Origin of the sequence: Pseudomonas sp. NPDC096917, from assembly GCF_044762555.1 — a bacterium.
Taxonomy (GTDB): domain Bacteria; phylum Pseudomonadota; class Gammaproteobacteria; order Pseudomonadales; family Pseudomonadaceae; genus Aquipseudomonas.
In genome coordinates this window covers 173015-230685 of the sequence record NZ_JBIWEO010000008.1, presented here as the reverse complement: position 1 = coordinate 230685, position 57671 = coordinate 173015, and the positions used below count along the sequence as shown (strand labels likewise).

Genomic DNA, 57671 nt, shown 5'->3' with positions numbered 1-57671 from the left:
ACGTTGCCTGCGACAATCCCAGAAAAAGCCTGACGCAAATTGATCGCCAGTTCGTGTGGCGGCAGGTCGCTGCGCAATTGCAGGCCGGCCATGTTGGCGTGCGTTGGATCGAATGGGCGCTGGAACCCTTCATCGATTTTCAATAACCAGTTGAAGTGGAATGCGTCATTGCGTTCGCGACGGAACTGTTTGACCGTTTTGAGGCCCGTGGTCATTTGGCGTGCCACTTCAGCCGGGTTGTCGATGATGATTTGATAGCGGTTTTGTGCAGTCTCACCCAGCGTTGCGCCGACAAACTCATGCAATTGTTGCAGGTACGGTTCGGCTTCTTTGGGGCCGGTCAAAATCACCGGGAAGGGCACGTCAATGTTGTCCGGGTGCATCAGGATCCCGAGCAGATACAAAAACTCTTCAGCCGTGCCAGCGCCGCCAGGGAAGATGATGATGCCGTGACCGACACGCACAAACGCTTCAAGACGCTTTTCAATGTCCGGAAGGATCACCAGCTCATTAACGATCGGGTTGGGCGCTTCGGCGGCAATAATGCCCGGCTCTGTGAGGCCCAGATAACGGCCGCCGGTTAGACGCTGCTTGGCGTGAGAAATGGTCGCCCCTTTCATTGGGCCTTTCATCACGCCAGGGCCGCAGCCGGTGCAGATGTCGAGGCTGCGCAAGCCCAGTTCGTGACCGACTTTCTTGGTGTATTTGTATTCTTCGGTGTTGATGGAGTGGCCGCCCCAACACACCACGATCTTGGGTTCTACGCCGGGGCGCAAGGTGCGGGCATTACGCAGCAGGTGGAACACATAGTCGGTGATGCCGGCTGAACTGCTCAGGTCAATGCGCGGGCTATCGAGGCCGCTCTGGGTGTAGACAATATCGCGCAGGGCGCTGAACAACATCTCACGGGTGCTGGCGATCATTTCGCCGTCGACAAAGGCATCCGCCGGAGCATTGAGCAGCTCAAGACGTACACCACGGTCTTGCTGATGAATCCGGACTTCGAAATCTTTGTAGGCTTCAAGAATGGTTTTAGCGTTGTCGACATGCGCGCCAGTGTTGAGGATGGCGAGCACGCATTGGCGGAACAGGGTGTAACTGCTGCCTGAGCCGACTTCGCTCAGTTGTTGCACTTCACGTTGCGAAAGCGTCTCCAGGCTGCCTTTAGGGCTGACCGAAGCATTGATGACTTGTCTTTGGACCATTGTGGGCTTCCTGTGAGCGGGATCAAAAAATGGCTTGGCGCAGTTCTGTCAGTTTTTTATCAGCAATCCGCATCTGCCGAGCGAGAGGTCCCAACTCTTACGTCTTTAGGTTCATTCGATTTAAGCATAGCCGCCTCGGGTGAGGCATGTTGCAGAGCCATCAGCCTCACCTTGACCGCGTTGGCTACATTAACACTGCTCGCGCATAAGGCGAGCGCAGCCCTGAATAGATTCAGGCCCGGATTCGCGCGCGAGTTGAAAGACGCGCATGCATACGCGAGGGCGCAAGGCTCTCACGCCAGAGCGTGACTGTGTGCTGAACATGGGCAGTGCAAGGGCTTGTCTGTCAGGGGGTTCGACTGCCCGGCACGAGCAGTCGAAAGGCCGGAAGGCTAGGTGTCTGGCGCGGGGTGCTGGTTTAAACCGTCAGGGACGCAGAGGCAGCCAAGTTGTTCGTGGACAGGGCTTGCTGAAGTTTTTGCTCTTGCTCGGGCGACAAAGAAGTACGCAGCACTTTGCCCCTGAAGTCTGATTCTTCAAGCTCTTTGAGGACTTTCTCGGGCTGGTATTTGCGCAGCAGCACAAACAGCGCGGAAGAGTCATTGGGGATGGTCTCACTCAACTTCTTGATAAAGTCGTCGTCGATCCCATAGTCGCTCAATGAGCCCGACAGTGCGCCGGTGCCAGCGCCCAAGGCGCCGCCAATGGCAAAACCTGCCAGCGGGTTGAGAAACAGCAGGCCGACCAATGCGCCCCAAAGGCCGCCAGTGACCAGGCCCGAAGTGGCCCCGATTGCGGTGAGGTTGACGCTTTGTTTGATATGGATCTTGCCTTCGGCGTTGCGTACAACAATGACCGCGTCTTCCAGTTCAACCAAATGTTCTTTGCTGAGCGAAACCATTTTGGTGAGCGCGCGATCGGCTTTCTCGGTGTCTGAAAATCCCACTACGATTAGATCGGACATGTCTTTCATTCCTTGACGGTACAGGTCCAGCCCTGAAAGGGCTGACATTAGGAGGAGTCTTTCAAGTCGTCACAATTTATAAACGGCTTGGCCCGCAGTGATTCAGGTGGATTGAGTCTTCTGCGAAGATTGAGCGTGGTCGTAAACCTAGAGATGTCAAGTCAGCAGGAAATATCTGTTAACTGTCACAGGCTGGGAACCGGGGGAGGAGAGGTATCGGCAGGTCAATATTTTGAATTGTGGAGGGCTGGCTGCGCAGCCCTGACACTCACTCCAAGGGCTGATACCTCGCAGATTTACGGTTGAGCGTTTTTGTCGGCTGCAGTCAGGCCCGCCTGGATGCGTTGATAGATCTCTTCACGGTGCACAGCAACATCTTTCGGCGCGTTGATGCCGATTCTGACCTGTTGGCCGCTGACGCCTAAAATAGTGATCGTAATATCGTCACCGATGTTTATGCTTTCACCAACTTTACGGGTGAGTATCAGCATTTTTTTCTCCTTGATGGCTTTGTAAGGCACGTCTCTGAGACGGTGCGGCTTCGTTCATGGCTACAGAATACTGCTAAGTGCATATAAATGCGCCGCTCATTACAGACGTCACTGCCAGATGTAAAATTCCCTGCACGCGGGAAACTCTCGCAGGTGAACCTAAAATATGAGCGGATTGGATTTGTTCAAGGAGAGCAAAGGCCGCTGCCTCAGTGATAAAATCGACCCACTCAAATAGATAGGGGAAACTCAGTGCGTAAAGTCATCGTGATGACAGCAATATTGGCCTTGACGGCTTGCGGTCAGGAGTCTAACGATAAAATCGAGCGGGCTAAAGCTGCTTCTGAATCAACGGTGGTCCAGGTGCCGGTTGCTCATTGGGCGCTGGAACTCACTGAGGGCCAGAGAGCCACGATTACTGACACGACTGGCAGGCTTCTTGATAACGGTTTTGTCACTTACATTTTAGAAAAAGATGGCGTTCAGCATTTTTTGATCGGGCCCTTTGCGACCGAAGCCAAAGCCAAAGAGGCGCAGGCCCAGATCAAGCTCAAGCCTAAACTCGAAGGCATTGAAACCAATGTGATCGAGCTGCCACCATCACCCTGATTCGCCAGCACGTCGTTTGATTGCTAAGCGTAGCGCTATATTAGCGCTGCGCGACGTTTGACGGATAAATGTTTGTTCATTTCAAGAAAGAGGCGAATCGGGTGTGAAGGACACGTACGAAACGATTTGATGCCCGATGATGGTCGCATTAACGGCGATGCACTCGACAATGCGGGCACTCAGTTTTTGAGGTCTCAGTAGGGCGTAACCAGCCCCAGGGCTGTTGCTTTAATCAAGGCTGAGGCGCGGGTTGATACGCCAAATTTGAGACGAATATTGCCGAAATGGAAATTGACTGCTGATTCAGTGCATTTGAGGATCAAGGCAATTTCCCAAGATGTTTTCCCCATTGCCCCCCAGGTAAGCACTTCTTTTTCTTTTGGGGTGAGTTTAATGGCGTTGTCACTGATCGGTTGATGCTCTACGGGTCTGGCACGACGTGCTAATTGTCCGCTGGCTGTTGAGTGAGACTGGTGCATGGCAAGGCGCTCCCATCGATCAAAAACCTGGGCTATATGTATGAAGTATCCTTGTAATAATGGAAGGATATTCCGTAGGATTTTTCTTTGTCCTTAGGGATTGTTATAAACCGTTCTGCCCTCCTTGGAACCTGTCAAAAATGACAGGTCAGGCACTTTTTAGACGACACACAACCTAAAAAATCATCAGATGGGCGCGGCCGTAACCTGCTGTTCAATTGAATGGCATCATCAGGGCAAGCAGATGCCAGGGCATACACCGAAGAATCGCGATGCCGAGGGCACGATGCAATGAGCAATCACAAGATCGAAATTCGTCGTAGCAACGTCGAAAAAATCCTGCTTGGCGCTGAGAAGGTTTTTGCCGAGAAAGGATTTGCTGGCGCAGCCATGGCCGATATCGCCGCCGAAGTTGGATTGCCGCGCTCCAACCTGCACTACTACTTCAGCACTAAAACCGAGCTGTACAACGCCGTGCTATTAGGCTTGCTTGAGGTGTGGAAGCAGGATGCGCTGTGCTTCGAGACCTATGACGATCCGCGCCTGGTACTCAGCAGTTATATACGCGCCAAAATGACCCACTCGCGGACACGGCCTTATGGTTCGAAAGTCTGGGCGGATGAGATTATCCATGGCGCCCCAATGCTGGGCTTAAGGCTGGATGCAAGCCTTTATGATTGGGCCAAGATGAAAGAAGCCAAAATCCGCCAGTGGGTGGCTGACAAGCGAATTTTGGCGGTGGAGCCGTCCAGCGTGCTGTACATGATCTGGGCCTCGACGCAGCACTACGCAGACTTTGACCATCAGGTGAATATTCTGAACGAGCACCAGCCGCTGTCGGACATTCAGTTCGAGCGTGCGGTGCAGAGTGTCACCAGCATTATCCTGCGAGGGATCGGGCTGGAGCCGTGAGCGGCCTTTGTCCTGCCTGCAAAGGCCTGAAGCGGTGCGCTAATCCTTGGTGGGTGCTGGCGCAGGCTGCGCTCTTCTGATCTTTTACACGATCGCAGCCTGCGGGTTTGTAGGCTACGAAGCCACCCGGTAGGGGTTACGCGGATCATGGTTCCAATCCATGAATGGCTTACCGGTGCTTTGCGGCACCATCTCGATACAATCCGCGACCGGGCAGGTGATCTGACACAGGTTGCAACCTACGCACTCGTCATCAATCACTTCATAACGATGGGTTCCGTCAGCCAACGTCAAGCTGGCAATCGCCTGGTGAGAGGTGTCTTCGCAGGCAATATGGCAGCGTCCACAGCCAATGCAGGCCTCCTGATCGATCTTGGCAATGACTTGATAATTTATATCCAGATATTTCCAGTCCGTGGTATTGCCCACTGCACGCCCAGAAAAGTCCTCCAGACTCGAATAGCCCTGACTGTCCATCCAGCGCGATAAACCGTCTTTCATTTCGTCGACGATCCGAAATCCATGAAGCATGGCGGCTGTACACACTTGCACTGCGCCACACCCCAGCGCGATGAATTCAGCCGCGTCTCGCCAACTGCCAATACCGCCAATCCCACAGATCGGCAAACCTTGGGTCTGTGGATCGCGGGCAATTTCGGCCACCATATTCAGCGCTATCGGCTTGACTGCCGAGCCGCAGTAACCGCCGTGGGTACTCTGCGTCCCGACGATGGGTAATGCGACCATGCGTTCGAGGTCGACGCTGGTGATCGAGTTGATGGTGTTGATCAGCGACACCGCATCCGCTCCGCCGCGATAAGCCGCACGGGCGCTAAGGCGCACATCGGTGATGTTGGGCGTGAGTTTGACAATTACCGGCAGCGAGCAATACGTCTTGCACCAGCGCGTGACCATCTCCACGTACTCTGGCACCTGGCCAACTGCTGCCCCCATACCGCGCTCCGGCATGCCGTGGGGGCAGCCAAAATTCAGTTCGATGCCATCAGCGCCCGTGGCTTCGACCAGCGGCAAAATGTATTTCCAGGCTTGTTCCTCGCACGGCACCATCAGCGACACAATCAGTGCCCGGTCCGGCCAGTCCTTTTTGACTTGGGTAATTTCACGCAAATTGATTTCAAGCGAACGATCGGTAATCAACTCGATATTGTTGATGCCCATCACCTCGCGGTTAGGCCCAAAGTGCGCCGAATAGCGCGAGGACACGTTGACCGCTGCCGGGTCTTCTCCCAGGGTTTTCCAGACGACGCCGCCCCAGCCCGCTTCATACGCGCGGACCACGTTGTAGGCCTTGTCGGTGGGCGGCGCGGAGGCCAGCCAAAACGGGTTAGGGGCTTTGATACCCGCAAAATTGATCGAGAGATCGGCCATTTATGCGGCCTCCTGATTGAGCATGAGTTGGGCATGCATGGCTTCTGCGGCCAGCTTGCCGTGCTGCACCGCTTGTACGGTCAGGTCTTGTCCGAGCGAGGTGCAGTCGCCTCCGGCATACACCCCTGGGACACTGGTGCGCAGTTGTTCGTCCACCCAAATACGATCGCCTGTGCGCTGAAGTGAGTGCGCCAGTGGATCGCTCAGCGCGTTTTCATCAAAGGTTTGGCCGATAGCCTTGAACACGGCATCGGCGGCCAAATCAAAGGTTTCGCCGGTTTTGACTAAACGCCCGTTCTCAAGTCGGGTGCGGGCAAAGCGCATGCCGCGGACCTGGCCCTGTTCATCCAGCAACACTTCGTCGGGTTGTGCCCACGTCATCAGGCGTACCTGATTGGCCTTGGCAATGTCTTGCTCATGCCCGGTGGCCCCCATGTCTTCCAGCCCGCGGCGATACACCAGGTTCACCTCGCGGGCCCCAAGACGGGCCATTTGTACCGCCATGTCAATTGCCGTGTTGCCCGCGCCCAGCACAATGCAGCGCTCGGCCAAGGGCAATTGGGTCAAGTCGTCGCTTTGGCGCAGTTCGCGGATATAGTCAGTGGCCGCCAGCACGCCGGGGGCGTCTTCGTGGGGCAGCCCCAGTTGCCGAGTAGCGGCCAGGCCGAGTGCCAGAAATACTGAATCGAACTGCGGGTGCAATTCACTCAGGCTCAGGTTGTCGCCCAATCGCTGCCCATGACGCACCTCGATGCCGCCGATCTGCAACACGAAGTCCACTTCGCGCTGGGCGAAATCATCCACCAGTTTGTATTTGGCAATCCCGTATTCATTGAGTCCGCCGGATTTTTCCCGTGCCTCGAATATCACCACCTCATGTCCGTGCATAGCCAGTCGATGGGCGCATGCCAATCCGGCCGGGCCCGCACCTACCACGGCAATGCGTTTGCCGGTTGGGGCGGCACGCTTGAACGGGTGCTCGTTGAACTGCGCATGGTCGATGGCGTAACGCTGCAGCAGGCCGATCAACACCGGGGCGCACTCCTGTGCGTTGTTGCGCACACAGGCTTGCTGGCACAGCACCTCGGTCGGGCACACGCGTGCGCAACTGCCGCCGAGGATATTGGCCGAGAGAATTTTCTGCGCCGCACCTTGCACGTTTTCCTGTTGGATATTGCGAATAAACGACGGGATATCGATGTCGCTGGGGCACGCATTCACGCAAGGTGCGTCATAGCAATACAGGCAGCGCGAGCTTTCCAGTTCGGCCTGGCGTGCGCTCAGGGGGGGTGCCAGATCTGTGAAATGACTGGCCAGCACCTGAGCATTTTCATGCGGGTGCGGTAAATGATTCAGGGACTTGATCACAGTAATTGCCTCACGGTGGTGGGAAGCGTTCTGCCTCTATCGGGCAGTGGTTGTGCGCTCAGCGCTTAACAGCGACTGGTTGATGGTGCTCGGCGCGTTTTTTTAGCAGGTCGAACACGGCGGGGTAGGCCGGGCGTTCGATATAACGGCCAGCCCCGCGTTCGGCGCGCAGGTCGCCATCGGCCCATACCACACGGCCTTGGCTGATGGTGTGACTGGGCACGCCGCGCACGGTCTTGCCTTCGAAAATGTTGAAATCGACCTGTTGATGGTGGGTTTTAGCGGAAATAGTGCGGGTGCCTTGCGGGTCCCACAGCACCAAATCGGCATCGGCGCCGACCCGGATCGAGCCCTTGCGCGGGTACAGATTGAAAATCTTCGCCGTGTTGGTCGAGGTCAGTGCCACGAACTCCTGCATCGACAAGCGCCCGGTGTTCACGCCTTCATCCCACAACACGGCCATGCGGTCTTCAATGCCTGCCGTGCCGTTGGGGATCTTGCTGAAATCGTCGCGTCCGGCCGCTTTTTGTTCGGCGCAGAAGCAGCAGTGATCGGTGGCCGTGGTGTGCAAGTTGCCCGATTGCAAGCCATGCCACAGCGCTTGCTGATGACCACGCGGGCGGAACGGCGGGCTCATCACATAACCCGCGGCGGTTTGCCAGTCGGGGTTCTGATAAACGCTGTCATCGAGCAGCAAGTGCCCTGCCAGCACCTCGCCATATACCGGCTGGCCTTGGCTGCGGGCGTAGGTAATTTCGTCCAGAGCCTCACGGGTCGAGACATGCACCAGGTACAACGGCGTCCCAATGGTTTGCGCGATGCGAATCGCCCGGCTGGCGGCTTCGCCTTCAACTTGTGAAGGGCGCGACAGCGGGTGCGCTTCCGGGCCCGTGATGCCCTGAGCCATGAGCTTGCGCTGCAAGTGGTACACCAGCTCGCCGTTTTCGGCATGCACAGTTGGCACGGCGCCCAGTTCCAGGCAGCGCTCAAAGCTGGCCACCAGCGTGTCGTCGGCGGCCATGATCGCGTTTTTGTAGGCCATGAAATGCTTGAAGCTGTTAATCCCGTGCTGGCTGACCAACTCAGCCATTTCCTCGCGAACCTGCTCGCTCCACCACGTAATCGCGACATGAAAACCATAGTCCGAGGCTGACTTCTCAGCCCAGCCGCGCCATTGGTGAAACGCCTCCAGCAACGACTGCTGAGGGTTGGGAATGACAAAGTCAATAATGGACGTTGTGCCGCCCGCCAGACCGGCCGCCGTGCCACTGAAGAAGTCTTCACTGGCCACGGTTCCCATAAACGGTAGTTGCATATGTGTGTGCGGATCGATACCGCCGGGAAGTAGATATTGGCCGCTGCCATCCAACACTTCACAGCCAGCCGGAACATCAAGATGGGTGCCTATTGCACGGATTAGACCGTCGGCACAATAAACATCAGCACAATAACTTTCATCATGGGTCACAAGCGTAGCGCCACGGATTAACAGTGACATACCAAGTTCCTCGCAGGCAGACCGGCTATGGCCGGTTCTAATGTTGTTATTACGACCGTAGTACAGGATTTCATTCCTGTCACTGGTGACAGGAATGAAATCTAGTGGGTTGTTAGCGAATGAGCAAATAAAATTTTAAGCAGGCTATTTGTTTAGTAACTATATGATTATTAAGACTTTATTTATTTAAACGCCAAAATGGTGCACGCACTCACCGTTTCGGCGCACTTGACAGGAATCAAATATAGGCGAAGTTTCTTATGCTAAATCAGGTGCTTGAAGCACTCGGAGAACGCCCCGCAGCGAATAAAAGTAAATAAGCCTGCACTGATATGTTTCGTTTGGTTCTATCAAAAAATCGACAAATGTTTTGAGGCAGGGTTTAAAGGCGCGGCAAGGCTAATTGAAAGCGCTTTAAAACCAGCCAGTTGTAAGGCGTGAGCCCTGTTGCAGGCGAGCACTGCAACTAATACGGCACAGTTTTTGATTACCACTGCCTGTACCGGATGACCTGAGTCCAAAGGGAAACGCTCTGCGTCCGTGCGCAGAGTCGATCACTAAAACAAGAGCCTCCAAACAAGAGAGTGAGCCAGCATGCAACCAAGCAGATCCCAAGTCACCGAACGTAACGGTTTGTACGAGTTGCAAGCCGGGCCTGAAATTCTCGACAGTCCGCGCTACAACCACGACATCGCCCCCACCAAAGTTCACGAGCGTACCTGGAACAAATGGCACATCACCGCGCTGTGGATCGGCATGTCCATTTGCGTGCCCACCTACACCTTGGGCGGCGTGCTCACGGCTTATTTCGGTCTCTCGGTTGGCGAAGCGCTGTTGGCGATTTTGCTGGCCAATATCGTGGTGTTGATCCCCCTGACCTTGAACGCCTTTGCAGGCACCAAATACGGGATTCCGTTTCCGGTCCTGCTGCGCTCCTCGTTCGGCATCCTGGGTTCCAATGTGCCGTGTCTGATTCGGGCGCTCGTGGCCTGCGGGTGGTTCGGGATCCAGACCCTGTTCGGCGGCCTGGCCATTCACCTGTTTCTGGGGTCAGTATTTGAAGGCTGGAAAAGCCTCGGCGGCACAGGGGAAGTGATCGGTTTCATGCTGTTTTGGGCGCTGAACTTGTGGGTGGTCTTGCGTGGCGCCGAATCAATCAAATGGCTCGAAACCTTGTCTGCACCGCTGTTGGTGCTGGTGGGCGTCGGCTTGCTGGTATGGGCCTTGCCCAATGTGTCGATGACCGAGTTGTTGGCTCAACCGCCCAAGCGTCCCGAAGGCGCCAGCGTGTATGGCTACTTCTTCGCGGGCTTGACCGCCATGGTGGGATTCTGGGCCACCTTGTCGCTGAATATTCCCGACTTCAGCCGCTACGCCAAAAGCCAGAAAGACCAGATACTGGGGCAAATATTTGGCTTGCCGCTGACCATGTTCCTGTTCGCGGCCCTGGGCGTGGTAATGACTGCCGCGTCCGAAAAACTGGTCGGCGTGACGGTGTCAGACCCGGTCAGTTTGATCGGCCACATCCAGAGCCCTGCGTGGGTCGCGCTGGCCATGGCGTTGATCATCATCGCTACGTTGTCCACCAACACGGCGGCCAACATTGTGTCGCCCACCAATGACTTCCAGAACATCGCGCCCAAGCTGATCAACCGCACCAAGGCGGTGATGCTGACGGGCCTGGTCGGGCTGGCGTTGATGGCTCACGAACTGCTCAAAAAACTCGGCCTGCTGGTGTCCGATGTCAGCCTGGAAACTGTGTATTCCAACTGGCTGCTGGGTTACTCAAGCCTGCTGGGACCGATTGCCGGGATCATGGTGGTCGACTACTTCATCATCCGTCAGCAAAAACTCGACCTCGCCGGGCTGTACCACGACGGTGTCTACCCGGCCTGGAACTGGAACGGTTTCATTGCGTTCGGCGTCCCTGTGGTCTTGACCCTGTTGTCCTTGGGCAGCAGCGCCTTCAGCTGGTTTTATGACTACGGCTGGTTCACCGGATCGTTTCTCGGTGCGGCGATTTACTACGGCCTGTGCCGCCTGAGCAGCCCGCAAACAGCCGTTGCCAAAAGTACAGTTTGACCTCGATCAACCGTAGGCGTGAGCTCGCGCCTACCCATTGCGCGTCATTGCGATTTGACCTGTTTTTTATAAGAAACTGCCTGAGGAAAAAAACATGAACGCAGCACAAGACCTTCAGCAGCAACGCGCACAGTCGGTCAACGGCGAACGCTTGTGGGCCTCGCTAATGGAATTGGCACAACTGGGCGCTACCGTCAAAGGCGGTGTCTGTCGCCTGGCCTTGACCGACCTCGACCGCCAGGCCCGGGACATCTTTGTGCGCTGGTGCGAAGACGCGGGATGCACCGTCAGCGTTGACGCTGTGGGCAATATTTTCGCCCGCCGCCCTGGGCGCAACCCGGATCTTGCGCCGGTCATGACCGGCAGCCACATCGACACCCAACCCACCGGCGGCAAGTTTGATGGCTGTTTCGGCGTACTGGCCGGAGTGGAGGTGTTGCGCACCCTCAATGACCTGAACATCGAAACCGAAGCGCCATTGGAAGTGGTGGTATGGACCAACGAAGAAGGCTCGCGCTTTGCGCCGTGCATGATGGGCTCGGGCGTGTTTGCCGAAAAATTCACCCTTGAAGAAACCCTGGCCAAAACCGATGCCCAAGGCGTGACCGTCGGTGAGGCCCTGAACGCGATTGGCTATGCGGGCACACGAAAAGTCAGTGGCCATCCGGTGGGGGCCTATTTCGAAGCCCACATCGAACAAGGTCCGATCCTGGAAGACGAACGTAAAACCATCGGCGTGGTACTCGGTGCCCTCGGGCAGAAATGGTTCGACCTCAACCTGCGCGGCGTAGAAGCCCATGCCGGTCCGACGCCGATGCACCTGCGCAAAGACGCTCTGGTCGGTGCTGCGGCTGTGGTTGCAGCTGTCAATCAGGCCGCCTTGAGCCATCAACCCCATGCATGCGGCACGGTAGGGTGCCTGCAAGCGTATCCGGGCTCGCGCAACGTCATTCCGGGTGAAGTGCGCATGACTCTGGACTTTCGTCACCTGCTGCCTGAGCGCCTTGATGCCATGATCGACGAGGTTCGCGGCGTGATCGAAGCGACCTGCGCCCAGCATGGCCTGAGCTTCGAACTGACCCCGACGGCCGACTTTCCGCCGCTTTACTTCAACCCCGACTGTGTCAACGCCGTGCGCGAGGCCGCGGTTGAACTGGGGCTCAGCCACATGGAAATCGTCAGCGGGGCAGGGCACGACGCAATCTTTCTCGCCGAGTTGGGCCCTGCGGGCATGATCTTCGTCCCCTGTGAAGGTGGCATCAGCCACAACGAAATCGAAAATGCCGACCCCAAGGACCTGGCGGCAGGGTGCGCCGTGTTGCTCAAAGCGATGCTGGCGGCGTCGAAAACAGTGGCCGCCTCAGCCTCCTGAGACGCTAGGAACACGTGTGTCTCGCGATCTTTTGAACCATCAAAAGATCGCGAGACACGCTCGCATTTCAGGGGCCGCGTTCACTTATACGCGGGTTGCAGCATCACTTCTGTCCCTCCCACCCTCCACCCAAGGCGGTCAACAAGCCAACACTGGCCTGCAACTGTCGGGTGCGCAGGGCTTGCACTTGGCGTTGTGCTTGCAACGCCGCCGTTTGCGCGGTCACCACATCCAGGTAACTCACGGCCCCCGCCTCGTAGCTGTGGGTGGCCAAGGTTTGGGTATGTTGCGCTGCGTTGGCCGCCGCGTGTTCGTCGAGACTTTCCTGCTTCAGGTCGCGCAGTTGCGCTAGGTTATCTTCCACTTCTCGTACGGCGCGCAGCACTTGGCTGCGGTAGTGCGCCGACGCTTCTTCGAACTCGGCCTTGGCCTGGCGCTCTTGGGCGTCCAAGCGGCCACCATCGAATATCGGCAAGCTGACCAGTGGCCCCAGGGCCCAGAAACGATTGCCCGCTGACAACAAATTGCCGCTGCCCTGGGTTTGCCCGCCCAGCAGTCCGGTCAGGCTGAAGTCGGGGTACCAGGCGGCCTTGGCCACGCCGATTTGAGCGTTGGCCGCGAACACCCGGCGTTCGGCCGCAGCGATGTCTGGTCGGCGTTGCAACAAGGTGCTGGGCAGGGCGTCGGGTTGCGCCGGGACGTTCAAGGGGTGTGCACTTGGCGCCAGGGCAAAGCTGCTGGCAGGTTCACCCACCAGTTCGCCAATGGCGTGCTCGGTCAGGTTGCGCTGGGCGCGCACGTCGTCCAACTGCGCTTGTGCCGTGGCCAATTGGTTTTGCGCACGGGTCAGGTCGATCTCAGAGGCTATTTGCCCTTGATAACGGGCGCGGGTCAGTTGCAAGGCCTGGCTGTATTCATCCAGGGTGCTGGAGAGGATGCGGCTTTGCGCATCCAGTCCATCAAGTTGCACGTACAGGCTGGCCAGTTGCTGTTGCAGGCTTAAGCGTGCAACCGCCAGATCATCGGCCGAAGCTTGTGCCTGGGCATCACCGGCGGCAACTTGATTGCGGATTTTGCCCCATAAGTCCACGTCAAAATTCAGTGCAAAGCCTGCGGTGTTGCTGTTGTACACCGAGGGCTGGGTGGTACCGCGCAACGGTCGGTTGTCTGATTGACGCTGGCGCAAGGGTTGCCCGCTGGCGGTGATTTGCGGGAACAAGCCCGCATGGAACTGGCTGGCATACGCCTGCGCCGCCTCGTAGTGCGCAAGGGCTGCCGCCAGGTTCGGGTTGGCGTTGAGCAAGCGCTGTTGCAGGTCGTTCAAGCGCTCGTCGTGATACAGCCGCCACCACTGTGGCGACAGTTGATCGCCCGGTTGCGCGCTGTGCCACGGGCCATCGCTGGTCTGCTCGCGGTAATGCTGCGGCAGGTCGAGTACGGGCGGTTTGTAAGTCGGAGCCAGCGAGCAGCCTTGCAGCGCCAGCGCCAACAACAAGGCGCTGCGTTTAAGCTTTGGCAACATGGGGCGCTCCTGCATCGGCCAGTTTGACTGTGTCGCCTTCGCGCAAGGCATCCGGCGGGTTGTCGATGACCGAGTCAGTCGGTTTCAGACCCTGGTCGATCACCAGCCGGTCGCCCAGATCCATGCCGATGTGGATGTTCTGCAAGTGCACATGTTTTGCGCTGTCCAGCACCGCCACTTGGGTGCCTTGGGCACGGAAGATCAGCGCACTGGCTGGAATGCTCACGCCGTGGGTGTCAGCCGCAATGGACAGCACCGCTTCGGCATAGTCGCCCGGCAACAAGGCATCGTTGGGGTTTTGTGCGACGAACTGCGCCGTCAAGGTGCCAGAACGCGGATCAACCGACGTCGAGTTGCCGATCAACTGGGCGCTGAAGGTTTGCCCGGGATGCTCCGGCACATTGAGTTGCGCCTGCATACCGGGGCGAATCACGCTGGCGTAGTTTTGCGGCACGGGCACGTACAGGCGCAGTTGATGGATGTCGGCGATGTCGAACAATTGCGGGTCGCTGTCGGTGTCAGCTTTGACCAATCGGCCAATGTCGGTGTAGCGCGCCGTGATGGTGCCGGCGAATGGCGCGCGAATGGTTTTGTAGTCTTCCAGCGATGACAGTCGTGCGTAATCGGCTTCGGCGGCTTGGGCATTGGCCTTCGCGGCTGCGGCATTGGATTGTTTCTCGTCCGCCTCCTGTCGCGACACCGAATGACTGGCCAGCAGGTTTTGCCAGCGAGTGGCCGTGGTCGCGGCAAGCCGGGCGTTGGCCTGCTCTTGAAGCATATGGGCGCGGGCTTGCGCCGATTGCTGGTCAAGGTCAGGGCTTTCAATGACGGCCAGCACCTGACCGGCGTTGACTTTGCTGCCGATGTCGGTTGTCCAGCTTTTGAGGTAGCCATTGACCCGCGCATGAATCGGCGCCTTGCTCCAGGCTTCAAGGTGCGCGGGCAGGCGCAGGGTATCTCCGTGGGTGTTTTGCAGGGGGTGGAACACGCTGACCACCGGCAAGGCGGCGGCTTCGGTCCAGCCGATAACCTCATGTGCATGCCGGCTGCGCGCTGCCAGGCCATTGGCTACCAGTAACGCGGCCAGTGTCAGACCGCCGATGCCCAGTAGCATCAAGCGCTTGCGCGAAGGTTTTTGATCAGACGACATGGGTAGTTTCTCCAGCAGCAGCGCGATTTTTTTCACGGCCGTGCACCAGGCTGAACACCACGGGCACGAACAGCAGGGTAGCGACGGTTGCCAGCATCAGACCGCCAATCACGGCGCGTCCGAGCGGGGCGTTCTGTTCTTCTGAAATGGCCAGCGGCAACATCCCGATCATCATCGCCAACGCGGTCATGCACACCGGACGAAAGCGCGTGTAACCCGCTTCGAGTGCGGCCTTGAGTGCGTCGCCATGTTCGGCCAGGCGCTCTCGACAGAAACTCACCACCAGAATCGAGTTGGCGGTGGCCACCCCCATGCACAAGATGGCGCCGGTCAAGGCCGGGACCGACAGCGATGTGCCGCTGAGAAACAGCATCCACACAATCCCGGCCAGGGCGGCGGGCAGGGCGGTGATGATCACAAACGGATCGACCCAGGACTGAAAGTTGACCACGATCAGCAGGTAGATCAGCACCACGGCGCCGAGCAGGCCAACACTCAAACCGTTGAAGGCTTCATGCAGGGCGTCGATCTGACCGTGCAAGGTGATGGTTGCACCTTTGGGGCGCAGCTGCGAGGCACCGTCAATCACCTTTTGCACATCGGCCGCCACCGAGCCCAGATCGCGGCCCTGAATGTTGGCGTACACGTCCAGCGTGGGCTGGATGTTGTAGTGCGTGACCACGGCCGGGCTATCGACGCGACTGATGGTTGCCAGCCCGCCGAGGATTTGTGTCTGGCCGTTGCTACCGGTCACCGGCAAGGCTTCCAGAGCCGGAAGGCTGTCCAGTCGATACTGCGCAGTGGCCGCGACCACACCGTAAGACACACCGTTTTGCGGGTTAAGCCAGAACGTCGGGGCCACCTGAGAACTGCCGGCCAAAGACGCCACCATGCTGTTGGTGACATCGCGCTCGGTAATCCCGAGGCCATTGGCACGCAGGCGATCGACGTTGACTTGCAGCGATGGGTAGCCCACCGACTGTTGGATGCGCAGGTCGGCAATCCCCGGAACGTGTTGCAAGCGTCGTTGCAGTTCCAGTGCATAGGCGCGGTTGGCCGCGTCGTCACGTCCGGAAATTTTTACGTCCAGCGGCGCCGGAGCTCCGAAGTTGAGGATTTGGGTACTGATGTCCGCAGGCATAAAGGCAAACTGGCTGCCGGGGAAACTTTCGGGCAGGACTTCGCGCAAGCGCTTCACATAGTCCGCCGTCGGGCTGTGATCGGCCTTGAGCGTGACTTGAATATCGCCGTCTTGCGGACCGATCGTGCCGCTGCTGCTGTAGGCCATGTCGATACCGCTCAACGGAATGCCGATGTTATCGATGATGGTGTCCAGTTGATCGGCCGGAACGATTTCGCGAATCCGCGACTCGATCCGGTCAAAAGCCGCCGCACTTTCTTCAATCCGTGTCCCCAGCGGCAAGCGCACGTGCAGGGCCAATGCCCCGGCATCGGTGGCCGGGAAAAAGTCCTGCCCCAGGCTTGGCAGCAACACAAATGAGGCCAGCACGCACGTCATAAACCCCAGCAAAAAGCGTTTGCGATGGGCCAGGGCCAATTCCAGCACGCCGTAGTAAGCATCGCGCACGGCCGAGAAGCGGCGCTCAAATCCTTGCTGGAAGCTCAGCAGTGCACGCACCGGGGCTGAGTGTTTGCGAGTGTGCTGATCGCCCTCGTGATGGTTGATGTAACCCTCCTGCGGGTGATGCCCCGGGCCTTGCTCCGGGATGTGCGGCTTGAGCAGGAACATCGCCAGCGTCGGCACCAGGGTCCGCGACAGGATGAATGAGCTGCCCATCGCAAAAATCACTGACAGCGCCATCGGACGGAACAGGTAACCGGCAATCCCCTGCAACATAAACATCGGCACAAACACGATGCAGATACACAGCAGCGACACAAACGCCGGACCGACAATCTGCCTGGCCCCATCGAGAATCGCATCGCGCACCGACTTGCCTTGTTCAAGGTGCCAGTTGATGTTCTCGATGGTCACCGTCGCATCGTCCACAAGGATACCGACGGCCAGCGCCAGGCCCCCGAGCGTCATGACGTTCAGGGTTTGCCCACTGAGGGCAAGCAGGGCAATGGCCGAGAGCACCGCCAGCGGGATCGACACGGCAATGATCAGGGTCGAACGCCAGCTGCCCAGAAACAGCAGAATCATGGCGCTGGTCAGCAAGGCGGCAATGATCCCTTCCTGCGCCACGCTGCCGACCGATTGCTTGACGAACACCGAAGCGTCGCCCAGCAATGAAGTTTTAAGCGATGGCGGCAAGGTTTCATTGATGCGTGGCAGCATCGCGCGAATGCCGTCGACAATCGACAAGGTCGAGATATTCCCGTTCTTCAAGGCCGGCATCAGCACCGCCCGTTGCCCGTCGACACGCACAATGTTGGTTTGCGGCGGCGATCCATCGCGTACGTGAGCCACTTGGCCAATGGTAATCGGCGCGCCATTGACGGTTTTGATCGGCATGTCATTGAGCTCATCAATCGCCTTGGGGCTGTTGTTGAGCATCACGGTGTATTCGTAGGTGCCGAGTTTGGCAGTCCCGACCGGAATGATCTGGTTCTGCGCTGCCAGAGCAGCCCCCACATCCTGTGCTGACAAGCCTTTGGCTGCCAGTGCCTGTGGGTCAAGGTCGAGGGTGATCTGGCGCTGTTTACCGCCCATGGGTGTGGGCATGGCCAGGCCCGGCAGCGAACTCAGAGGCAGGCGAATGTTGTTTTGCACCAAGTCGCGGATTTTGGCTTCCGAGAGCGTGGGGCTGGAGAACGCCATTTGCAGAATTGGCACCGTCGACGCGCTGTAGTTGAGAATCAGCGGCGGTGTGATACCGGGTGGCATTTGCTTGAGCACGGTTTGTGACACCGCGGTCACTTGTGCGTTGGCTGTGCGAATGTCCACGCCGGGCTGGAAGAAAATCTTCACGATGCCCATGCCCGGCAGCGATTGCGACTCGATGTGTTCGATGTCGTTGACCGTGGTACTCAACGAGCGCTCGTACGTATAAATAACCCGGCCTGCCATATCGGCAGGCGCCAGCCCGGTGTATTGCCACACCACGGCAACCACGGGAATGCCAATGTCAGGAAACACATCCGTCGGGGTACGCACTGCCGCCAGCGGCCCGATGAAGCAGATGAAAATCGCCAGCACGATAAACGTGTAGGGCTTGTGCAATGCGGTCTTTACCAGCCCGAGCATGCCAGAACCTCCGAGGAGTGAAATTGCAAACACGGGCAGTCTTACTGCTCAAACTTAACGATCAGCTTTCAGCAACATGAAGGAAGGTTTAGGTATGGGCTGAAATTCCCTTCACCTTCATTCATTAGGCCGGTCGCGGGTTGCGGATCAAGCTTGAGGCCTATTCGACGGGTTGAGTGCTGGGCCTGTCGCACTCTTTGGTTGCATGTGTGAGGCAAACCGTTATGAACCTTAAACCCCTGTTAGTGATCCCGTCCTTGAGCCTGGTGTTGTTGCTGTCAGCCTGTGCAGGCCCGATGCCCAAGCAAGACCCGAGCGAAGCCTGGATTGGTCTGAAGGAGGAGGGTAACAGCGACTTGATGGCCGAGCGCGTAGACGGCAAGAACATCAACGACGGCCGCTACTTTGAAGTCACCCCTGGCGCGCATCGCCTTGACGTCACCTTGTTTGAAGGGGCCACCGGTGACGAGAACGAAGTGAATTGCCAAGGCAAAGTCAACTATCAGCAATTCAAGGCGGGCGAGCGCTACGAATTGATCGAGTCGAGCCTGGGCCCGGACGTGAGCGCCACGCTGGTTGATTCCCACGGTAAGGAAGTGGCGCACACCGCCGACTTCAACTGCATGCCGGGCTGAGGTCTTGCGTGTCAGCTAAAACGAACGAACAATCTTGCCCAGGGTTTCCATGGCCTTTTCACAGGTCTCATCCCATGGGCTGCCGTAGTTCAGGCGGATGCAGTTTCTAAAGCGCTGGGTTGCCGAGAAAATCGGCCCCGGTGCGATGCTGATGCCTTGGGCCAGGGCCATCTGAAACAGCTTGAGCGAGTCCATCTGTTCAGGCAGTTCAAGCCACAAAAAATACCCCCCGGCAGGTTTGCTGACCCGGGTTTGCGCCGGGAAGTACCGCGCAATGGCTGCCAGCATTGCGCTTTGCTGGTCTTCCAGCGCATCGCGCAGGCGCCGCAAGTGGCGGTCGTAGCCGCCGTGCTGCAAATAGTCGGCAATCGCCGCTTGTGCCGGCATGGATGCGCACAACGAGGTCATGAGTTTCAGACGCTCTATCTTCTGCGCAAAGCGCCCGGCCGCGACCCAGCCGATCCGGTAACCCGGTGCCAGGCTTTTGGCAAACGAGCCGCAATGCATCACCAGCCCTTCAGTGTCGAAAGCCTTGGCGGGCTTGGGCGCGTGCTGACCGAAATACAGCTCGGCGTATACATCGTCTTCAATCAATGGCACCTGATGCGCGCGCAACAGTTCGACCAAGGCCTGTTTCTTGGCTTCGGGCATGGTGGCGCCAATCGGGTTTTGAAAGCTGGTCATGCACCACACCGCCTTGATCGGATGCCGATCGAGGGTCTGCGCCAATGCGTCGAGGTCAATGCCCTCACGGGGATGGACCGGGATTTCGATGGCCTTGAGCTTGAGTCGCTCCAGCACTTGCAGGCAGGCGTAAAAGGCCGGGGCTTCAATCGCAACCAGATCACCGGGCTCAGTGACGGCTTGCAGACACAGGTTCAAGGCTTCCAGCGCGCCATTGGTGATCAGCAACTCCTCCATCGCCAGCATCAGCCCACCGACCATATACCGCAGGGCAATCTGGCGACGCAGGTGCGGGTTGCCCGGCGACATGTCGGTGACCACCATGCGCGGATCCATTTCACGGCTTGCGGTGGCCATTGAGCGGGCCAGGCGTTGCAGCGGAAACAACATGGGGCTGGGGAACGCCGAGCCGAACGGCACGGTGTGCGGGTCCTTGATCGAGTCCAGCACCGAGAACACCAGGTCGCTGACATCGACCTGAGTGGACTCGGTCGCGTGGCTGCTGACCACCGGTTCTGAAAACGGGCTGGGCGCGTGCGTGTTGACGAAATACCCCGAACGCGGCTTGGCGCGAATCAGGCCGCGGCGTTCGAGCAGGTAATAGGCCTGAAACACCGTGGACGGGCTGACCCCATATGTCTGGCTGGCATAGCGCACCGAAGGCACGCGCTGACCGGGGCCGAGCACCCCGCAGCGGATCAGTTCAGCAATATCGTCAGCGAATTTTTCGTAGCGTTTCATGGGCTAAAGCTCAGCTAATCCTGTGGGAGCGGGCTTGCTCGCGATCTTTGGCTGTTACAGATCAAAAGATCGCGAGGCAAGCTCGCGCCTGCACGTATTTTTAGGTTTAACGATTCAACGGCGCGACAAACCGGCTTTTGGCCACACTGCGCACACTCGGTTCATCGGTATCGGTGACCACAAATTCAATCGTCTGTGAACTGCTCTTGGGTCGCTCGGACAGCAACGCCACCGAGACCGGCACTTCGACAATCTCGCCGGGGGCCAGGGTCAACTCGGTTTTGCCCTGTAACTGGAACGCCTCATCCTGTTGCAGCGACACGCGATAGTGTTGCGGTTCCTGGGTTTTGTTAATGATTTTGAGGCTGTAGATGTTCTCGATCTGGCCCTGACTGTTCTCACGGAACAGACCCCGGTCTTTGATCACATCCAGTGACACCATGGCGCGTTGATTCAAGGCCACCGCCAGCGCGCCGATCATCAGCACCAGCACCCCTGCGTAGCCAATCAGGCGTGGGCGCAACCAGTGGGTTTTGCCGCCCTGCAATTGATGTTCGGAGGTGTAGCGCACCAGGCCACGGGCATAGCCCATTTTGTCCATCACCGAATCACAGGCATCGACGCAGGCAGCGCAGCCGATGCACTCCATTTGCAGGCCGTCACGAATGTCGATCCCGGTCGGACATACCTGTACGCACATTGTGCAGTCGATGCAATCACCCAGACCGGCCTGCTTCGGTTCCACCCCGCGTTTACGCGGGCCACGGTTTTCGCCGCGGGCCACGTCATACGAAATCGCCAGGGTGTCCTTATCGAACATCACACTTTGAAAGCGTGCATAGGGGCACATGTGCATGCACACCGCTTCACGTAGCCAACCCGCGCTGATGTACGTGGCACCGGTGAAAAACAGCACCCAGAACAAGCTGATGCCGGCTATTTCCAGGGTTAAAAACTCAATGGTCAGGGGGCGAATGGGCGTGAAATACCCGACAAAGGTCAATGCCGTCAGCACACTGATCGCCAACCACAACGAATGTTTGGCCGTGCGCCGGGCAATCTTGTTCAAGCGCCAGGGCGCGGCTTGCAGCTTGATGCGCTGGTTTCTGTCACCTTCGGTGATCTTTTCACACCACATAAACAGCCACGTCCAGGTGCTTTGCGGGCAGGTGTATCCACACCACACGCGGCCGGCAAACACCGTGATCGCAAACAGGCCAAAGGCGGCAATGATCAGCAGCGCCGATAACAAAATGAAATCCTGAGGCCAGAACGTGGCGCCAAAGATGTGGAATTTGCTTTGCGACAAATCCCACAGTACGGCCTGACGACCGTCCCAATGCAGCCACACGGTGCCAAAGAACAGTAAAAACAAAAAGCCGGTGCCGACGATGCGAAGCGTGCGGAACAGGCCGGTAAAACGGCGGGTGTGGATCTGGTTATCGTTGGACCTGTTTTTAGTATTGGCGGCTTTGGAATGCGCAGCCTCATACGATTCAAGTCTCTGGACGGGAATGTGTTTGCTCATGGTCCTTCACTCATCAGCCTCCATCAGGCCAGAGCACTATCGCCCGCCAACTGTTTGCATAACAGGCTCAGGTATTTTTTAAAAAAGCGTATCAGTTGCTTGATTCGGGTGTCTGCGACAATCGGCTGCACCTGGCTAAAGCCACGCTGCACCTGCCCTCTGGAGGAATAACCGATACTGCGCAAACAGACCGTGATCAAGGTCAACTTTCTGAGCGAATCACGGATTTTTGTGAGGGGGCTGCCTGCCATCCCTGGCGCCCGCTGCGATCAATGCGTCTGCCTCTGTGGGTTCGATAACAATGCGCAGGCCATTCATGAGCGCCATGGTTTTTTGCGAAGCCTGGTCTGTAATGATTTCAACCCGGCTGATCGAGGAGTGTTCTGCGCCTTCCGGGGACTCATACCAGCAACTGTTGTCTTTATCGAGTGTGATGGTCATGAACGTTTTCCTTTTTGCGGGGGTAAACGTTAGGGTCTGTTCCCCAGGCAAGGTGGGATGAATGTGCGGTCGACGATGGATGACGGCGGCTATTGGGGGCTCGGCCGGCATGGGTCGAGAGGCCACAGCGGTGCTCAGTACGTTGTTGGCGCTCGGTATTTTCAGCGTGATGCCAAAGGTCGTGGAACTGTTTGAAAAGCGTCGGCCTTAAAGGTTGGTTTTCATCGGCGGCTGTTGGCTGGGAGGGTCTCCAATCGGTTTTGGATCGGCGGTGGGCGGATCTTGCTCAGGGATTGGATCGGGCTCGCCTGGCGGTAACACAGGATCATCAATATTGGGGTCAGGTGTTTCAGCGGGAATGGGGATATTCATCGACATGGCCTCATTGCTGCATAGGTTGGGAGTACACACGGTCGACCGCATCAAAACGTCTCGGGTTCCCGTTTTATGACCAACGGGGCACCGGCAAATAGTCTGAACTTTTGGCCGGCCGCGTTGCTCCCACCTTAGGACCCCGGTGCAGACGCCGGAATGTGCTTAGAAACGACCACACATGAACGTCCACGGGCGTGAGGAGTGAGCTCGATGAATGCTGATTTCCCGCTGGACCCCGCAATGGCCACCCCATTGCCGCTGTCACAGGCTTTGTTGATGCCGCGTATTGCGATTGAGTCCGTCTCGCCGGTGCTGGATGGCGGCGAATTTGCGGTCAAGGCCACGGCTGGGCGATGGGTCGATGTGAGCAGTAAAGTGTTCACTGACGGTCACGATCAGTTGGCGGTGATGCTCCACTGGCGGTTATCCAGCAGTGATGTCTGGTCGGCTGCGCCTATGCGGTTCCTGGGCAATGACACCTGGAAGGGCGAGTTTTTGGTGCCGGTTCAGGGGCGTTATGTTTTTTGCATAGAAGCCTGGATCGACCGTTTCGCCAGTTTTTGCCACGAACTCCAGAAGAAGCATCAGGCCGGTGTTGCGGTGAGTCTGGAGTTGCAGGAAGGTCGAATTCTGGTTCAGCGTGCTATCGAGTGCAGCCACGATGAATTGAAAGAGCAGTTACAAGCGCTGCTGATTCAGCTGTCGGGGTTGCTGGAGACCGAGCAGGTGGCGTTGTTTGTGCACGAACACAGTGCACAATTGATGGCCGAGGCCCAACACCATGCCTATTTGAGTTTAAGTCCCGAGTATCCGGTAGAGGTTGAGCGGCCATTGGCAGAGTTTGCCAGTTGGTATGAGCTTTTCCCGCGTTCAGTCACCGATGACCCAGCCCGCCACGGCACGTTCAATGATGTGCTGGAACGCTTGCCGATGATCCATGACATGGGTTTTGACGTGCTGTACTTTCCGCCGATCCATCCGATTGGCCGCCGTCATCGCAAGGGGCCGAACAATTCATTGCAGGCTGGGGAGAACGACCCTGGCAGCCCTTATGCCATCGGCAGTGAGGAGGGTGGCCACGACGCCATTCACCCGCAACTGGGCACCCGTGAGGATTTTCGGCGGCTGGTGGCGGCCGCCAACGCGCACGGTTTGGCCATTGCCCTGGATTTTGCGATTCAGTGCTCCCAGGACCATCCATGGCTCAAACAGCACCCTGGCTGGTTTAACTGGCGCCCCGATGGGACGATTCGCTACGCAGAGAACCCACCGAAAAAGTATCAGGACATCGTCAATGTCGACTTTTATGCCCCTGATGCGATTCCGGGTCTGTGGCTGGAGCTGCGCGATATTGTGCTGGGCTGGGTGAATGAGGGAGTAAAGATCTTTCGTGTCGATAATCCGCACACCAAGCCTTTGCCCTTTTGGCAGTGGCTGATCGCGGATGTACGGGCCTTGCACCCCGAGGTGATCTTTCTGGCCGAGGCTTTCACCACGCCCGCGATGATGGCGCGTCTGGGCAAGGTGGGTTATTCCCAGAGTTACACCTACTTCACGTGGCGCAACACCAAAGCGGAACTGGCGGCTTATTTCACCGAGCTCAACCAAAGCCCGCTGCGTGAGTGTTTTCGCCCCAACTTCTTCGTCAATACGCCAGACATAAACCCGCGGTTTCTGCATGACTCAGGGCGTGCCGGATTTCTGATTCGCGCCGCATTGGCAACCATGGGCTCCGGTCTGTGGGGCATGTACTCGGGGTTCGAACTGTGTGAGTCCCAGGCCGTGGCGGGCAAAGAGGAATACCTGGATTCCGAGAAGTACCAAATCCGCCCAAGAGACTTCGGCGCACCGGGCAATATTGTTGCCGAGATCGCGCAATTGAACCGAATTCGACGTCAAAACCCGGCCTTGCACAGCCATTTGGGTTTTACGCTCTACAACGCGTGGAATGACAACATTTTGTATTTCGGCAAGCGCAGTGCCGATGGCAGCAATTTTGTCCTGGTGGCCGTCAGCCTCGATCCGCACAACGCTCAGGAAGCACATTTTGAGTTGCCGTTATGGGAGATGGGGCTTGGCGATGATGCGCAGACCTCAGGTGAAGACTTGATGAGCGGGCATCGCTGGACCTGGTATGGCAAAACCCAATGGATGCGATTGGAGCCTTGGCATCAGCCGTTTGGCATTTGGCGAATCAAACCCCTTTAAGCCCGTTCCCGAAGCGGCTGCGAGGCCGCGGGTAACAGACTCAGCAGGTATATTTCCCATGGCGAAGCAAAGTGCAACCGCAAGTTTTAACAAAGACCCGCTCTGGTACAAAGACGCGGTGATTTACCAAGTACACATCAAGTCTTTCTTTGACTCGAATAACGACGGCATCGGTGATTTTCCGGGGCTGATCAGCAAGCTCGACTACATTGCCGAGCTGGGCGTCAACACCGTGTGGTTACTGCCGTTCTATCCTTCGCCGCGTCGCGATGACGGCTACGACATTGCCGACTACCGGGGCGTGCACCCGGATTACGGCACGTTGGCCGATGTTAAGCGTTTTATCAAAGAGGCCCATGCCCGTGGCCTGCGAGTGATTACCGAGCTGGTGATCAACCATACCTCTGACCAACACCCTTGGTTTCAAAAGGCCCGTCACGCCAAAGCCGGTTCAAAGGAGCGGGATTACTACGTGTGGTCGGACACCGATGAAAAATACGACGGCACGCGAATCATTTTCCTGGACACAGAAAAGTCCAACTGGACGTGGGACCCTGTGGCGGGTCAATACTTCTGGCACCGTTTTTATTCCCATCAGCCGGACCTGAACTTCGATAATCCCAAGGTCATGAAAGAAGTGCTTTCGGTGATGCGCTATTGGCTGGACATGGGCATCGACGGCCTGCGTCTGGATGCCATCCCCTATTTGATTGAGCGTGATGGCACCAACAACGAGAACTTGCCTGAGACCCATCAGATCCTCAAACAGATCCGCGCGCAAATCGACGCCCATTACCCGGATCGCATGCTCTTGGCTGAGGCCAACCAGTGGCCCGAAGACACGCAGCAGTATTTTGGCGACACCGATGGCATCAACGGCGATGAGTGCCACATGGCGTTCCACTTTCCACTGATGCCGCGCATGTACATGGCGTTGGCTCAGGAAGATCGTTTCCCGATCACCGACATTCTGCGACAAACCCCGGAAATACCTGCGAACTGTCAGTGGGCGATCTTTTTGCGCAACCACGATGAGTTGACCCTGGAAATGGTCACCGACAAAGAACGCGACTACCTGTGGAATCACTATGCCGCTGACAAACGCGCGCGTATCAACCTGGGTATTCGTCGGCGGTTGGCGCCGCTTATGGAGCGCGACCGTCGACGTATCGAGCTGCTCAACAGTTTGCTGTTATCCATGCCGGGCACGCCCACCCTGTATTACGGCGACGAAATTGGTATGGGTGACAACATTTACCTGGGTGATCGGGACGGTGTACGCACCCCGATGCAGTGGTCGATAGACCGTAATGGCGGCTTTTCACGGGCCAATCCTGCCAGCCTCGTGTTGCCGCCTATCATGGACGCGCTGTATGGCTATCAGTCGGTCAACGTTGAAGCGCAAGCGGGTGATCCGCATTCATTGCTCAATTGGACGCGTCGCCTGTTGGGTGTCCGTAAACAGCAAAAGGCCTTCGGTCGTGGCACGTTGAAAATGCTGTCACCGAGTAATCGTCGAATACTGGCCTACATCCGTGAGTTCACGGACAAAGAAGGCAAAACCGAAACCATTTTGTGTGTGGCCAATGTGTCGCGCAGTGCTCAGGCGGTCGAATTGGACCTGTCGGAGTTTGCGGGCCGGGTGCCGGTGGAAATGTTGGGGGGTAATGCTTTTCCGCCGATTGGCCAACTGGACTTCATGCTCACCCTTTCACCCTATGGTTTTTACTGGTTTTTGCTGGCCAGCGAAAACCAGATGCCCAGTTGGCATGCAGAGCCGTCGCAAAGCTTGCCGGAGCTGGTCACGCTGGTGCTCAAGCGTGGGCTTGAAGAGTTACTCGACCCGCCAGTGAGCACCACGCTGGAGCAAGTCGTGTTGCCCGCCTGGCTGCACAAACGCCGCTGGTTTGGGCAAAAGGATGTGCCGATTGACACGGCGAAGATTGCTTGCGGCACCCGGTTTGGCGATGCCAGCCACCCGGTGCTGCTGACTGAGATAGACGTGACCAGTGCTGGTCAGCAGCACCGTTATCAGTTGCCCTTGGGGGTGCTGGGCGAAGACCAGCCCAGCGGCGCGCTTGCCCAACACTTGGTCTTATCCCGATTGCGTCGCGGGCCGCAAGTGGGGTTCATGACCGATGCCTTCAGTCTGGAGTCTTTCGTGCACAGTGTGCTCACAGCCTTGCAAACAGGCCAAAAAATCAGCAGCAGCGCCGGGACTCTCCACTTTGACGCTACCGCCGAAATGGTCGGCCTTGAGCTCAATGAGCTCAGCGAGGTGCGTTATCTCAACACTGAGCAGTCCAACAGTTCGGTGGTCATTGGCGGGGTCATGGTGCTCAAGGTCTTGCGGCAACTGAGCAGTGGTCCGCATCCCGAGCTTGAAATGGGCGCGTTCCTGACGGCAGCCGGGTATCCGAATATTTCACCGCTGTTGGGCTCTGTGGTTCGCCAGGATGCACAAGGGGAAGACACACTGCTGATGATTGCACAGGGCTATCTGAGTAATCAGGGGGATGCCTGGACCTGGACCCATAACAACCTTGAGCGGGCGATTCGGGATGAGTTGGCCGACGCCATGTCTGAGCACCCTCAGCATTTCAACGCGCTGGGTGAACTGGCCGATTTTGCCGGTGTGCTCGGTCAACGCTTGGGGGAAATGCATAAGGTGTTGGCGCAGGCCGATGACAACCCGCAGTTTGCCCCGCAAGCCACCTCCGATGCCGATGTGCGGCATTGGGCAAGCCATATCGGTGCTCAAGTCAAACAAGCGTTCAAGCACCTTAAAGATCATGTACCGCAGCTTTCGGCTGAGCATCAACAGCTGGCAAAAAAACTGCTCACACAACAACGTGCAATCATTGAGTACATCCAGCAGTTGGCCAAGCAAACGCTGGGAGGCTTGAAGATCCGGGTGCATGGAGATTTGCATTTGGGGCAAGTGTTGGTCGTACAGGGCGATGCCTATTTTATCGACTTTGAAGGCGAGCCCGCCCGCTCACTGGCCGCGCGGCGCAGCAAGCACAGTCCGTACAAAGACGTCAGCGGTTTATTGCGCTCCTTTGACTATGCCGCTGCCATGGCGATCAGCAACGTGCAGCAAGCGGATCACTCCGCCGAGGCGAGCGAGGCGCGTCAACGAGTGGTGCAGCGTTATTTAAATGAGTCTCGCAAGGCGTTGATCGATGCATATCGGCTGGCAACAGCTAGCCTTGCTCATACCTGGAAAGTGCCACTCGGTGAGGAGTCTGCATTGGCGTTGTTTAGTCTGGAAAAGGCGGCCTATGAAATTATCTATGAAGCAGCGAATCGACCTGCCTGGTTGCATGTGCCCTTGCAGGGGTTAAGCGATTTGCTTGTCCACTTGCCAAGCGCGGTCAAGCCTTTACCTGATGGAGATAAATGATGAGTTCAAGTAAGGATCTGGAGGGGGGCGTGAACGCTATAGTGCCAGAGCGTCAAGACATCGAAGCGTTGATCAATGCCAGGCATCGAGATCCGTTTGCGGTGTTGGGCCCGCACCCGGACGAGCAGGGTGGGCAGGTTATCCGGGCCTTTCTGCCTGGTGCACTGAGTGTCAAAGTGGTGGAACGCGAGAGCGATGAGATCATCGGTGAGTTGCCCAGTACCGAAGTGCCTGGGCTTTTTGCGGCGCGTTTTACCGACACACAGCCGTATCGTTTGTGCATCAATTGGGCGGGCACCGAACAGACCAGTGAAGACCCTTACAGTTTTGGGCCACTGCTCGGTGAAATGGATCTCTACCTGTTTGCTGAAGGCAATCATCGCGACTTGGGCAGTTGCCTGGGCGCGCAGGTGATGAGCGTGGGCGGCGTGCCCGGTGTGCGTTTTGCGGTCTGGGCGCCCAATGCCAAACGCGTTTCGGTGGTCGGCGATTTCAATATTTGGGATGGCCGCCGTCACCCCATGCGTTTGCGTCATCCAAGCGGCGTGTGGGAGTTGTTTATTCCGCGTCTGGAAGCGGGCGAGGCTTACAAGTATGAAATTCTCGGGTCAGAGGAGGCCGTACTGCTCAAGGCTGACCCGGTGGCATTGGCCACACAGCTGCCGCCGCTGACAGCCTCTATCGTGGCCGCGCCATTGGCGGTTGAGTGGCAAGATGCAACCTGGATGCAGGAACGTGCCAACCATCAGCGCCACGATGCGCCGCTGTCTATCTATGAGCTGCATGCCGGTTCCTGGCAGTGTGAGATCGACGATGCCGGCGAGGTTGCCCGTCAATACAGCTGGTCTGAACTGGCCGAAAGGTTGATTCCCTACGTGCAGCAATTGGGTTTCACCCACATCGAACTGATGCCGATTATGGAGCACCCCTTTGGCGGCTCATGGGGCTACCAGCCGTTGTCCCAATTTGCTCCGAGCGCGCGCTACGGGTCACCGGCTGACTTTGCCGCCTTCGTCAATGCCTGCCACGTTGCGGGTATTGGGGTGATCCTGGACTGGGTACCGGCGCACTTTCCCAATGATGCCCACGGCCTGGCGCATTTTGATGGCACGGCGCTGTATGAATACGCCAACCCGCTTGAAGGCTACCACCCAGATTGGAACACGCTGATTTACAACCTGGGCCGCACCGAAGTACACGGTTTTATGCTGGCTTCGGCGTTGCACTGGCTAAAGCATTTCCATATTGACGGCTTGCGCGTGGATGCGGTGGCCTCGATGTTGTACCGCGACTACTCCCGCAAGGCTGGAGAGTGGGTGCCCAACCGCATGGGCGGTCGTGAAAACCTTGAGGCAATAGACTTTTTACGGCATCTGAACGACGTCGTCGCACTTGAGGTGCCCGGTGCATTGATGATTGCCGAAGAGTCCACGGCCTGGCCCGGTGTCAGCCAGGGCACCGACCATGGTGGCTTGGGTTTTTCGTACAAGTGGAACATGGGCTGGATGCACGATTCGCTGCATTACATTCAGCAAGACCCGGTGTACCGCGCTCATCATCACAACGAACTGAGTTTTGGCTTGGTGTACGCCTGGAGTGAGCGTTTTATCCTGCCCATTTCCCATGACGAGGTGGTGCACGGCAAACATTCGCTGATCGACAAAATGCCCGGTGATCGCTGGCAGAAGTTTGCCAATTTGCGTGCCTACTTGAGCTTTATGTGGGCGCATCCGGGCAAGAAACTGCTGTTTATGGGCTGCGAATTCGGCCAGTGGCGCGAGTGGAACCACGACCAGCAACTTGACTGGTACTTGCTGCAATACCCCGAACACCAAGGGGTGCAGAAACTGGTCGGGGATTTGAATCGCTTGTATCGGGACTACCCGCAGTTGCACGATCAGGACGATTTGCCGACCGGCTTCCAGTGGTTGATTGGCGATGATGCGACCAACAGTGTCTATGCCTGGTTGCGTTGGAGCAAAGCGGGCAAGCCGTTGTTGGTGGTGGCCAACTTTACGCCGGTGCCGCGTGAGGCTTACCGCATTGGCGTGCCCTTTGCCGGAAGCTGGCAAGAGGTGCTCAACAGCGATTCTGAGCTCTATGCCGGTTCCAACTATGGCAATGGCGGGGGAGTGATGACCGATGAGTTGCCCAGCCACGGGCAGGGTGTTTCAGTGGCGTTGAACCTGCCGCCGCTCAGTGTGCTGATCCTGCAGCCCACAGGCTGATCGCGCTTTTGGCAGGGGCGAACGAGCCCCTGCTGTTTCGTGCAGGCGCTGCTACAGGTGCACCTCAACGGACAAGGGCAAATGATCGGATAAATGTGTCCAGGGTTTCCCGTCGAGAATCTTCGGGGCCCGGCTGCTGGCATTTCGCAGATAAATGCGGTCCAGGCGCAGTAATGGCCAGCGTGCCGGGTAGGTTTTGGCGAGTTTTCCATGGTGACGCTCAAACACTTCGTGCAAGTCGTCACGTTGTGAAAGGGCCGCGTTGCCGTGCAGTTTCCAGTCGTTGAAGTCGCCGGCAATGATCACCGGGTCTTCAGGCGGCAGGGACTTGAGCAGTTGGTTCAGCAACACGATTTGTAACTGTCGATGGCTCTCAAGCAAGCTTAAGTGCACACAAATGGCGTGTACCTGCGCATGCCCCGGTACCTCCAGTACGCAGTGCAGCAAGCCTCGCTGTTCAGGGCCTGTGATCGATACATCGAGGTTGCGATGGGACTTGATCGGGTATTTGGACAACACCGCGTTGCCGTGATGGCCATCGGGGTAAACCGCATTGCGACCATAGGCAAAGTCGCTCCACATGCTGTCTGCCAAAAATTCGTACTGTGAGACGGACGGCCAATGGTCATAGCGCGCCGAGTGCTTGGTATGTTCGCCGAGCACTTCTTGTAAAAACACCAGATCAGCTTGAGTCTCACGCACGGCTTCGCGCAGTTCGGGCAGGATAAAACGTCGGTTGAAAACGGTGAATCCCTTGTGGGTGTTGACGGTTAACACCTTCATTCGGTGCACATCAGGCACAGCATCAGGGGCGGGCGACTCAATGATGTTACCGGCTATATCAAGGCTCATGCTTTCTCCTGTGCGAGTTGGCTCACATCGGTTGGGCTCGGCTCAAGTCTGGCCGCAGCATGCACAGACTGTTTATAGCGTACCGGTGTGTGAGTCCGGTTGATGGTGATCATGTCCAGGTGACGTCAGGAGTGATTTCAAGTAATCACCAAAGCCCCCTTTGGCGCGGCAATCCAGGCGTGCACTGGTGGTCACTTTTGGGCGGTGGCTCCAGGCAATGGTGGCGCCGCATGCTTGCAGTTGTTTCACCAGATGAACGTCTTCATGGCACTTAAGGGGCAAAAAGCCTCCCGCCTGCTGGTAGACCCTGGCACTGAAGCCCAGGTTGGCCCCGTGAACATGCTGATGCCCGTCGCGTGCCTGATAGGCCTTGAGGTAACGGGCTTGCGTCGATGCGTCGATCAGGTTGCCCCAATCTTCAACCTGTACGGTGCCGCACACGGCGTCTGCTTTAAGCGCCAGTTGAGCGACCAGCCAGTCATTTGCCACGAGGCTGTCAGCATCGGTGCAGGAGATCCAGCGTGCGCCCTGATCCAACAGTTGTTGTGCGCCCACCCCCCGTGCCGTGCCCACATTTTTGGCCTCAATTTGTAATACGTTAACGTCGAAGCAGGAGGCGATCTCAGCCGAGCGATCGCTGCAGCTGTCGAGCACCAGCATCACGGTCACGGCTTCGCCGTTGAGCTGAGGGTGTCGGGCCGCGGTCAGAACTGCTTGCAGACACTGGGCCAGCAGCGCCTCTTCGTTATGGGCCGGTATCAAAATGCCGATCATCGCAGGCCCTCCTGGCTCGCTACTGAAATAGGGTCACGGCCCCAGACTTCAAGTACAAAATCGTCCTCTAGGTGCTGCGCCAGTCGGCTCAGACCCAGGCCATCCTGGAGCATGGCGTGAACCTGGTCGCCCGTCAGGCTGCAACCCTCGATGGCCGGGCGCCAATGGCACGCCACAAAGTGGCCATCGGGGGTCAGACTGCCTAAGGTGCGCTCAATCAATTGGCGCAGCTCCCCGGGATCCAGGTAGTAAGCCATTTCACTGAGCACAATCAGATCAAAATTGCCCTCGGGCCAATCGGCGGGAACACGGCTTTGCTGCACCTCGACGTTCGGGCAATGACTGAGGCGCTGGCGTGCCAGATCGACTGCCCTGGCTGCTGCGTCGCAGCTGAGCAGCGCTTCAGTACGCTGGGCCAGTCCGACGCTCAGCTCACCATTGGCACAGCCCAGCTCGTAGGTCGATCGGTAATGCTGGCGCGGCAAACTGGCGAGGGTCAGGGCGCGTTTGCGCTGTTCGTACCAGCGTTCGCGAAAGGCCCAGGGGTCGGGATTGTGCTGGTACAACTGGTCAAAAAAAGCCGTGGGGACGCTCATCCTTCCTCCTGCACAAACACCACTTCAAAGGGTTGCAGTAAACGCTCCAGCACCAAGGGCGGCAGGATCGGCCCTTGCCCGGTGCTCGGATCTTCTTGCAGTTGACTGGTAAACGCATGCGCGGCATAGCGCTTACGCGCCACGGCATGAGGGCTCAGGCAGAGCTTGCGTGCCCGGTTCCACGGCACACGGGGGTCGTGGTCGTGAGCCCAATGCCACGTCCAGATCGGCACTTCATACAGCGTGACGCCCGCGGCCCTGGCTGCGCGACTGCTTGCACGGCCTACGGCATCGTGATCGCTGTGCCCATCTTCACGCCAGGTGGCAAACACGACATCGCCCGGTTGCAGGTGCTGTTCTATGAAGGTGGCCAACGCGTGTTCGCGATCTGCAACACGGCTGTCCTCAAACCCCGCCCGCACCACGTTCATGTTCGGCCACTGCAAGCCCAGTCGGCGCAATGCTTCTCTGGATTCAAGCGCGCGCACTTCGCCCAAGTGTTCGGCAGGCCAGTCGGTGGAACCCGGATGGCTGGCGGTGCCATCAGTGATGGAAATAATCAGCATGGCGTGACCTGCTGCGTTGAGTTGCTGGAGTAAACCTGCCGTGCCCAGCACTTCATCATCGGGATGAGGCGCAATAATCACCGCACGGGCACCCTCGGGCACCAAGTCCTCCAGGGTGATGAGCGGCATGCTTGCCAGGCATTGCGCGTCATGCCAGTGATCGAGAGCAGTGCCCAAGCCGACAATCAAGTTGGTTTTCATAAGACCCCTGGCTGATCGGGCTGTGCCGCCACTAACGTGCCGAGCGCCTCTAGATCACGCTCGGCATGGCTTTGGCGCAGGTACACCGGTAGATCAGCGCTCAGTTGGGCAAAATGCGGGTTTTTACAAAAAGGCCCCGCGCCCAGAGCATGTCCAACATGCTGAATAACCTTCTCGGCACACGCCTCGACGTGGGCTCGGGCTTGGCGTGCCAACACTTGCGTGTCGGCCCTGGGCTGCGCGTCGACCTGCCGAGCGCATGCGGCCAAGACACATCGGGCACTGAACAGCGCCGCGTTGACGGCGCCTAGATGGGCCAGTGCGTGGGGCTCGGCGCGTTGCTGACAGTGCTGTTGCAGGTAATGGCCCAAACGGCTGGCCGCCCCGTACCAGCAGGCGGCAATGCCAATGGCGCCTTGCCAGAAACCGGGACGCTGCAAGTAATCGCCGGGCTGCCCGATGCAAGTCGCCCGGACGTGCTCAAACGTCACCTCAACGCTGGCCGTGGCCCTCATGCCCACCGCTTCCCAGCCCTGTGTAGCCACCTCGATGCCGGGCTGTTGCATGTCAACCGCCACCAATTGCACGGCGCCTTGATCATTCCATGCCGTGAGCAGTCCATGGCTGACCACGGCAGCACCCGAACACCACGCCTTGCGTCCGTTGAGCCGAAACTGGCCATCCACACGCTGCACATGGACGCGGGCGTTGGGCGGTTCTGCCGCCCATAAACCCCATGTGCTGCCTGGATAGGGACGCCCGGCAGCCAGTTCATGCAGCGTGGCCAGGGCGTCAGTGTGGCCCTCGTACAATTTGCACAGCCCAAGCGCGTGGCTGGCGACATATGCCAGTTGCTGCCAACGCTGCAACGTGTGCCCGGCGCCAGGCATCGGCAACTGATCCAGCCCAGCGTCGACCATTTTTTGCAGGCATGCCCCTAGGTCGTCCGGGGTGCGCAGAGACGGGGGCGCATGCTCGAAAAAACGTTCCATATCCATGTTCAAGCCTCTTGTTCTTTCACCAGTTCGAACAACGCCATGGAGCGGCCGTTGAGGCCATAGACGCTGTTGAACGGCAACGTCTCGCGGCTTTTTTTGTCAGGGTCAAACGTGTCGAACTTACAAATCCAGCCTGTGCCCTCCGGGACTTCGGGCAGGGTAAAGTCGACGCTGTCATGTTGCGCGTTGACCGTGATCAGCAGCGTTGCGTCAGCCCCGGCGCGTTGTACCCCGGAAACTTGAGCGCGGCCATCGAGCAGGATGCCGAGGCTGCGGCCATTGGCGTCCTGCCACTGCTCGATGGTCATTTCGCTGCCTTCGGGAGCGAGCCAGGTGACGTCTTTGACCCCCAGTTCCTCGTTGTAATGCCCGACCAGAAACAGTCCGCGCCGCAGAATGGGGTAGCTCATGCGCAGTTTGATCAGGCGCTTGACGAACTTGAGCAATGCCTTTGCATCGTCGTCCAGTTCCCAATTGATCCAGCCAATTTCACTGTCCTGGCAATACGCGTTGTTATTGCCGTGTTGCGTGCGGGCAAATTCGTCGCCGGCAACGATCATCGGCGTGCCTTGAGCGAGCAAGAGGGTTGCAAAGAAGTTGCGCATCTGACGCAGGCGCAGGCTGTTGATGTCTGCGTCGTCAGTCGGGCCTTCAACGCCATGGTTCCATGACAGGTTGTTGTTGCTGCCGTCCTGGTTGTTTTCGTCGTTGGCTTCGTTGTGTTTGTCGTTGTAAGACACCAGATCATGCAGGGTGAAGCCGTCATGTGCGGTAATGAAGTTGACCGAGGTATAGGGGCGTCGACCCCGCTGATTGAACAGCTCACCGGAAGCGGTCATGCGCGCGGCAAAGTCGGCCAATTGGCCTTCATCACCTTTCCAGAAGGCGCGTGCCGTGTCGCGAAAGCGGTCGTTCCATTCTGCCCAGCCGGGCGGAAAGCCGCCGACCTGATAACCGCCGGGGCCGCAATCCCAGGGCTCGGCGATCATTTTTACCTGGCGCAGCAACGGATCCTGGCGGCAGGCCACCAGGAAGCTGTGGCGCTCATTAAAGCCATCGTGATAGCGCCCGAGAATGGTGGCCAGGTCAAAACGGAAACCGTCCACATGCATCTCTTGCGCCCAGTAGCGCAGCGAGTCCGTCACCATCTGCAGGACACAAGGATGGCTTAAATCCAGTGTGTTGCCGGTGCCGGAGTCATTGATGTAATAGCGCTTGTCATCGGGCATCAGGCGATAGTAGGACGCGTTGTCGATCCCGCGCATCGACAGTGTCGGGCCTTGCTCGTTGCCTTCGGCGGTGTGGTTGTAAACCACGTCCATGATCACTTCCAGCCCTGCCTCATGCAGGTGCGCGACCATTTCCTTGAACTCGGCAATTTTACCGCTGGCCAAGTAACGTGGATCGGGGGCAAAAAAAGCAATGCTGTTATAGCCCCAGTAGTTGGTCATGCCTTTTTGCAGCAAGTGCTGGTCGTTGACGAAAGCATGCACCGGCAGCAGTTCGACACTGGTCACGCCCAGTTTGCGAATGTGCTCGATGATCTCGTCGTTCATCAGGCCTGCAAATGTGCCTCGCAGGTCTTGCGGGACTGCGGGGTGTCGCATGCTGATGCCGCGGACATGGGTTTCGTAGAAAATCGTGCGCTCCCACGGCACCACCAATCGATGGTCATGTCCCCAGGTGTGCGCCGGGTCGATGACTTTGCACTTGGGTACAAAGGGCGCGCTGTCGCGTTCATCGAAGCTCAAGTCAGCGTCAGGGTGCCCGATGGTGTAGCCAAACAGTGCTTCAGACCATTTCAGCTCGCCGACCAATTGCTTGGCGTAGGGATCAATGAGCAGCTTGTTGTGGTTAAAGCGGTGGCCGTTCGCAGGGTCGTACGGGCCGTATACCCGATAGCCATAGACTTGTCCGGGATGGGCGTCGGGCAAGTAGCCGTGATAGGTCTCGTCGGTGTATTCGGGCAGCTCAATGCGTTCCAGTTCAACTTCGCCTGTGGAGTCGAACAGGCACAGTTCCACTTTGGTGGCATTGGCGGAAAACAACGCAAAGTTAACGCCTAACCCGTCCCATGTTGCGCCGAGTGGAAAGGGCAGGCCTTCACGAATGCGCGAGGGTTCAACGTCCGGTGTTACAGGTGGGGCCGACTTGCGCTGGGTCATGATTGCTCCTGGGCAATGAGTCAAAGCACGGGCGCTGTTCAAACAAAGTCTCGGAGAACAGGCGGCTCAATGCTTTCTTAAGGCTTTTGTTCGTCACGCGACCTGAACGTTCTGGTGTTTTTTGAGCAACACTTTCCTGTCAGGCATTACGGTCCTGTTAAAAACACGGTTGTTTAAGTGCGCATACCTCTATGCGCACTTGCAGGCCTGGCCTTAAGGCGTGGTCGGCTTGCGCGGTGCTCTTGGCTTCTTGGCGGCAGGTTCTTTAGCCGCAGGCTTGGCACTTGCACCCGTGGCGGGCTTGGCACGCGGCTTGGTCGATTTCGCTGGGGTGGGAGCCAATGCTTCAGCCTGGGCCAGCTTGTGAGCCATCTCCCAGTGCCGGGCTTCCTGCCCTTCAGGTTGCCCTTCGGACTCCCAGATTTGGTAAGCAAATTCACGAATGCGTTTTTCGTTATTACTCATCGCAAAGCTCCTGAACTGAAGTATTGATCATGAGGGTGACGGGGAAGGTGTTCAGAGCATCGCCGACCCGTAGCGTCCTATTGCTAATGACTACGGGTGCTGCAAAAAATCCCTTTAATTTAAGGTCTATTCCGTCAAACGGTACTTCAAGCGGTATTTCGAGGCTGGTTTCCTCCCAAAAGGATGGATTGTTGAAGTGTGGAACATCTTTATGAATGGTTTTGGCGCTCAGTCGCGCAATAACGACGATGGCCAGTTGCTCCTCCCACTGGCGAGCAAACGCCAGTACGTGCGCGGCATGTTTGCCCGTCACCGTAAGCGGGATGTAGCGGCCCCGGCTAAATAGCTGGGGGCAGCGAGCGCGTACGCTGAGGGTGTGTGCAATGAGTGCTTGTTTGATCGCGCCGTTGCGCCAGTTGTGTAACAACTGCTCGGGGCTGGCTGAGCTGTCGAGCAGGTGCTGGCGTAACTCAAAGTCCACAGCGCGTCTGTTATCCGGATCAACCAGACTGAAATCCCATAACTCGGTGCCCTGGTAAATATCGGGTACGCCGGGTGTGGTCAGTTTCAATAAGGTTTGGGCAAGCCCGTTGACGGCGCCGGCACTGGCAATGTCTTCACTGGCTTCGTACAGCGCGGTTCGTAATGCCAGCCCTTGCGGTTGCAGGAACAGTTGCTCAATAAACGCTTTTACAGCGCCTTCATACGTGTCGTTCGGGGCAGACCACTGGCTTTGCAGCTTGCTTTCGCGCAAGGCCTTGAGCTGCCATTGCCAGATCCTGTTGCTGTAATCCTGCAGGCCAGGCGCATCTTCAGGCCGCAGATCCAGGGGCCAGGTGCTGAGGATGACTTGATAGAGGATCAACTCATCGCCCGGTGAAGGGGCACTGTGATCTGTCCGTAACGCGCTGGCCATGGGTTTGAAGCGAGCAACGCACTGTGCGTACCAGTCGCTGCGTTCACTGAGCACGGCCAGCCGCGCCCGGCTGTCTTCGCCACGTTTGTGGTCATGGGTGGCGGTGGCCAGCAGGTTGTCAGGGAAGTTTTCCAGGCGTGTTTGACAGGCCTGGTGAAAGTCCTCGATCGGAGCGCTGAAACGCTCGGCACTGAAACCGACATCGTTGCGCGAGAGCAGCCTTCCATAGCGGTAGAAAGCCGTGTCTTCAACCGCTTTGGCGGCGGTAGGTGAGGTGAGTTGTTGAAAGCGTACACAGGCACGTTTGAGCATTTTGCGCGAGCGTCCCAGCGGCAGGCTGCGCCAGGGTTCGCCGCCCAGCCAGTGGGCCAGGTTGTTCAAGACAGGCCAGTCCGCTTCGTTTAACACCTCGCGTGCCCCGGCCAGTGCTTGCTGGAAGACTTTTTCATCGGCATCGCTGCGCCCGGCCGAGCTGATGTAGGTACGGTACACCGCAAAGTGCATGACCAGCGCTTGCAACGCCCGGCGTATGGCGCCCAAGGTTAAGTCGCGGGTCATGATGTCGTTGCGGGCGACGTCCAGCAGCGCCAACGCCACACTTTCGAAATCGCCTGCCAATGAGCCATTGAGCACTTGTTGGCGGGCCAGCAAGGCTTCGGATTTGAAATCAGCGGGGCGCTGACTGTATTCAGACCACAAGGTTGCCAGCGTCTGCTCGCCCTCGGGGTCATGCTGGAGCAATGACACCTGATCCATGAATTCATAACCTGTGGTGCCATCAACGCCCCAGTCGCCAGGTAAGTGTTCGTGCGTACCGAGAATTTTTTCGACGTAGATCGGCACATGCTGATCTGGCCTCAGGCTGTCGATGCGACGACGCAATTTTCGGCAATACCCCCCCGGGTCTGCCAGGCCGTCAATGTGATCGATGCGTAAACCGTCGATCAGGCCTTCTTCAATCAACTCAAAGAGTTTGCCATGGGTGGCTTCAAAGACCGCTGAGCGCTCGACCCGCAGGCCGGCCAGTTCGTTGACATCGAAAAAACGTCGCCAGTTGATGTCATCAGCTGCCGTTCGCCAACTGGCCAGACGATAAGACTGGCGTTCAAGCAGTTGATGCAGGCGCGCAAAGCCTTCTGCATGGCGCGAGTCGTAGCGCGCCAATGACTGTTCGATCGCTTCACTAATCGCTGGCTCGCGACTCAGCTCGCGCAGTTGCTGGTGCAGGGGCAGGGCTTGGTCACGCGGGTTGCCAAAGCTTTGCAACGCGGCAAAGTCACTGGCCAATCGTTGCAATTCAGGCGCCTGCTGCGCGCCGAGCAGCGTAGGGTAGTCCAGTGGGCAAATGGGGAAGTGATGGCTGCCATGTTCTGCGTAAAAAGAGCCCATTTGGGCATCGAAGCGCAGGCGGATGTCACCTTTTTGTAAGCTGATGCCGTAGTTATCGCTCAGGAAGGGCAGTAATAGCAGGCCTTCGAGCAGCGGGTCGGAGGAATGCCACTGAATATCGAAAAATTCGGCGTACGGGCTAGCGCGGCCCCATGCCAGCAGGTCGAGCCACCAGGGATTGTCTGCACCGCCCACGGCCATGTGGTTGGACACAATATCGAGGATCAAGCCCATGCCATGGGCGCGCAGTTCCCCGACGAGGGCACGCAGCGCGGTTTCTGCGCCCAGTGCCTTGCTGACCTGAGTGGGATCCACTACGTCATAGCCGTGCATTGAACCATCACGTGCGGTGAGCAGCGGTGAGGCATACAGATGGCTGATGCCCAGACGCGAAAAGTAGGGCACCTGTTTTCGCGCGTCCTCCAGGGTATACCCCGCGTGAAATTGCAGGCGCACGGTCGCCCGCACTTCAGGCGACGGATTGCCGCTCATCGGTCACGCTCCTGAGCCTGAAGGCGTGCACACGCCAGTAATTCGAGGCGTCGGGCCACGCCCGGCAAGTCCAGCGCCGTGTCGCAGGGCACCGGCAGACGGCGCCGCCAGTTCGGGTGGCTGCTGACTGTTCCGGGCAGGTTGGGTTGTTCTTCGACCCCCAAGGCATCTTCTATGGGCAACAACACCAAGGGCGCCCGGGTATGCCCCAGAAAACGCGCGCTGGCATCGAGCACCTGATGGGCGCCGGTGGATTCCTCCTGAAAGTTTTGTGGGTCCTGGCTCAGGGCCAGATGCAGGCCTGCTCGTTCGTGTTGACGGTTTTCGCGCCAGTGGGCCTCTGTTTGCGCGTCGACCATGCCCAGCCTGGCATTCCAGTCGATGTCACGTTCCAGCCACCAGCCATTGAGTGTAGGCAGGTCATGGGTGCTGGTGGTGGCCAAGGCATTGTCGGGCCAATCGAGGATAGGCCTGAAGCGGGCGCCATAATCCTGTTCGAACAACAGCACGCGCATGCCCAAAATGGCGCGTTCGCTGAGTTTTTCGCGCAGCCCGTCAGCCACGGTGCCCAAGTCTTCGCCCAGCACGATGGCCTGATGGCGCACTGATTCCAGAGCGAGTAAGCGCAGCATGTCTTCGACCGGGTAGTACAAGTACGCCCCTTGCGTGGGTTCGGCTCCCAGCGGGATGACCCACAGTCGTTGCAGCCCCATGACGTGGTCAATCCGCAAGCCACCGGCGTGGGCAAAGTTGGCGCGCAGCATTTCGATAAATGCCCGAAAGCCATTGCGCTTGAGGCCATCCGGGGAAAACGCAGAGATACCCCAGCCTTGGCCCCGGCGGTTGAGCAGGTCGGGTGGCGCTCCGACGGTGAGCTGTGGCAGCAGCTCATCTTGCCGGCACCAGGCTTGGCTGCCGCCGCCATCGGCGCCTACAGCGAGGTCGGCAATCAGGCCAACGGCCATGCCGCTGTCTTTGGCGGCTTTGTGAGCTTGCGCCAGGCAGCGGGCAATCAACCATTGGCAAAAAGCGTAATAACCGACGTTGTGTGCCTGTTCTTCGGCAAAGATCAGCAGGGCCGGGCTGTTAGGGTCGCGCCATTGCTCCTCCCACAATCGCCAGTCCATGCTCTGTTGATTGGCTACGTGTTGCGCTTGCAGGGCTTCAAAGCGGCAGTGGTTTTCCAGTGCTTCGCCACCGCTGTCGCGAAATAGCTCAAAGTCCTCGCGCAGAGGTTGTTCACCTGATTGAAAGTCTTCGTACAGCTGGCGCAGCAAGCGTTGTTTAGCGACGGTTGCTGCCGGCCAGTCGATCAATGGCAGTTGTTCGAGCCTGTGTAATTCGTCGGCCAGGTCACAGGCCTCAATGGCGCGCTGCACGGCAACTTCACCGAGCACGCTGGCGGGGGCCGCGTAGAGGCTATTGAGGAATAAACGGCTAGACGGAGAGTAGGGGCTGTAGCGATAGGGATCGCAGCTGAACATGGCGTGTATTGGGCTTATCGCCAGCGCATCGGCGCCTCGTTCACCGGCCGCTTTGGCAAAACGCTCAAGTGCCTGGGTATCGCCAAAGCCGCCATCGCCATCGCGTTTCAACGCATAGAGCTGTGTGCTCAAGCCCCACGCACGCGGCGGCTGACTCTCTACCGCGTCGCTCATGCTGTAGCACTGTGCCGGAGCCACCGCGAGGGTGAAGTATTGGTCATCCACTTGCGCTCGGTGATAACCGACCGGAATCATTCCCGGCAAAAAAGCGTCAGCATCCAGTTGGATGTCCAGTGTGCCGCCGGTCTCAAGGTGCACCACACATTGGCTGTGTGGATGGAAATAGCGCGTCAGGTCCAGACCCCGCCCCACATCGGCCGTCAGTAGTGGCGGCAGGCGTTTGTTCTGTTGTTCGAGTTGCAGGTTCAACAGGCTGGTTTCTATGGCCTCGGCACTGTCGGCGGGCAAACCCAGGCCGGCCAGAACAGCTTGCAGTACGGGGTGCTCAACACGTTGCGGAGTGCCGTTGGCATCGACCCAGTCAACGGCCAGACCGGCACGGCCTGCAAGTATTTCAAGCTGTGATTCACTCATGAGCGCTCTCCAGGCGGGAGGATGGGGTTGACGCGCCAACCAGGCTGACTAACGCGCTGTAGGGCTCTAACAGGTGATGACTGCGCAGGTGTGAGGCCACATTGGGCTGGCTTTCAAACACCCGATGGCTATTGGGTGCGAGCGAGTGGGGTGCGGGCTGGGCACTCAGATTAATGGCGATGAGCAATACGCTGTTGTCGGCCATGCGCCATTGCGCGGCCACTGCGCCCTGTGCCAGCACCTGTGCGCCTAATGAGTGAGCGCCTTGCAGGCGCGGAATGATCCATTGATGGCGAATGTGCAGCAGTTTTTCATAGAGCGTGAGCATGGCGTGTCGACCCGCGTCATTGGCTGCCGGCGTCAGTGAAGGACGGGCGCGCGCATAGGTTGAGTGCTGATTGGGATCGGGAATGTGCTTATTGTCAGTGTCTGAGCCATAGGTGCTGAAGTCAGAAAACTCTTTACGTCGCCCCTCGCTAACGTTCTGTGCCAGTTCGCCCGTGTAGTCAGTGAAAAACAGGAAAGGCTCGGGTGCTGCGCTTTCTTCTCCCATGAACAGCAACGGAATCATGGGTGACAGCAGTAACAAGGTGGTGGCGGCGCGCAATGCCTGCGGCGGGCAAAGCCCGTGTAGCCGTTCGCCCAGGGCACGGTTGCCAATTTGGTCGTGGTTTTGCAAAAACAGCACGAAGGCGCTTGACGGTAAATGCGCGCTGGGCTCGCCCCGAGGTGTGCCGTGCCGGTCAGTCTGGCCTTGAAAAACAAAGCCTTCGCTCAAGCAGCGGGCAAGCTTTTCGGTGCTGTTGTCCGCAAATTCGGCGTAGTAGGCATCTTTTTCGCCGGTCAACAACGCATGAAGAATGTTGTGTCCATCATCATTCCATTGCGCGTTGTAATCGTTTTCCAGCAAAAACGACTGATTGAATTCATTTTCGAGGGTGAGCCAGACATGCCGGTCCGGGTCTGTGTGTTGACGAACGCGTTGCGCCAGTTCATGCAAAAAGCTGGCATCGTTGATGGCATGCACGGCGTCCAGGCGCAGCCCGTCTACCTGATAATCCAGCAACCACATCAGGGCGTTGCCGATAAAAAAGTCTCGTACTTCACGGCGTTGGTAATTGATTCTGGCTCCCCAGGGTGTGTGTTTGTCCTCGTGGAAAAACGCCTTGGCGTAGGACGGTAAATAATTACCCTGTGGCCCAAAGTGGTTGTAGACCACGTCCACGATCACCATCAGACCCAGTCGGTGAGCCTCGTCGATCAGTTGTTTGAGCGCCTCAGGCGAACCGTATGTGTCGTGGGGCGCGTACAGCAATACGCCGTCATAGCCCCAATTACGTTCGCCGCTGTATTGCGCCAACGGCATCAGTTCAATGGCCGTCACCCCCAGTTCGGCGAGGCGCGGCAGCTGCTTGGCGACTTCGCCATACCCGCCCAGTACACCGGCATGCAGTTCATAAATCACCGCTTCGTGCCAAGGGCGACCCTTCCATTCAGGGGTCTGCCACAAATATTGCTGCGGGTCGACGACGACGCTATACCCCTGGAGACCGCCGTCTTGCGCGCGCGATGCCGGGTCAGGCACCTCAAGTTCGCCATTAATACAGTAGCGATAGCGGGTGCCCTTGGGGCAGGGCACCTCTCGCACAAACCAGCCATTGGGCTGGGGGTGCATGGGCAGTGATTGACCGTTGCGTAATACAACACTGACGCTTGTCGCGTCCGGCGCCCATAGGGTAAAGCGGGTGTGTTCTGCGTCCAGTAACTGGGCGCCGTGAGACCGTGTTTCCAATAGCTGTGAAGGCATTGATCAAAGGCCTCTCTCAGGTATTTGTCGTTCTGCTCAGTGATTTGGCCACCAGTTGTTCGTAGAGTTCGGCATAAGGTTCTACGGCCTTGCACCAGTTGAATGGCGCAGCCATTGCCCGGCAGCGCATGGCGTTGAGCAGGTCCGGGTAGGCAAAGACTTTAAATGCCCGACGCAAAGCTTTTGTGTAGCTCTCGGCCGTCGACTCATTGAACAGGAAACCGGTCACGCCATCTTCAATCGTATCGGCCAAGCCGCCGGTGTTACGCGCGACGGGCAAGGAGCCGAAGCGTTGCGCGTACATTTGGCTCAAGCCACACGGTTCATAGCGCGAAGGCATGAGCAAGAAATCACTGCCGGCGAAGATGCGCCGTGCGTCGGTTTCGTTAAACCCGATGCGTACGCCGACCTGGCCTGGAAAACGCAGCGCCAGTTCGCGCATGGCTTGCTCCTCTTCGGGCTCACCACGGCCGATGATGCAGATTTGCCCGCCTGATGCCACGATGAACTCGGCTACCGCTTCAGTCAGGTCCAGGCCTTTTTGGTAAACCAGACGCGAGACCACCGCAAACAACGGCCCGGTTGAGGGTTTTAGCTCAAAAAGCCCGCGAATATGCTCGGTATTCAGCCATTTTCCTGCCCAATCACCGATGTTGAACGGGTTGAGCAAATGCGGGTCTGTCGCCGCTTCCCAGCTTTCATCAATCCCGTTAGGGATGCCGCTCAGCAGGCCCTGTTGCGTTTTGCTGGATAAAAAACCGTCCAGTCCGCAGCCAAATTCAGGGGTGGTTATTTCTTGCGCGTAGGTGGCACTCACCGTCGTGATGTGGCTTGAATACGCCATGCCGGCTTTAAGAAATGACAGTTTCCCGTAGAACTCCATGCCATCTTGCTGCAGGGCGTGATGGGGTATGCCCAATTCCGGGCAGCAGGCACGATTGAAAACGCCTTGGTACGCAAGGTTATGAATGGTGAACAACGTGGGCGTGCGTTGACCGCGCCAGTGCATATAGGCCGGAGCAAGCCCGGCAGGCCAGTCATGTGCGTGTACCAGATCAGGCTGCCAGTGGATCTGTGCCAGATTGGCCGCGATGTCGGCGGCGGCCAAGCCCAGGCGGGCAAAGCGAATGTGGTTGTCAGGCCAATCGCGGCCATTATTGGCGCCGTAGGGCGTGCCTTCGCGCTCATAAAGCTCGGGGCAGATCAGCACATAGATGACCAGGCCATCTTTTAAATCCATGCGCCCGATCTTGCACGCGGGCAAGGCTGCGTGACCGCTGAGTTCACCAATAATGTGAATCGGGTTTTCGCTGTTAAGGACTTGCCGATAACCGGGGATCAACACCCTGACGTCATGCAGGTGCCGCATGGCGCGCGGCAGGGCTGCGGATACATCGCCCAGGCCTCCGGTTTTGACCAGGTCAGCCAGCTCTGAGGTCACAAACAAGACTTTTTTCTTGTTTGGATTAGCGCTCCCTGCCGGCAGTGCTGCCTTACCTGCCGGTGCCAGATCTGACAATGGCACCCGGTTAATGGTTTGCGAGTTAAGCCTTTCATCTTGATGTGGCGCAGCAGCACTGATCATGACTCTCTCCCTTTGTATTTATTGGCTAGCTCTCGTTCGCCCGGCAGGGAAATATCCATTTCCTCATGGGGGCGACTTTCAACACCGTGTTACAGGCATAGGACCGATGGCCTGGAGGCACAGACGGTGGGTAGGGCGCTGCAAGGAATGCACCAATCAGGGTGCCCTACCTATGTCTTGACCCATCCTTGATGCAGAAGGTTCGTTTTTTTAGGTGCAGAAAAAACACGCCGAAATGTCGACAGCTTGGAGTGTAGGAGGGATGTGTGACAGCACTAGATTAAATACGACCGAAAAGAGACTTACGGGTATAAGACGGCTGAACAGTGGCCTGTGAAGCTGTCGCGATGTGGCTGATCAACACGCACTTCTATACGCGACTTCAAGGCGCGTTATGGCTGTTAACGCACCATTGCAGTGCGTTAACAGTCGGCGCATCAGTTCCCTGGGTACTCGGCGATGACTTCGTCTCGGCCATCGTTACGCAAGCCAATCACCTGAAAGGCGTCCTTGCGATCACCCATTTCCATCCCCGCAGAGCCGATTGGCATACCGGGAACGGCCATTCCCTTCAGATCGTCACGTTTGCTTAAGGCGAGCACTTGTTCGGCAGGCACGTGGCCTTCTACAAATTTGCCGTTGATCACCCCGGTGTGACACGAGGCCAGTCGAGGGGCAACGCCGAGCTGGCGTTTGACGCTGCTCATGTCCGCTTCAACGTGGTCGTTCACCTTGATGCCATGGGCTTGCAAGTGCGAGATCCAGGCTTTGCAGCAGCCACAGTTGGCATCGCGGTGGACGTCCATGGTCAGTTGTTCTGCCGCGTTGGCGAGGGAGGAGAGTACGAGGGTCGAGAGCGCCAAAACGCGTAAAGGGCTTTTCATGAATGACCTCTTAAGGAAAATAACCAAGCCTGAACCACAAGGGCTGTCAGGCAACTGAGGTAAAGATGACAGTTTTGTCAGGTGGGGACACTTTTGACGTAAACAAGCTCAGGTAATATGAGCACTCACTTTTCTCACGCGAACGTTCCATGGCCCTTGCCACCCCGCCTGATCTGTCTGACTCCGCCGTGCCGGTGCAACCACTGGCGCGGACTTATCCGCGTGGTTTGTACATTGAGCCGCATCAGCACGAGTGGGGCCAGTTGTTGTATGCAGTGAGCGGGGTGATGTGGGTCGACACGCCGAATGAAGCCCTGGCCGTACCGCCGCAACGGGCGGTTTGGTTGCCACCGGGGGTACCCCACGGGATTCGTGTGGTGTCGGACCTGCAAATGCGCAACCTCTATTTGCCGCAGGCCACGGCCAGCACGCTGGACAGTACGGTGCAGGTGCTGGAAGTCGGACGTTTGTTGCGTGAGTTGATCATTACGCTGGTGGAGCAGACCGACGAGCAACCGGCTTACAGCGAGGCGTTGCTCAGTTTGACGTTGCTGGAGCTGCAGCGCGCCCGCCGCACCGTGATGAAGGTGCCAATGCCTGACACCCCGGACCGCCGCTTGCTGAATCTGTGCCAGTCAGTCATGGCCAACCCGACTCTGGACATAGCCTTTGAGCAACACGCCGAGAATGCGGGGGCCAGCGTGCGCACACTGGCGCGCCTGTTTCAGGGCGAGTTGGGGATGGGCTTTGCCCAGTGGCGGCGGCAGGTGCAACTGGCGACCTCGGCCGCCGAGTTGATCCAGGGCGTGTCAGTCAGCCAGATCGCCCGTTCAATGGGGTATTCGCCCAGTAGTTTCAGCGACATGTTCCGCCGCGAGTTGGGCGTGAGTCCCTCTTTATATGGGCAGGGTCAAGCCTCAGGCGCTGTACTCTGACCGATAAGCAGAAGGCTTTGGCAGATGCTCGTCGTTTATCGGCCATAGACTGAGGGCCTCTCTCTGTCCCATAAAGGGTTGAACATGAAGGCTCTGCAATTTTCCAAAACCGGCGATCTGGCGGCTCTGAAGGTGGTTGAACTGCCAACGCCGATCCCGGCTGTGGGCGAGGTGTTGGTGCAAGTGAAAGCGGCGGGCTTGAACCCCAGCGACGTGAAAAACGTACTGGGGCGTTTTCCTTACACCACTTTGCCGCGTATACCGGGCCGGGATTTTGCCGGGGTGGTGGTCGACGGGCCAGACGCATTGATCGGGCAAGAAGTCTGGGGCACCGGCAAGGACCTGGGTTTTTACCGTGATGGTTCCCACGCGGGCTATTTGACCTTGCCAGCGCAAGGCGTGGCGCAAAAGCCCGAGGCGTTGAGCTTTGTGCAGGCGGCAAGCCTGGGCGTGCCGTACACCACGGCTTGGGACGCTTTGCAGCGCACGGGCGTCGCAGCCGGAACCCGCCTGCTGGTGATTGGAGGGAATGGCGCGGTCGGCTCGGCCGCTATTGCGTTGGCTAAAGTGCTGGGCGCCCGTGTACTGGCGGCTGTTCGTCGCCCGGAACAGGCCCGCGTGCTCCGCGAGCAAGAGATTGAGGTGATTGTTCTGCAACAGCCCGAAGCCTTGGCGGGCGAGGTCAACGCTGTGTTCTCGGGAGGGGCCGAAGTGATCTTTGACACCACCGGCCACTGGATGCCAGCCGCAGTGCCGGCATTGGCGGTGTTTGGTCGACTGGCCATTATTGCTGCGCCGCTGGACGGCCACGTGCAATTGCCTGCCCTGGCGTTGTACCGCAAGGGTGGCTCAGTGGTGGGTGTTAACAGCCTGCTTTACAGCTGCGAAGAGTGCGCGCGCATGCTCAACCAGTTTGGCCAGTACTTTGATCAGGGATTATTGCCATTGCCGCGCGATGGGCAGGAAACCCCGCTGGTCGAAGGGTTGCATAGTTATGCGCAGGTCAATGACGGCTCAAGCACCAAAGTGGTGTTGATTCCCTAATCGCCACAACCTGTCGCCGCCGCCTTCGGCGGCGACAGGTTTAGGGTAGCGTCTGGCCCAGTCGCAAGCTGGCGCGAATGCCCTGAACCTCAGCCTCGTTGGCTTTATAGCCATCTGCCGGGCCAGCGTAGGAAAGGGCGTAAGCGCTGCCGCCCTGAGTGGCGGCTACCAGCGTCTGGGTGATCACGTGGTTCCCGTTCTGGGTGATTTTGCAGGTGGTTTCCAAGGCCTTCAGACCGCCCAGTGTGCTGGGGTGAATTTTGTTGCAGGCACTCTGATACCCGCCTTGGGCAAAGTTCTTCTGTAAGGTCTTGCGCATTTGCAGCAACACCTGCTCCATGTTCACTTGATGTTCAGGCGCCACGGTCGACTGAGTCAGTTCCATGACCATCTGCGGATCGCCATTGGCGTCGTTTTTGACCGCCCGCTGGCGCTGAACGCTGCTGTCCTGCTCAGACGGCACCGCCTGAACTTGCCAGCCGCCCGGCCACGTAATCACTAAAGCTTCGGCGTGGGCCACGGACAGTGACAGGGCAAGCAACAGACCGCCGAAGGCGGTGTAACGGTGCGAAACGGTCATGGGGGATCAGGCCTTTAGCGCAATGTGCGAATAGGGGTTAGTGTATCAATAGGTGTCAAAGTCTTGCTTTACTGTGAGCAATCATTTTCACCATTCCTCACCTAAACCTTTGCTTCTTAAGTCTAATCCCGGACAATCGCGCCCCTCTTATGGCCGGGGCGTGGTCAGTAAGGTGTGTTTTGTCCGCCCCGGCCGCGTGGTAATGACCGGCTAGCGGAGATTTGACCGGATGAATGACCAGGCTAACAGCGTCGATGAACGCTTTGACGCGGCCCCTGCGACCCTCAGTCGCTGGGACCGACACGACACTACCTGGATGCTGGGCCTGTTCGGCACAGCCATTGGCGCAGGTACTTTGTTTTTGCCCATCAACGCAGGCATTGGCGGCTTTTGGCCGTTACTGATTCTGGCGCTGCTGGCGTTTCCGATGACCTTTTATGCCCATCGCGGCCTGACCCGCTTTGTGCTCTCCGGTCGCGACGGCTCCGACATCACTGATGTGGTTGAAGAGCACTTCGGCCTCACGGCCGGGGCATTGATCACGCTGCTGTATTTCTGCGCGATTTTCCCGATTCTGCTGATCTACAGTGTGGCACTGACCAACACGGTCGGCAGTTTCATGCTTAACCAGTTGCACATCACGCCGCCGCCACGGGTCATGCTGTCGCTGGTGTTGATTCTTGGCCTGCTGGCCGTGGTGCGTTGCGGCGAGCAAGTGATCGTCAAGGCGATGAGCATGATGGTCTATCCGTTTATCGTCGCGTTGCTGTTTTTGGCGGTGTTTCTGATCCCGCACTGGAATGGCGGCATTCTGACCACCGCCAACACTTTCCCCGAGCCCTCGGCGTTGCTGCACACGGTGTGGCTGGCGATTCCAGTGATGGTGTTCTCGTTTAACCACTCGCCGATCATCTCGGCCTTTGCCGTGGATCAGAAGCGCCGTTATGGCGTAAATGCCGATCAGCGCAGTTCGCAGATCCTGTCGCGCGCGCATTTGCTGATGGTGGTGATGGTGCTGTTCTTCGTCTTCAGTTGCGTGCTCACGCTGTCGCCTGCGCAACTGGCTGAAGCCAAGGCGCAGAACCTGTCGATCTTGTCCTATCTGGCCAACCACTTCAGTAACCCGACCATTGCCTTTGCCGCGCCGGTGATTGCGTTCGTGGCGATTGCCAAGTCATTCCTGGGGCACTACATCGGCGCCAGCGAAGGCCTTAAAGGTCTGGTGCTCAAAACCGGCAAACGCCCGGCCAGCAAAACCCTTGACCGCCTGACCGCTGCGTTCATGCTACTGGTGTGCTGGGCTGTGGCCACGCTCAACCCCAGCATTCTGCGCATGATCGAAAGCTTCGGCGGCCCGGTGATTGCGGCCATCCTGTTCCTGATGCCGATGTATGCGATTCGCCGCGTGCCTGCCATGCGTCAGTACTCGGGTCGGCTCTCCAACGTGTTTGTCACCGTTGTCGGCTTGGTGGCGATTTCGTCGCTGGTCTATTCGCTGATCCCTTGATGCACCGCCTGTCGCTGCCGTTCTGCGCAGCGACAGGTGGATGATTGCCCCTTGTAAGTCTCCAGGCTTGAGTCAGGTCAATACTGCGAACATGGTTGTGACCCGGCGGTGAGTGAATTGCGGGTCTCAGCGGTGTTTAAAGCGACGGTCGATTGATGATGGACAACAACTATCGCTACAGCTGCGCCGACTGAGTCTGCTGCGCAGGCAGGTTATGACGAACCGATGTTGAGCCTGGGGGGGGGTTGAGCGCTATTACCAAGAATTGCTATAGGCTCATGCGTGCCCCCGCGATCTTTGTTTTTTAAAAGATCGCGAGGCACGCACGCTACTGTCTACAGGGCGCGCAGATTATTTGCCTGACAACAACGCCTCAAGTTTCTCTTGGTCGCGGGCGAATTGACGAATGCCCTCGGCCAACTTCTCGGTCGCCATGGCGTCTTCGTTCGAAGCCCAGCGGAACTGCGCTTCGTTCAGTATCAAACGCGGCTCGCCTTTTTTGCCTGGGGTCAATTTACGCTCCAGCGTGCCTTCATCCAGTGCCAGTTTTTCCAGCAGGTCCGGGCTGATGGTCAGACGATCGCAGCCAGCCAGTTGCTCAATCTGGTTGAGGTTGCGGAAGCTGGCACCCATGACCACGGTGTTGTAGTCATTGGTCTTGTAGTAGTTGTAGATACGGGTCACGGACTGCACACCCGGATCATCAGAACCGGTGTAATCAATGCCCGTGGACTTCTTGTACCAGTCGTAAATCCGGCCCACGAATGGCGAGATCAAAAATACCCCGGCATCGGCACAGGCGGCGGCCTGGGCAAATGAGAACAGCAGGGTCAGGTTGGTTTGAATCCCGGCTTTTTCCAGTTTCTCGGCAGCGCGGATACCTTCCCAGGTCGATGCCAGCTTGATCAGCACGCGGTCGCGGCCTACGCCAGCCTTGTCATACAACTCAATCAACTGATTGGCTTTTTGCAGCAGGGCCGGTTCGTCAAACGATAAGCGGGCGTCGACTTCGGTCGATATACGGCCCGGGATGACCTTCAAGATACCGCTACCCACCGACACGGCGAACAGATCGCAGGCCAGGCCGACGTCACCCTTGGCGTGGGCGATGGCGTTTTTCAGCAGGTCGGCATAACCAGGCAGTGCGGCAGCCTTGAGCAGCAGGGATGGGTTGGTAGTGGCATCAACAGGTTTGAGACGGGTAATGGCGTCGAGGTCGCCGGTGTCTGCGACCACGGTGGTGAACTGCTTGAGTTGTTCCAGCTTGGAAGTCATGAGCGTCTCTGTCTTAAAGGCATTAATGGCTGTACTTATGGAGTGCGATGTTGAATGAAAGTTCGTTAAGCGTTAGCTGGCAGAATGCCGCTGATCACCTGTTGAGTGCAACTGATGGTGCAGATTAAATCTTCATGCCGCGCGCTCCTGCGCCCGCAGGCCAAGGTGAGCGGCGTTCGTTGCTGAACGGTGTGAGCAATGGATCACAGTAGCGTTTGAATAAATGACAGCCGGGCGGTGTTTTACACAGAATTAGCTATGCCTATATTCCCGTGAATCAACGGTTGCGCTGCTTAAAGGAGCTAAATCATGAAGCTTGGTCTAATGATGGGCACGCTGTGTATCGCCTCGATTGGGTTGGTCGGCTGTGCCAGCAAGGTTCAGCAACCGGATGAATACTCCGGATTCTTAAAAGATTACAGCCGGCTTAAAGAGGCCAAGTCGCCTTCCGGCGCCGAAGTCATGCGCTGGGTCGATCCCACACTAGACGTCAATAAATACACCCGTGTGTATGTCGAGCCAAGCCAGCTGTATCCGGCGCCAAAACCGACAGAGAAAATCCCGCAAAGCACTTTGACCGCCATCACCGACTATTACGATCAGGCACTTAAACGTGAGATGGGCAAGTCGTTGCCTCTGGCCAGCGGCCCAGGGCCAGGTGTGATCGTGGTACGTCCGGCGATTACCGCTGTGAGCAGCAAAACCGAAAGCCTGGCGCCCTATGAGTACATTCCCGTGGCACTGGTGGCAGCGGCCGTGAGCACGGCTGCGGGGATCCGTGATCAGGAAACCCAACTGGCCACCGAAGCGGTATTTATCGACGGGCAAAGCCAGGACGTGATTGCGCAGGTGGTGCGCAAAGGCACCGGCAAGCCGTTGAGCAACGACAGTCATGTCATGAAAGCCGATGATGTCAAGGCGGTGATTGATGGCTGGGCGTCGGACATGCACCAGTCGTATCTGAAGCTGAAGCAGTAGTCCCAGGAGCGAGCTTGCCTCGCGATCTTTTGATCTTCTAAAAAGAGCGCGTGGCAAGTTCGCTCCTGAAGGTTCTCAGGGGCAGTCTTTTATCGACGGGTGTCAGCAACGACACTCATCATGAATATATGACCTCACGCTCTGCCCTTTTTTGCGCTGCCGACAGGCCTTTCTATGCCTTTCTATAAGTAGGTCGGTGCTCAATATGTACAGGGAATAATCTTTTTGTAACGCGAACAATGACATTTTGTGTGCAGGGCGTAGGTCGCCTGGAGGATTCGTGTTTAACTTCTGCCTCTTCAAAAAAACTGTCAAAAAAGGACATCGTTCATGGCTCAAGTGACGCTTAAAGGCAACCCTGTTCAAGTCAACGGCGTGCTGCCAGCAGTAGGCTCCAAGGCGCCAGCGTTTTCGCTGGTTGCGGGTAATTTGTCCGATGCAACATTGGCCAGCTTTGCTGGTAAACGCAAAGTGCTGAACATCTTCCCAAGCGTTGATACCCCGACGTGTGCAACTTCCGTACGCAAGTTCAACGCTGAGGCCAATGGCCTGCCGAACACCGTCGTGCTGAACATTTCGGCTGACCTGCCATTTGCCCAAGCGCGTTTCTGCGGTGCAGAAGGTCTGGAAAACGTACAGAACCTGTCGACCCTGCGTGGCCGTGAATTCATCGAAAACTATGGCGTAGCCATCGCTGATGGCCCGTTGGCTGGCCTGACTGCTCGTGCTGTTGTCGTGCTGGACGAAAACGACAACGTATTGCACAGCGAACTGGTTAAAGAAATCGCTGAAGAGCCGAACTATGAAGCAGCGCTGGCTGTTTTGAAGTAAGCCCTGCTGCTGCACCCAAAACGGCCTGGCATTAAATGCCAGGCCGTTTTTTTTCGTTTGGAGAGGGGCTGAGTAGCAAAAGATTGCAGCCTTTGCCAGCTCCCCCACTCAATGTCACGCAGGATCTAGACACGTTGTGCGGCCACTTTTCGTGGGAGATGCCGCCGGCTGCGATTTTTAAGGTTAGCTTAGGGGCTGTTCCCGTTTCATGGCAGGGGCGACGAAAGCCCACAGGGTGCAGGGCAAAAAACAGGTCATAGACGCTCTATAACGTAAATACCCGGTAAAGAGCCTTTTCATAACCGTCTGCACTGCTTATCTTTCAGGCTCCTGAAAATAAGCGCTCGCGCCCAACTGGTTGATCATTCAATGCAATCCTCTGTTTCCCGCAAATCTCGTCGCTGGCTGGTTGGCCTGCTGGTTCTGCTGATCGTTGCTGGCGTGAGCTGGTGGCTGTGGCCGTCTGCGGCGAAAAAGGCCAAGACCGAACAACCTTCGGAGCACACCAGCCGCACAGGCGCGATGCGTCCTGGCTTTGGTGGCTCAACTCAGGCGGTGCCAGTTCGAGTGGGGGAGGTGACGCGGGGTGATTTTCCAATTTTCTATAAAGCCTTGGGCACAGTCACGGCCCTCAACACGATCAATGTACGCAGCCGCGTGGCAGGCGAGTTGGTCAAGGTTTATTTCAAAGAAGGACAAATGGTCAAGGCCGGTGAGCTGCTGGCTGAAATCGACCCGCGCAGTTATCAGAACGCCTTGCTCCAGGCCGAAGGCACACTGTTGCAGAATCAGGCCCAACTGAAAAATGCTCAAGTCGATGTGCAGCGGTATCGCGGTCTGTACGCCGAAGACAGTATCGCCAAGCAAACCCTGGACACCGCTGAAGCGTTGGTCAGCCAATATCAGGGCACGGTCAAAACCAATCAGGCGGCCGTCAATGACGCCAAGCTCAACCTTGAGTTCACGAAAATTCGTGCCCCGATCACGGGCCGTGTGGGCTTGCGTCAGCTGGACGTCGGTAATCTGGTCGCGGCTAATGACACCACAGCGCTGGTGGTGATCACTCAGACCGAGCCAATTGTGGTTAGCTTCACCCTGCCGGAAAACAACCTGGCCCTGGTGCTGGAACGTTATCGCAGCGGCGCCAAGTTGCCCGTGCAAGCCTGGGACCGTGGTGATCGCAAAGAGTTGGCCGTGGGGGTGTTGAGCAGCATTGATAACCAGATTGATGTCACCACCGGCACCCTGAAATTCAAGGCGCTGTTTGAGAACCGCGATCAGGCGCTGTTCCCAAACCAGTTCGTCAATGTGCACCTGCTGGCCGACACGCTGAAAAACGTGGTTCTGGCCCCGACCCCGGCGATTCAGTACGGCACTAATGGCTCGTTCGTCTATGCAATGGATGGCGATAAAAAGGTCAAGATCAGGATGATTAAAGTCGGTGCTACCGATGGCGATTTGACCGTGATTGAGCAAGGTCTTGAGGCCGGTGATCGCGTGGTACTCGAAGGCACGGACCGTTTGCGTGATGGCGGTGCGGTTGAAGTGGTGAATGACAGCAGCGAGGTGCCAATAACAGCGACTGAACAACTGGAAGGTGGTCCGGACGCGGATGCCGATCCCACTGTTGACAAGGCCAAGGGCAAGGCGCACGAATGAATCTGTCGCGGCTGTTTATCCTGCGCCCGGTCGCAACCACGCTGTGCATGCTGGCCATCGTGTTGTCCGGGATCATTGCCTATCGCATGCTGCCAGTGTCAGCCTTGCCTCAGGTTGATTACCCGACTATCCGCGTGATGACGCTGTACCCCGGCGCCAGCCCGGATGTCATGACCAGCGCGGTCACCGCGCCGCTTGAGCGCCAGTTCGGGCAAATGCCCGGCCTGACGCAAATGGCCTCGACCAGTTCGGGCGGCGCTTCAGTGCTGACCCTGCGCTTTAACCTCGATATTAATATGGACGTTGCTGAGCAGCAGGTTCAGGCCGCGATCAACGCTGCGTCTAACCTGTTGCCCAAGGATTTGCCAGCACCACCGGTGTACAACAAGGTCAACCCGGCCGACACCCCGGTGCTGACCCTGGCGATCACCTCTAAAACCATGTTGCTGCCCAAGCTCAATGACTTGGTCGACACGCGCATGGCGCAAAAAATTGCCCAGATCAGTGGCGTCGGCATGGTCAGCATCGCCGGTGGTCAACGCCAGGCGGTGCGGATCAAGGTCAACCCCGAGGCGCTGGCTGCCAATGGCTTGAACCTGGCAGATGTGCGCACCCTGATCGGCGCGTCCAACGTCAATCAGCCCAAAGGTAACTTTGACGGCCCGACCCGAGTGTCGATGCTCGATGCCAACGACCAGTTGAAAACTGCGCAGGAGTACGCCGAGCTGATCCTGGCCTACAACAACGGCGCGCCGCTGCGACTCAAGGATGTGGCAGAAATTGTCGACGGTGCCGAGAACGAACGCCTCGCCGCCTGGGCCAATGAAAATCAGGCGGTGCTGCTGAACATTCAGCGTCAACCCGGTGCCAACGTGATTGAAGTGGTGGACCGGATCAAGGCGCTGTTGCCGAGCATCACCGATAACCTGCCAGCGGGCGTCGATGTCACCGTGCTGACTGACCGCACGCAAACCATCCGGGCTTCGGTTCGTGATGTGCAGCATGAATTGCTGATCTCCATCGCTTTGGTGGTGATGGTGACGTTCCTGTTTCTACGCCGTGCCAGCGCCACGATTATTCCTTCGATTGCTGTGCCGTTGTCGCTGATCGGTACCTTCGGGGTGATGTACCTGGCCGGCTTTTCGATCAACAACCTGACGCTGATGGCCCTGACCATCGCCACCGGTTTTGTGGTCGATGACGCCATCGTCATGCTGGAAAACATTTCGCGCTATATAGAAGAGGGCGACAGCCCGATGCAGGCTGCGCTCAAGGGCGCCAAGCAAATCGGTTTTACGCTGATCTCGCTGACCCTGTCGCTGATCGCGGTGTTGATTCCGCTGCTGTTTATGGCTGACGTGGTGGGGCGACTGTTCCGTGAGTTTGCCATCACCCTGGCGGTGGCCATTCTGATCTCGCTGGTCGTATCGCTGACGCTGACGCCGATGATGTGTGCCCGTTTACTCAAAGCTGAGCCCAAGCCACACGAGCAGGGCCGTTTCTACCGGGCCAGCGGTGCTTTTATTGACTGGATGATTGCCGAATACGGACGCATGTTGCAGTGGGTGCTCAAACATCAGCCGCTGACGTTGCTGGTGGCGATTGGCACGTTGGCACTCACCGTATTTCTGTACATGGTGGTGCCTAAGGGCTTCTTCCCGGTGCAGGACACGGGTGTCATTCAGGGGATTTCCGAGGCGCCGCAGTCCATCTCGTTCAGCGCCATGAGCCAGCGTCAGCAAGAACTGGGCAAAATCATCCTGCAAGACCCGGATGTTGAAAGCCTGTCTTCCTACATTGGGGTCGACGGTGATAATGCCACCCTCAACAGCGGGCGTATGCTGATTAACCTCAAGCCTCACGGCGAGCGCCACGGCAGTGCTTCTGAGGTGATTGCGCGCTTGCAGCCGCAACTGGACAAGCTGGTCGGAATCCGGCTGTTTATGCAGCCCGTGCAAGACTTGACCATTGAAGACCGCGTCAGCCGCACCCAATACCAGTTCAGTTTGTCGTCACCGGATGCCCAACTGCTCAGTACCTGGAGCGATAAACTGGTGACCGCGTTGCGCAACCAGCCGCAACTGAGCGATGTGGCCAGTGACCTGCAAGACAAAGGGTTGCAGGTTTACCTGGTCATCGACCGCGACGCTGCATCGCGCCTTGGAGTATCGGTGGCGAACATCACCGATGCCTTGTACGACGCCTTCGGCCAGCGGCAGATTTCGACCATCTACACCCAGGCCAGTCAGTACCGTGTGGTGTTACAGGCCAAAGATGGCGAGAAAATCGGTCCGCAGGCGCTGGATCAGATTCACGTCAAAACCTCCGATGGCGGCCAGGTTCGCCTGTCCAGCCTGGCCAAGGTTGAAGAGCGTCAATCGCAGTTGTCCATTTCTCACATTGGGCAGTTTCCATCGGTGATGGTCTCCTTCAACCTGGCGCCGGGTGTGGCACTGGGGCAAGCAGTCGAGTTGATCGATCAGGTGCAAAAAGATATTGGCATGCCGGTTGGTGTGCAAACCGAGTTCCAGGGTGCCGCCCAGGCGTTCCAGGCTTCATTGTCGAGCACCTTGCTGCTGATTCTGGCGGCCGTAGT

The 57671-nt window shown here is 57.7% G+C and carries 43 protein-coding genes and 1 pseudogene (2 of these 44 running past the window's edge); 16 read left to right on the top strand and 28 right to left on the bottom strand.

Annotation, left to right across the window (positions count from 1 at the left end):
• The 3 genes from ppnN to csrA form a co-directional block, all read right to left on the bottom strand.
• On the bottom strand, positions 1-1205 hold the 5' portion of the coding sequence (gene ppnN, locus ACIQYF_RS11855; RefSeq protein WP_402861287.1) for a nucleotide 5'-monophosphate nucleosidase PpnN. It extends 169 nt beyond the left edge of the window; 1205 of the gene's 1374 nt are visible here — the first part of the coding sequence; its start codon is at positions 1203-1205; the stop codon falls past the left edge of the window.
• A 418-nt stretch (positions 1206-1623) separates the two neighbouring features.
• Positions 1624-2169, bottom strand: coding sequence for a DUF1269 domain-containing protein (locus ACIQYF_RS11850; RefSeq protein ID WP_402861284.1), 546 nt, complete (start codon positions 2167-2169; stop codon positions 1624-1626).
• A gap of 296 nt (positions 2170-2465) precedes the next feature.
• Positions 2466-2660, bottom strand: coding sequence for a carbon storage regulator CsrA (csrA, locus tag ACIQYF_RS11845; protein ID WP_019411679.1), 195 nt, complete (start codon positions 2658-2660; stop codon positions 2466-2468).
• A gap of 252 nt (positions 2661-2912) precedes the next feature.
• Here csrA and ACIQYF_RS11840 point away from each other — a divergent pair, with 252 nt between their 5' ends.
• A complete protein-coding gene (locus ACIQYF_RS11840) occupies positions 2913-3269 on the top strand; it encodes a hypothetical protein (RefSeq protein WP_402861279.1) in 357 nt (118 codons plus the stop codon).
• Positions 3270-3463: 194 nt separating this feature from the next.
• On the opposite strand, the gene ACIQYF_RS11835 is transcribed toward ACIQYF_RS11840, so the two are convergent.
• Positions 3464-3748, bottom strand: a complete 285-nt coding sequence (locus tag ACIQYF_RS11835) for a helix-turn-helix transcriptional regulator (protein ID WP_402861276.1) — start codon at positions 3746-3748, stop codon at positions 3464-3466.
• Between the two features lie 291 nt (positions 3749-4039).
• Here ACIQYF_RS11835 and ACIQYF_RS11830 point away from each other — a divergent pair, with 291 nt between their 5' ends.
• The gene (locus ACIQYF_RS11830; RefSeq protein WP_402861273.1) at positions 4040-4660 is read left to right on the top strand and encodes a TetR/AcrR family transcriptional regulator; all 621 of its coding nucleotides are present in this window, start codon (positions 4040-4042) and stop codon (positions 4658-4660) included.
• Positions 4661-4774: 114 nt separating this feature from the next.
• Here the strand turns inward: ACIQYF_RS11830 and preA are convergent, their stop codons facing one another.
• Genes preA through hydA form a run of 3 tightly spaced genes read right to left on the bottom strand, consistent with a single transcriptional unit; the run spans position 4775 to position 8915 of the window.
• A complete protein-coding gene (gene preA, locus ACIQYF_RS11825; protein WP_402861270.1) occupies positions 4775-6049 on the bottom strand; it encodes an NAD-dependent dihydropyrimidine dehydrogenase subunit PreA in 1275 nt (424 codons plus the stop codon).
• On the bottom strand, positions 6050-7417 hold the full coding sequence (locus tag ACIQYF_RS11820; protein ID WP_402861267.1) for an NAD(P)-dependent oxidoreductase: 1368 nt from the start codon (positions 7415-7417) through the stop codon (positions 6050-6052).
• A 58-nt stretch (positions 7418-7475) separates the two neighbouring features.
• On the bottom strand, positions 7476-8915 hold the full coding sequence (hydA, locus tag ACIQYF_RS11815) for a dihydropyrimidinase (RefSeq protein WP_402861264.1): 1440 nt from the start codon (positions 8913-8915) through the stop codon (positions 7476-7478).
• Between the two features lie 594 nt (positions 8916-9509).
• Between hydA and ACIQYF_RS11810 the strand changes: the two genes are divergently transcribed.
• Complete coding sequence (locus ACIQYF_RS11810) at positions 9510-10997, top strand: NCS1 family nucleobase:cation symporter-1 (protein WP_402861261.1); 1488 nt, start codon at positions 9510-9512, stop codon at positions 10995-10997.
• A gap of 94 nt (positions 10998-11091) precedes the next feature.
• Positions 11092-12369, top strand: coding sequence for a Zn-dependent hydrolase (locus ACIQYF_RS11805; RefSeq protein WP_402861258.1), 1278 nt, complete (start codon positions 11092-11094; stop codon positions 12367-12369).
• Positions 12370-12472: 103 nt separating this feature from the next.
• Here ACIQYF_RS11805 and ACIQYF_RS11800 read toward each other — a convergent pair whose 3' ends face one another.
• From ACIQYF_RS11800 to ACIQYF_RS11790, 3 genes are read right to left on the bottom strand one after another with little or no spacing between them, the layout of a single operon-like run.
• Entirely contained in the window at positions 12473-13891 is a 1419-nt protein-coding gene (locus ACIQYF_RS11800) for an efflux transporter outer membrane subunit (RefSeq protein ID WP_402861255.1), read from the bottom strand.
• Positions 13875-15041, bottom strand: coding sequence for an efflux RND transporter periplasmic adaptor subunit (locus tag ACIQYF_RS11795; protein ID WP_402861252.1), 1167 nt, complete (start codon positions 15039-15041; stop codon positions 13875-13877). The genes ACIQYF_RS11800 and ACIQYF_RS11795 overlap by 17 nt, the downstream gene beginning before the upstream one ends.
• Entirely contained in the window at positions 15031-18252 is a 3222-nt protein-coding gene (locus ACIQYF_RS11790; protein ID WP_402861249.1) for an efflux RND transporter permease subunit, read from the bottom strand. The genes ACIQYF_RS11795 and ACIQYF_RS11790 overlap by 11 nt, the downstream gene beginning before the upstream one ends.
• A gap of 224 nt (positions 18253-18476) precedes the next feature.
• Here ACIQYF_RS11790 and ACIQYF_RS11785 point away from each other — a divergent pair, with 224 nt between their 5' ends.
• Positions 18477-18887, top strand: a complete 411-nt coding sequence (locus ACIQYF_RS11785) for a hypothetical protein (RefSeq protein WP_402861246.1) — start codon at positions 18477-18479, stop codon at positions 18885-18887.
• Between the two features lie 15 nt (positions 18888-18902).
• On the opposite strand, the gene mapR is transcribed toward ACIQYF_RS11785, so the two are convergent.
• From mapR to ACIQYF_RS11770, 3 genes are all read right to left on the bottom strand, one after another.
• A complete protein-coding gene (mapR, locus tag ACIQYF_RS11780; protein ID WP_402861243.1) occupies positions 18903-20312 on the bottom strand; it encodes a GntR family transcriptional regulator MpaR in 1410 nt (469 codons plus the stop codon).
• A gap of 106 nt (positions 20313-20418) precedes the next feature.
• The gene (ccoG, locus tag ACIQYF_RS11775; protein WP_402861240.1) at positions 20419-21840 is read right to left on the bottom strand and encodes a cytochrome c oxidase accessory protein CcoG; all 1422 of its coding nucleotides are present in this window, start codon (positions 21838-21840) and stop codon (positions 20419-20421) included.
• 219 nt (positions 21841-22059) lie between these two features.
• A complete protein-coding gene (locus ACIQYF_RS11770; RefSeq protein WP_402861237.1) occupies positions 22060-22281 on the bottom strand; it encodes a DUF3203 family protein in 222 nt (73 codons plus the stop codon).
• 76 nt (positions 22282-22357) lie between these two features.
• On the opposite strand from ACIQYF_RS11770, the pseudogene ACIQYF_RS11765 reads away from it, so the two are divergent.
• Positions 22358-22492: pseudogene (locus tag ACIQYF_RS11765) on the top strand (MgtC/SapB family protein); the annotation flags it as partial.
• Here the strand turns inward: ACIQYF_RS11765 and ACIQYF_RS11760 are convergent.
• Positions 22489-22653 carry a hypothetical protein gene (locus tag ACIQYF_RS11760; protein ID WP_402861234.1) on the bottom strand — a complete coding sequence of 55 codons (165 nt, stop codon included), beginning with the start codon at positions 22651-22653 and terminating at the stop codon, positions 22489-22491. The pseudogene ACIQYF_RS11765 and the gene ACIQYF_RS11760 overlap by 4 nt on opposite strands.
• Before the next feature lie 213 nt (positions 22654-22866).
• On the opposite strand from ACIQYF_RS11760, the gene ACIQYF_RS11755 reads away from it, so the two are divergent.
• Genes ACIQYF_RS11755 through glgB form a run of 3 tightly spaced genes read left to right on the top strand, consistent with a single transcriptional unit; the run spans position 22867 to position 30498 of the window.
• On the top strand, positions 22867-24864 hold the full coding sequence (locus ACIQYF_RS11755) for an alpha-1,4-glucan--maltose-1-phosphate maltosyltransferase (RefSeq protein ID WP_402861231.1): 1998 nt from the start codon (positions 22867-22869) through the stop codon (positions 24862-24864).
• Between the two features lie 58 nt (positions 24865-24922).
• A complete protein-coding gene (treS, locus tag ACIQYF_RS11750) occupies positions 24923-28270 on the top strand; it encodes a maltose alpha-D-glucosyltransferase (RefSeq protein ID WP_402861228.1) in 3348 nt (1115 codons plus the stop codon).
• Positions 28270-30498: a 1,4-alpha-glucan branching protein GlgB gene (gene glgB / locus ACIQYF_RS11745; protein ID WP_402861225.1), complete on the top strand. Its 2229-nt coding sequence runs from the start codon at positions 28270-28272 to the stop codon at positions 30496-30498. The genes treS and glgB overlap by 1 nt, the downstream gene beginning before the upstream one ends.
• Positions 30499-30549: 51 nt before the next feature.
• On the opposite strand, the gene ACIQYF_RS11740 is transcribed toward glgB, so the two are convergent.
• From ACIQYF_RS11740 to ACIQYF_RS11685, 12 genes are all read right to left on the bottom strand, one after another.
• Positions 30550-31350, bottom strand: a complete 801-nt coding sequence (locus ACIQYF_RS11740; protein ID WP_402861222.1) for an endonuclease/exonuclease/phosphatase family protein — start codon at positions 31348-31350, stop codon at positions 30550-30552.
• Positions 31351-31422: 72 nt separating this feature from the next.
• Complete coding sequence (locus ACIQYF_RS11735) at positions 31423-32124, bottom strand: glycosyltransferase (RefSeq protein WP_402861219.1); 702 nt, start codon at positions 32122-32124, stop codon at positions 31423-31425.
• Positions 32121-32720, bottom strand: a complete 600-nt coding sequence (locus tag ACIQYF_RS11730) for an SAM-dependent methyltransferase (RefSeq protein ID WP_402861216.1) — start codon at positions 32718-32720, stop codon at positions 32121-32123. The genes ACIQYF_RS11735 and ACIQYF_RS11730 overlap by 4 nt, the downstream gene beginning before the upstream one ends.
• A complete protein-coding gene (locus tag ACIQYF_RS11725) occupies positions 32717-33487 on the bottom strand; it encodes a PIG-L deacetylase family protein (protein WP_402861213.1) in 771 nt (256 codons plus the stop codon). Before ACIQYF_RS11725 ends, ACIQYF_RS11730 begins: the two co-directional genes overlap by 4 nt.
• Complete coding sequence (locus ACIQYF_RS11720; protein WP_402861210.1) at positions 33484-34485, bottom strand: acyl-CoA dehydrogenase family protein; 1002 nt, start codon at positions 34483-34485, stop codon at positions 33484-33486. The genes ACIQYF_RS11725 and ACIQYF_RS11720 overlap by 4 nt, the downstream gene beginning before the upstream one ends.
• A gap of 2 nt (positions 34486-34487) precedes the next feature.
• Entirely contained in the window at positions 34488-36650 is a 2163-nt protein-coding gene (glgX, locus tag ACIQYF_RS11715) for a glycogen debranching protein GlgX (protein WP_402861207.1), read from the bottom strand.
• Positions 36651-36863: 213 nt separating this feature from the next.
• A complete protein-coding gene (locus tag ACIQYF_RS11710; protein WP_402861204.1) occupies positions 36864-37115 on the bottom strand; it encodes a DUF2934 domain-containing protein in 252 nt (83 codons plus the stop codon).
• Positions 37108-39912: a malto-oligosyltrehalose synthase gene (locus ACIQYF_RS11705; protein ID WP_402861201.1), complete on the bottom strand. Its 2805-nt coding sequence runs from the start codon at positions 39910-39912 to the stop codon at positions 37108-37110. The genes ACIQYF_RS11710 and ACIQYF_RS11705 overlap by 8 nt, the downstream gene beginning before the upstream one ends.
• Positions 39909-41990, bottom strand: a complete 2082-nt coding sequence (gene malQ / locus ACIQYF_RS11700) for a 4-alpha-glucanotransferase (protein ID WP_402861198.1) — start codon at positions 41988-41990, stop codon at positions 39909-39911. The genes ACIQYF_RS11705 and malQ overlap by 4 nt, the downstream gene beginning before the upstream one ends.
• The gene (gene treZ, locus ACIQYF_RS11695) at positions 41983-43797 is read right to left on the bottom strand and encodes a malto-oligosyltrehalose trehalohydrolase (RefSeq protein WP_402861195.1); all 1815 of its coding nucleotides are present in this window, start codon (positions 43795-43797) and stop codon (positions 41983-41985) included. Before treZ ends, malQ begins: the two co-directional genes overlap by 8 nt.
• A 16-nt stretch (positions 43798-43813) precedes the next feature.
• Positions 43814-45382: a glycogen synthase GlgA gene (gene glgA, locus ACIQYF_RS11690; RefSeq protein WP_402861192.1), complete on the bottom strand. Its 1569-nt coding sequence runs from the start codon at positions 45380-45382 to the stop codon at positions 43814-43816.
• 437 nt (positions 45383-45819) lie between these two features.
• Positions 45820-46266, bottom strand: a complete 447-nt coding sequence (locus ACIQYF_RS11685; protein WP_402861189.1) for a DUF411 domain-containing protein — start codon at positions 46264-46266, stop codon at positions 45820-45822.
• A gap of 149 nt (positions 46267-46415) precedes the next feature.
• Between ACIQYF_RS11685 and ACIQYF_RS11680 the strand changes: the two genes are divergently transcribed.
• Entirely contained in the window at positions 46416-47201 is a 786-nt protein-coding gene (locus ACIQYF_RS11680) for an AraC family transcriptional regulator (protein WP_402861186.1), read from the top strand.
• An 84-nt stretch (positions 47202-47285) separates the two neighbouring features.
• Positions 47286-48245, top strand: coding sequence for a zinc-binding alcohol dehydrogenase family protein (locus ACIQYF_RS11675; protein WP_402861183.1), 960 nt, complete (start codon positions 47286-47288; stop codon positions 48243-48245).
• 40 nt (positions 48246-48285) lie between these two features.
• Here ACIQYF_RS11675 and ACIQYF_RS11670 read toward each other — a convergent pair whose 3' ends face one another.
• Complete coding sequence (locus tag ACIQYF_RS11670; protein WP_402861180.1) at positions 48286-48825, bottom strand: DUF4946 domain-containing protein; 540 nt, start codon at positions 48823-48825, stop codon at positions 48286-48288.
• 229 nt (positions 48826-49054) lie between these two features.
• On the opposite strand from ACIQYF_RS11670, the gene ACIQYF_RS11665 reads away from it, so the two are divergent.
• Positions 49055-50332 (top strand): serine/threonine transporter, encoded by a 1278-nt coding sequence (locus ACIQYF_RS11665; RefSeq protein WP_402861177.1) that lies wholly within the window; start codon positions 49055-49057, stop codon positions 50330-50332.
• A 351-nt stretch (positions 50333-50683) separates the two neighbouring features.
• Here ACIQYF_RS11665 and tal read toward each other — a convergent pair whose 3' ends face one another.
• Positions 50684-51607 carry a transaldolase gene (gene tal, locus ACIQYF_RS11660; protein WP_402861174.1) on the bottom strand — a complete coding sequence of 308 codons (924 nt, stop codon included), beginning with the start codon at positions 51605-51607 and terminating at the stop codon, positions 50684-50686.
• A gap of 309 nt (positions 51608-51916) precedes the next feature.
• Here tal and ACIQYF_RS11655 point away from each other — a divergent pair, with 309 nt between their 5' ends.
• The 4 genes from ACIQYF_RS11655 to ACIQYF_RS11640 all read left to right on the top strand — a co-directional run.
• The gene (locus ACIQYF_RS11655) at positions 51917-52585 is read left to right on the top strand and encodes a DUF3313 domain-containing protein (protein ID WP_402861171.1); all 669 of its coding nucleotides are present in this window, start codon (positions 51917-51919) and stop codon (positions 52583-52585) included.
• A 330-nt stretch (positions 52586-52915) separates the two neighbouring features.
• Positions 52916-53416: a thiol peroxidase gene (gene tpx, locus ACIQYF_RS11650; RefSeq protein ID WP_402861168.1), complete on the top strand. Its 501-nt coding sequence runs from the start codon at positions 52916-52918 to the stop codon at positions 53414-53416.
• A 369-nt stretch (positions 53417-53785) separates the two neighbouring features.
• On the top strand, positions 53786-55075 hold the full coding sequence (locus tag ACIQYF_RS11645; protein WP_402861165.1) for an MdtA/MuxA family multidrug efflux RND transporter periplasmic adaptor subunit: 1290 nt from the start codon (positions 53786-53788) through the stop codon (positions 55073-55075).
• Positions 55072-57671, top strand: partial view of an MdtB/MuxB family multidrug efflux RND transporter permease subunit gene (locus tag ACIQYF_RS11640; protein WP_402861162.1) — the 5' portion only. It continues 502 nt past the right edge of the window; the window shows 2600 of its 3102 coding nt (coding positions 1-2600); it begins with the start codon at positions 55072-55074; the stop codon falls past the right edge of the window. The genes ACIQYF_RS11645 and ACIQYF_RS11640 overlap by 4 nt, the downstream gene beginning before the upstream one ends.

Coding starts and splice junctions, on each gene's coding strand:
- ACIQYF_RS11850 (WP_402861284.1), bottom strand. CDS start 2,169: ATGTCCGATCTAATCGTAGTGGGATTTTCAGACACCGAGAAAGCCGAT.
- csrA (WP_019411679.1), bottom strand. CDS start 2,660: ATGCTGATACTCACCCGTAAAGTTGGTGAAAGCATAAACATCGGTGAC.
- ACIQYF_RS11835 (WP_402861276.1), bottom strand. CDS start 3,748: ATGCACCAGTCTCACTCAACAGCCAGCGGACAATTAGCACGTCGTGCC.
- ACIQYF_RS11830 (WP_402861273.1), top strand. CDS start 4,040: ATGAGCAATCACAAGATCGAAATTCGTCGTAGCAACGTCGAAAAAATC.
- preA (WP_402861270.1), bottom strand. CDS start 6,049: ATGGCCGATCTCTCGATCAATTTTGCGGGTATCAAAGCCCCTAACCCG.
- hydA (WP_402861264.1), bottom strand. CDS start 8,915: ATGTCACTGTTAATCCGTGGCGCTACGCTTGTGACCCATGATGAAAGT.
- ACIQYF_RS11810 (WP_402861261.1), top strand. CDS start 9,510: ATGCAACCAAGCAGATCCCAAGTCACCGAACGTAACGGTTTGTACGAG.
- ACIQYF_RS11805 (WP_402861258.1), top strand. CDS start 11,092: ATGAACGCAGCACAAGACCTTCAGCAGCAACGCGCACAGTCGGTCAAC.
- ACIQYF_RS11800 (WP_402861255.1), bottom strand. CDS start 13,891: ATGTTGCCAAAGCTTAAACGCAGCGCCTTGTTGTTGGCGCTGGCGCTG.
- ACIQYF_RS11795 (WP_402861252.1), bottom strand. CDS start 15,041: ATGTCGTCTGATCAAAAACCTTCGCGCAAGCGCTTGATGCTACTGGGC.
- ACIQYF_RS11790 (WP_402861249.1), bottom strand. CDS start 18,252: ATGCTCGGGCTGGTAAAGACCGCATTGCACAAGCCCTACACGTTTATC.
- ACIQYF_RS11785 (WP_402861246.1), top strand. CDS start 18,477: ATGAACCTTAAACCCCTGTTAGTGATCCCGTCCTTGAGCCTGGTGTTG.
- mapR (WP_402861243.1), bottom strand. CDS start 20,312: ATGAAACGCTACGAAAAATTCGCTGACGATATTGCTGAACTGATCCGC.
- ccoG (WP_402861240.1), bottom strand. CDS start 21,840: ATGAGCAAACACATTCCCGTCCAGAGACTTGAATCGTATGAGGCTGCG.
- ACIQYF_RS11770 (WP_402861237.1), bottom strand. CDS start 22,281: ATGACCATCACACTCGATAAAGACAACAGTTGCTGGTATGAGTCCCCG.
- ACIQYF_RS11760 (WP_402861234.1), bottom strand. CDS start 22,653: ATGAATATCCCCATTCCCGCTGAAACACCTGACCCCAATATTGATGAT.
- ACIQYF_RS11755 (WP_402861231.1), top strand. CDS start 22,867: ATGAATGCTGATTTCCCGCTGGACCCCGCAATGGCCACCCCATTGCCG.
- treS (WP_402861228.1), top strand. CDS start 24,923: ATGGCGAAGCAAAGTGCAACCGCAAGTTTTAACAAAGACCCGCTCTGG.
- glgB (WP_402861225.1), top strand. CDS start 28,270: ATGAGTTCAAGTAAGGATCTGGAGGGGGGCGTGAACGCTATAGTGCCA.
- ACIQYF_RS11740 (WP_402861222.1), bottom strand. CDS start 31,350: ATGAGCCTTGATATAGCCGGTAACATCATTGAGTCGCCCGCCCCTGAT.
- ACIQYF_RS11735 (WP_402861219.1), bottom strand. CDS start 32,124: ATGATCGGCATTTTGATACCGGCCCATAACGAAGAGGCGCTGCTGGCC.
- ACIQYF_RS11730 (WP_402861216.1), bottom strand. CDS start 32,720: ATGAGCGTCCCCACGGCTTTTTTTGACCAGTTGTACCAGCACAATCCC.
- ACIQYF_RS11725 (WP_402861213.1), bottom strand. CDS start 33,487: ATGAAAACCAACTTGATTGTCGGCTTGGGCACTGCTCTCGATCACTGG.
- ACIQYF_RS11720 (WP_402861210.1), bottom strand. CDS start 34,485: ATGGATATGGAACGTTTTTTCGAGCATGCGCCCCCGTCTCTGCGCACC.
- glgX (WP_402861207.1), bottom strand. CDS start 36,650: ATGACCCAGCGCAAGTCGGCCCCACCTGTAACACCGGACGTTGAACCC.
- ACIQYF_RS11710 (WP_402861204.1), bottom strand. CDS start 37,115: ATGAGTAATAACGAAAAACGCATTCGTGAATTTGCTTACCAAATCTGG.
- ACIQYF_RS11705 (WP_402861201.1), bottom strand. CDS start 39,912: ATGAGCGGCAATCCGTCGCCTGAAGTGCGGGCGACCGTGCGCCTGCAA.
- malQ (WP_402861198.1), bottom strand. CDS start 41,990: ATGAGTGAATCACAGCTTGAAATACTTGCAGGCCGTGCCGGTCTGGCC.
- treZ (WP_402861195.1), bottom strand. CDS start 43,797: ATGCCTTCACAGCTATTGGAAACACGGTCTCACGGCGCCCAGTTACTG.
- glgA (WP_402861192.1), bottom strand. CDS start 45,382: ATGATCAGTGCTGCTGCGCCACATCAAGATGAAAGGCTTAACTCGCAA.
- ACIQYF_RS11685 (WP_402861189.1), bottom strand. CDS start 46,266: ATGAAAAGCCCTTTACGCGTTTTGGCGCTCTCGACCCTCGTACTCTCC.
- ACIQYF_RS11680 (WP_402861186.1), top strand. CDS start 46,416: ATGGCCCTTGCCACCCCGCCTGATCTGTCTGACTCCGCCGTGCCGGTG.
- ACIQYF_RS11675 (WP_402861183.1), top strand. CDS start 47,286: ATGAAGGCTCTGCAATTTTCCAAAACCGGCGATCTGGCGGCTCTGAAG.
- ACIQYF_RS11670 (WP_402861180.1), bottom strand. CDS start 48,825: ATGACCGTTTCGCACCGTTACACCGCCTTCGGCGGTCTGTTGCTTGCC.
- ACIQYF_RS11665 (WP_402861177.1), top strand. CDS start 49,055: ATGAATGACCAGGCTAACAGCGTCGATGAACGCTTTGACGCGGCCCCT.
- tal (WP_402861174.1), bottom strand. CDS start 51,607: ATGACTTCCAAGCTGGAACAACTCAAGCAGTTCACCACCGTGGTCGCA.
- ACIQYF_RS11655 (WP_402861171.1), top strand. CDS start 51,917: ATGAAGCTTGGTCTAATGATGGGCACGCTGTGTATCGCCTCGATTGGG.
- tpx (WP_402861168.1), top strand. CDS start 52,916: ATGGCTCAAGTGACGCTTAAAGGCAACCCTGTTCAAGTCAACGGCGTG.
- ACIQYF_RS11645 (WP_402861165.1), top strand. CDS start 53,786: ATGCAATCCTCTGTTTCCCGCAAATCTCGTCGCTGGCTGGTTGGCCTG.